Raw genomic sequence first — 56,820 nt, 5'->3', positions numbered from 1 at the left:
CGGCACGCCCGGCGCCGCGACCCCGAAGGTCCGGGCGTAGAGCGAGAGCTCCGCCTGGAGCGCGCGGACCATGGTGTCGGCCCGGCGGAAACCGTGCCCCTCCCCCTCGAAGGCGAGGTAGGCGTGCGGCACCCCGCGCCCCGCGATCGCCGCCAGGAACCGCTCGCTCTGCTCGGGCGGGCAGATGGGGTCCGCGAGCCCCTGGAGCAGCAGGAACGGGGTGGCCACCCGGTCCGCCCGGGCGAGCGGGGAGCGGTCACGGTAGCGGTCGGCGTCCTCCAGGGGGCCGATCAGGCTGTCGAGATAGCGCGACTCGAAGTCGTGGGTGCCGCCGCGCGCCCAGGTCAGCAGGTCCAGCACCGGGTAGAGGATGGTGGCGCAGGCGTAGCGGTCGGTGGCGGTGAGCGAGCAGGCCGCCGTCCAGCCGCCGGCGCTGCCGCCGCGGATCGCCAGCCGGGCCCGGTCGGCCGTGCCCTCCGCGGCGAGCGCCTCGGCGACGGCCGCGCAGTCCTCCACGTCGACCACGCCCCAGCGGCCCCGCAGCCGCTCGCGGTACTCCCGCCCGTAGCCGGTCGAACCGCCGTAGTTCACCTCGACGACGCCGATGCCGCGCGAGGTGAAGTAGGCGATCTCCAGGTCGAGGACGAGCGGCGTCCGCGCGGTGGGGCCGCCGTGCGCCCACACCACGTACGGCGGCAGCTCGTCCGAGGGGCCGGTGAAGTCGGGGCTGTGCGGCGGGTGGACGTGGGCGTGGACCTCCCGCCCGCCCGGGCCGGTGAAGACGCGGATCCGCGGCTCGGAGTAGTACGCGGCGTCCACCCGGTCGACGTGCCGGGCGCCGATCGCGCGGGCGCGGCCGGTGCACGCGTCCAGCTCCACCACCTCGTAGGCGCTGCGGGGGCTCGCCGCGACGCCGACGGCCCGGGTGCCGCTGACCGCGAGCGTCGCCGCCCACTCCGTCCACGGCCCGGCCGCGTCGACCACCTCGCCGGTGGCCGGGTCGAGTATGCCGAGGGCCGCGGCGCCGCGGCCGTGCACCACGGCGATCAGGCCGTGCGCCAGCGGCGCGAACCAGCGCAGCCCGGGGACCCACAGCGGCCCCGCGAACTCCTCCTCGCGGCGGCACAGGGCGGTGCGCTCCCCCGTGTCCGGGTCCACCCGGTAGAGGTTCCACCAGCCGGAGCGGTCGCTCGCCGCGAGGAGCGAGCCGTCCGGCGCCCACTCCGTCTGGGCCACGGCCTCCCCGGGGCCGCCCAGCACCGTGCGCGCCTCCGTGAAGCGGCCGTCCCCGGCCACCTCGGCCGTGCGCAGCTCCGTGCCCTCCCAGGGCATCCGCGGGTGGTCCCAGGCGAGCCAGGCCACCCGCCGCCCGTCCGGGGAGAGCCGGGGGCCGGTGACGAAGCGGTGCGAGTCCTCCGCCAGCTCCCGGACCGCGCCCCGGTCCCCGGCCGCGGAGCCGTCCAGGGGCACGGCCACCGGCACCCGGCGCACGTCCGACGGGCCCTCGCCGGTGAACTCCTCCAGCACGCACCACACTTCGCCGCGATCCGGAAGCAGCACCGGATCCGCCCAGCGGCGGCCGCCGCCGGTCCTCGACAGGGGCGTCAGGGGCCGCGGCCCGGCGCCGTCCGGGGCGTCGGGCTCGTAGGCGTAGAGCCGCTGGTCGGTGAAGTGGGTGAAGACCACCAGCGGGCCGCCGGTCTCCCGGGGGACGGCGGCCCAGGGCAGGCCGCCGTATTCGAAGACGCGGTTGCGGACGTTCCACGGCGCGGGCAGCACCGCCCGCTCGTCGCCGTCGGCCCGCCGTCGCACCAGGGCGAAGCGGCCCTCCTCACGCGGGCGCGGGGCCACCCACCACACCTCGTCACCGACCGTGCCCACGAAGTTGGGCCGGCCGCCGTGCGACGCGGCGAGCTCCGCGTCGACCGGGGACTGCCACGCTCCGTAGGGCGCCGTGGACACCATGTTGCTTACGCCTCCTCAGGACGGTCCGTCAGGCTCTTTCGAGCAGGAAGTGGTCGAGCACCCGGACGCCGAAGTGCAGCGCGTCCACCGGGACCCGTTCGTCGACGCCGTGGAACAGCGCCTGGTAGTCGAAGCCCACGGGCAGCCGCAGCGGCGAGAAGCCGTAGCCGGCGATGCCCAGGCGGGCGAACTGATTGGCGTCCGTGCCGCCGGACATGCAGAACGGCACCACGTGCCCCTCCGGGTCGAAGAGCTCGACGGCCGCCCGCATCCGCGCGAACAGCGGGGCGTCCACCGGCGCCTGGGCCGGCGCGCCGTGCTGCACGAACTCCCAGTCCACGGCCGGCCCGGTGAGCCGGTCCATGGTGGTCCGGAACTCCTCGTCGCCGCCCGGCACCACCCGGCCGTCGACCCGGCCGGTGGCGGCCCCGGGGATCACATTGACCTTGTACCCGGCGTTCAGCATGGTGGGGTTGGCGCTGTTGCGCACCGTCGCGGCGACCAGCTTGGCGGCCGAACCCAGCTTGGCCAGCAGCTGGTCCACGTCGAAGTCCCGGGCCTCCGGGTCGGCGTCGATCCCGTACAGGGCCGAGATCTCGCACAGCGCCGCCCGGACGGCCGGGGAGAGCATCACCGGCCATTCGTGCGCGCCGATCCGGGTGACGGCGGCGGCGAGCGCGACGACCGCGTTGTCATGGTTGATCTTGGAGCCATGGCCGGCGGTGCCCCTGGCCGTGAGCTCGATCCAGCACGTGCCGCGCTCCGCCGCGGCCACCGGGTAGAGCCGCAGCCCGCCGTCCGCGTGGAAGGTGTACGCGCCCGACTCGCCGATGGCCTCCGTGCAGCCCTCGAAGAGCTCGGGGTGCTCCCGGACGAGGAAGCCGGCGCCCGCGTGCGCCCGGTCCTCCTCGTCGGCGGTGAAGGCGAGCACGACGTCCCGGCGCGGGCGCGCGCCCGAACGGGCCCAGGAGCGCACGGTGGCCAGCACCATCGCGTCCATGTTCTTCATGTCGACGGCGCCCCGGCCCCACACCGCGCCGTCCCGGACCTCGCCCGAGAAGGGGTGGCCGGTCCAGTCGGCCGGGTCGGCGGGCACCACGTCCAGATGCCCGTGGACCAGCAGCGCCGGGGCGTCCGGGTCCGTGCCGGGGATCCGGGCGACGACGTTGGTGCGCCCGGGGTCCCGCTCCAGCAGGACCGGCTCGATGCCGGCGTCGGCCAGCAGCCCGCCGACGTACTCGGCGGCGGGGCGCTCCCGGCAGTCCCCGTCGCCCCTGTTGGTGGTGTCGATCCGGATCAGGTCCGAGGTGAACCGGACCACTTCCGTGAGGGCCCGCTCGTCCGGCCCCGCCGGTCCGCCGCCGGTCGCCGTGCCCGTCCCGCTCTCAGCCATATTGCTCCTCCACCGACGCCGCCACGACGGTCGTGACCGCCTTGAAGCAGCGGATGCCTTCGTACATGGTCGGCGTGGTGTAGGAGACCCGGCGCTCGCCGCACCGCTCGACGCCCGGTACGCACGTGGCCTGGCCGGCCAGGTGCTCGGCGTCGAATTCCAGCTCCAGCGTGAAGGGCCCGCGGCGGACCGGTTCGTGCCGCACCGCGAGGGCCGCCGCCTCCCGCGCGGCGGCCCGGATGTCCGCGGCCGTGACGGCCGGCGGGCGGCAGACCGCCGCGTACCGCGAGACATAGTCCTTGACGGCGACCGAACGGGCTCCGGGGGCATACCCCTTGGCGTCCTCGCAGGTCCGGTCGTCGCCGGTCACCAGCACCACGGGCACACCGTATTCCGCGACGACCAGAGAGTTGAGCAACCCCTCGCTCGCCCGCGTGCCGTCCACCCATACGCCGGTGAGGGAGTTCGCCAGATAGGTGTGCGCGAGCACCCCTTCGGCCCCCGCGGCCGCGTGGTACCCGAGGAACGCGACGCCGTCCACGTCGCCGTGCTGTACGCCCTCGACCATGCTCAGGGACTTGTGCTTGCCCGTCAGCAGCACCGCCCGCTCGTCCAGCTCCTCCAGCAGCAGATTGCGCATGGACCAGTGCGCCTCGTTGATCAGCACCTCGTCGGCGCCCCCGGCGAAGAACCCGGCGACGGCCGCGTTCACGTCCGAGGTGAACAGGTGCCGGCACCTCTCCCACTGCGACGCGCCGGGCAGCACGTCGGCCGGCCAGGTGACACCGGTGACGCCTTCCATGTCCGCGGAGATCAGGATCTTCATGTCCCGTCACGCTACGCGAGGGCGCACGCCCGGGCCAGAGCCCCGCGGGCACGGAAGCCTGTGTCGGGGTCACCCGGCCCGCCGCTCGCCCGCCGCCGGGGAGGGGGGCAGCAGCCCGGCCGGCAGATGGCGGCGGCCGCCGATGCGCAACTTGCGGTAGACCCGGGTCAGATGCTGCTCGACCGTGCTCGGGGTGATGTGCAGCCGGGAGCCGATCTCCCGGTTGGTGTAGCCGAGCGCCGCCTGCGCGGCCACCCTCAGCTCGGCGTCGCTGAGGGCGGCGAGCCGCTCGTCGGGAAGGCCGGGCCGCGCGGGCGGCCTCGGCCGGGCCCCGGGTTCCCGCACCAGGCCGAGGAAGTCGGGCGGGCCGGCGGCCCTCGTCTCCTCCACCGCGCCCGGCGCCGCCGGGCGGGCCCGGCCGGGGTCCCCGGCCTCGTGGCGGGCCCGGCCGAGGTCCGCCAGGGCGCGGGCCAGTTCGAGCCGGTCGCCCGCCGCGCGGAGATCGGCGACCGCCTCGCGCAGCAGCGGTACGCGCTCTCCCCGGCCGGCCGTCGCGGCGAGGATCCGCCGCGAGATCCCGCGCAGCCGGGCGCCGATCGCCCCGGGCCGGGCCAGCTGCGCGGTCACCAGGTCGCGGGCCGCCTCCCGGTTGCCCAGCCGGAGCTGGGCCTGGGCGAGGTCGCCGCGCCAGGGCACGAGCGCCGGGATGTCGATCTCCCACTCGCGCATCAGGTCGCCGCACCGGGTGAAGTCGGTGTACGCGGCCAGCACGCCGCCCGTCGCGAGGTGCAGATGGCCCCGGGCGTGCAGATACCGCAGCCCGAACACCGTTTCGAAGGTGTGGTCCGGCGACATCTGCTCCAGTTCCGCGTACGCCTCTTCGTACGCGCCCGTCGCCGTGGCCGCGAGGACCAGCGTGGCGAGCGGATAGCCGACCAGCACGCCCCAGCCCTGCGCCCTGGCCAGGTCGAGCGCCCTCCGGGCGTACGCCTTGGCGGCGGCCGGGTCGCCCTGGCGCAGCGCGAGATCGGCGCGCACGCTGCCCAGCATCGCCCGCCAGGCGGGGGCGCGGCGCCGGACCGCCTCGGCCACCAGGCCGTCGCACCAGGACACGGCGCGGTCCAGCTCGTCGGCGTAGGTCAGTGCGATCAGACCGGTGGCGAGGACGCCCAGCGAGGTCTCGCTCAGCCGTGAGCCGCGCAGCAGGTGCCAGGCGCTCTCGGCGAGTTCGTCCCGGCGCCAGGTGTGCAGCCGCGCGCCGAGGACCGCGGCGGCCCGGGTCCAGGGGTCGGCCGCGGCCGGCCCGGTGGGCGTGGCGCGGCCGGGGGCGGCCGGGCGCGGACCGTAGATCCACTGGTAGGTGAGGTCGATCTCGGCGGCCGTCTGGGCGTCGAGCCGGCCGTTGCCCCCGTGCAGCAGGGCGAGCGCCTTCTCCGCCTCGCCGTGGTCGCCCCGCCAGAGCAGGTTGCGCACGACGACCGGCATGTCCCGCTCGCTCGGCCCGGGGTGGGAGAGGGCGTCGCGCAGCGGGGTCAGCCTGATCGCGGCGGAGGGGTTGGTGCGCCAGCGGGCCATGGCCAACTCGGCGGTGACGGAGGCGCGTTCGCGCTCATCCCGGCAGCTCCGCCGGGCGAGGGAGAGGTACTCGGCGGCCAGCCGCGCGTCGTCGTTGACCACGAGGGCCCGCCGGGCCGCCTCGCGCAGCGGGGCGACCGCCCACGGGCCGGGCGCCCCGCCCCCGGCCACGAGGTGGTCGGCCACCTCCTCGGCGACCGCGCCGTGGTGGTAGAGGAGTCCGGCGGTACGGGCGCGCAGCCGGGCCGCCTCGGCGGGGGCCAGGTCCTTCAGCACGGCCGCCGCGACGGCGGGGTGGCGGAACCGGCCGGCTTCCAGCAGCCCCGCCTCGCCGAGGGCCGCGAGGCCCCGGGCGACGAGCGCGGGGGGCGAGTTCAGCAGCTCGCCGACGAGCGGGGCGGAGGCGCGCGGGCCGAGCAGGGCGACGCTGCGCGCGAGGCCGGCCAGGGCGGGGTCCCAGCGGTGCAGGCAGGCGAGGACGGCGCGGTCGAACGCCTCCCCCACCGCCGGCGGACCGCCCGGGTCCCCGGCGGCCGTGTCGTCCTCGATCAGGGCGCGCACCAGCGTGGGGTTGCCCCCGGTGAGCCGGTGGTAGGCGGCGGCGCACCGGGCCGCCCTGGCCGGTCCGAGGCTCCGGGCGACGAGCCGGGCCACCCCGTCCCGTGTCAGGGGTGCGAGCCGGATCCGGCGGTACGGCGGGGCGGTGAGCTCGGCGCGCAGCGCGGACGAGGCGGACGGGGCGCACCAGACGTCGGGCCACTCGGTGAACAGCAGCAGCGTGCGCGCGGGCCGGACGCACAGACGCAGGTACAGCAGGGCGCGCAGGGACTCCTCGTCCACGAAGTGGAGGTCGTCGACCGCGAGCACGACCGTGCGATGCTCGGCCAGCTTGAGCAGGGCCTCGCACGCCTCCCTGATCACACCGGTGCCGGGGCGGCGGGAGGGCGCGGCACCCGGCGCGGGTAAGGACACCGCCGGCCTCTCCGGCTCCGCCCGCCCGGCCGGTTCCCCCTGCCACTCCCGCCACTCCGGTTTCCCCGCGCGCTCCGGCGCGAAGGCCGGGTCGACCACCGCCTCCGCCACCCGGCGGATGATGTCCGGCGGCAGCGGGGCGTTGTGCACCAGCTGGCTGAAGACGCCGAGCCGGACGGCCCGCTCCGAGCGGGAGCCGCCGGCCATGAGCAGCAGCGCCCCGGAGCCCAGGACGTGGTCGCAGAAGGCGTGCAGGAGCTCCGACCTGCCACCGGCCGGCGGGCCGCTGACCACTACCGTGCGGCCCCGGCCTCCCTCGCATTCCTCAAAGGCGTTCCCGAGAGTCGCAAGCGCGTCCTCCCTTTCCACCAGCGTCGCCATTTCCCTGCATCCCCCATGCGGCGGCGACCGACGGCCCCCGGCCTGACCGGCCGACACACATCAAGTGCTGGACACGTAACCGACCCGAGCTCGAACAGTCGTTCACGCATCACCCCCGTGTCGAGACGTTGTTCGATCCCGACCGGCTCAAACGTAACCCTCAGGAGGCCGCACCCCCGGTCGCCTTTACCCAGTTTTTGCATGCCGCACGGGGCGAAGAGAGGCGGCACCGCACTCCTCCATCCCTCCGGCTCGCACCCGGGGGCTCGGAGATCCCCATTCCACGCCGGACGGATCAATCACCGAAAAGGATCTTCTCGGCGGGGCCCGCATCCACGCTCGCCTGCGCATTCACAAAACCGCCGCCGGTTCCCGGCCATGACGGAGGATCATCCTCCGAAGATTAGGGGGGCCTAGGGGGATCTCCCCGGCACCCCGACTCCCCCACGCTGGCAACCTCGGAAGCGCCGGACGCGTCAATGTCCTCAGTGACCCGGCGACGTACGACGGACAGGGCACCGGCCGGCGGCCGGCGCCCCGGCCCGGCGGCGCGGCCGGGCGCGATACGGGGGATCACATGGACGCGCTCAATCATTTCGAAACCAGGAACACCTTTCTGCTGTCCCGGCTCGAATGGCTGGCCGGATTCGCGGTCGCCGTCGCGCTGACCGTCGCGCATTGGGGCGAGATCCGCTGGCCCGTCTTCATCGGGCTCTTCGTGGTCATCGACGCGATCGGTTATATCCCGGGCGCCATAGCATTCCGCAGGTCACGCACCGGGGACATCTCCAGGAATTACTACATCGCCTACAACATCATGCACAGCCTGCTCACCGGGGGCGCGGTCGTCGGTCTCTGGGCCTGGCTGGTACGGCCGGAATGGGCATTGCTCGCGGTCCCCGTCCATCTGCTGGGCGACCGGGGCATCTTCGGGAATTCCCTGAAGCCCTTCCGGATCTCGTTCGAGCCGAAGAAGCACAAGCTGTTCGAGGAATTCGAGACGGCCTGCTCCCGGGCGGCCTCCCGTACGGCCGCGGCTCCGGAGGCGTCCACAGTGAGGAGTTCCGCCGATGCTGCCAGCCACCCCGGCGCCTGACGGGATCCCGGGAGGTCCCGGGGTGCCCGAGGCCCACAAGCTCCTCCAGCGGTACGCCGACAACCCCAGCGCCTTCCTCGCCCTCAACGAGCGGACCGAGCACTTCCGGGCCGCCGGGCCGGACGGGTTCGTCGCCTACCGCGCCTCGGGACGCCATCTCCTCCAGTTCGGCGGCCCCTTCGCCCACCCCGCCGAGCGGGCGGCCCTGCTGGCGGCCTTCCGGGCGCACGCGGCGCGGTCCCGCAAGCGGGTGATCGCGGTGCAGCTCCAGAGCGAGGACGCGCGGCTCTACGCGGAGAACGGCTTCACGGTCAACCGGCTGGGCTCGTCCTACGCGATCCGGCTGGCGGACTTCACCCTGCGCGGCAAGCCCTTCGTCCGGCTCCGCAACAAGATCTCCCGGGCCCGGCGGAGCGGGCTCGTCGTCGCGGAGGCCGACCCCTTCGCGGTCGACGCCGAGCTGACCGCGATCGACCGGGACTGGCTGCGCGGCAAGGGGCGGTTCACCAAGGAGCTGGCCTTCCTCGTCGGGGAACGGCTGGGCGAGGCCGCCCCGGCGCGCCGGCTCTTCGTGGGCCGGATCGAGGGCGCCGCCGTCGGCTACATCTCCTACTCCCCCGTCTACGGCACCCGGCCCGGCTGGCTGCACGACCTCACCCGGCGCCGCCGGGAGGCGCCGCCCGGGGTGATGGAGGCGATCAACGCCACCGCGATCGAGGTCTTCTCCGGCGAGGGCGCGCCGTGGCTGCACCTCGGCTTCACCCCGTTCGTGGGCCTGGACAGCGAGCCGGAACCGCCGGGGGCCGGGGCGACCGTCACCCGGATCGTCCGGTTCCTCGCCGCGCACGGCGAGCGGGTGTACCCCTCGCGGACCCAGCTCGCCTACAAGGAGAAGTGGGCGCCGCACGTGGTCCTGCCGGAGTACCTCGCGTTCGAGGGCCGGCCGAGCCTCGGCGCGATCGTCCGGCTGATGCGGGTCGCCAATGCCATCTGAAGAGACACCGGGCCGCCCGCGCGGCGGCCCCACCGAGCGCAGTGCCCCGTACCGAGGCGTGTCGAAAGGCGGATGACATGAGGTTCTTGGCGAGGGAGCGGGCGACCCTCGACTCGCTCCTGCCGGGTCTGGACAAGGAGTTGGCCGGCCGGCCGCTGGCCGAGCTGGAGAGCCCGGGGAACCCCGGCGTCAAGGCGTTCAGGGAAGCGGGCGGCGCGGGGCTGCTGGTGCCCGCCGCGCACGGCGGCAAGGGCGCCGACGCCCTGGCCGCGGTCCGGGTGCAGCGGGCCATCGGCGCCCGCTCGCCGTCGCTGGCGGTCGCCACCACGATGCACCACTTCTCGCTGGCCAGCCTGGTCGCGCTGAGCGAGACCGGCAACGGCTTCGAGTGGATGCTGCTGACCGGCGTCGTGAACGGCGGTCTGCTGCTGGCCTCCGGCTTCGCCGAGGGACAGCCGAACGGCAGCATCCTGCGCCCCACCATGTCCGCCCGGGTCACCGAGGCCGGCGTGGTGATGAACGGCGCTAAGCGCCCCTGCAGCCTGGCCCGTTCGATGGACCTGCTCACCGCGAGCGTGATGGTGCCCCGGGAGGACGGCACGGGCGAGCAGCTCGCCGTCGTCCTCATCCCGGCGGAGAGCCCGGGGATCGCGGTCTCCCCGTTCTGGGGCAGCTTCGCCCTGGCCGGCGCGGAGAGCGACCAGGTCACCGTCACCGACGTGCTCGTCCCGCACGACCTCGTGGTCCGCACGGACGTGCCCGAGGGCGAGGTGCTGGACGACATCCAGACCACCGGGTTCGTCTGGTTCGAGCTGCTGATGACGGCCAGTTACCTGGGTGCGGCGAGCGCGCTGGTGGAGCGGCTCGTCGGCAACGACCGGGTGCCCGAGCTGGAGCGGGTGCGGCTGGTGGGCGAGCTGGAGGCCGCCGTGGCCGCGGTGGAGAACGTGGCCCGGCAGACCGGGGCCGCGCTGTGCGACCAGGGGCTGCTGGTGGACTCCCTGCATGTGCGGTACGCCGCACAGGACACGCTCGCGCGGGTCGTCCCGCGCGCCGTGGAGCTGCTCGGCGGCCTGAACTTCATGAGCTCCGACGACATCGCGTATCTGGCGGCCGCCGTGCACGGGCTGGGGCTGCACCCGCCCGCCCGCGCCAAGATGGCCGCCCCCCTGGCCCGCTACCTCGCGGGCCACTCGCTGGAAATAGTTTAGGGAGCAAGGAATGAGCAAGCCGACGCTGCTGCTCACGGGGGCCACCGGAGTGCTCGGGCGGGCCTTCGTGGAGGAGCTCGCCGAGGACCACCGGGTGATCGCCCTGCGCCACCGCGCGCCGGTCGACGACCCCCGGGTGACGGAGCTTCAGGGCACCCTCGACGACCCCCTTCTCGGGCTCGGCGCCGAGGGGTTCCACGATCTGGCGCGCCGGGTGGACCTGGTGCTGCACTCGGGGGCCCGTACGGCCTGGAACACCTCCCGGGAGACGCTGTTCGCCGCCAACACCACGGGCACCGCCCATATGCTGGGCTTCGCCGAGGCCGCCGGGGCGCCCTTCTACTACGTCAGCACCGCCTTCGTCGCCCGGCCGCAGGAGGAGGAGCGCACGGCCTCGGGGCCGGGCGCCTACGTGGCCTCCAAGATCGCCGCCGAACGGCTGGTGCGCGAGAGCGGCCTGGCGGCGGCGATCGTCCGCCCCTCCGTGGTCGGCGGTGACTCGCGCACCGGGCGGATCGCGGCCTTCCAGGGCATGCACCAGGTGATCGCCGGCTGTGTCCACGGCACGATCCCGGTGGTGCCCGCGGCCCCCGGCTCGCCGTTCGACCACATCCCGCAGGACCTGGTCGCCAGGGGCGTCGGGAAGCTGCTGCGCGACGGCGTCACCTCCGGCGAGTACTGGCTCACCGGCGGCCCCGCCTCGCCGACCGTGGGCGAGCACATCGACGCCATCCTCCGGGTCGCCGGGCGCTTCGGCCACCGGCCGCCCCCGCCCCGGCTGATGCCGGCGGAGGCCGTGAACCGGCTGCTGCTGCCGATGATGCAGGACGTGATCCCGCGGTCGCTGCGCCGGCGGTTCGCGGGCTTCGAGGACCTGATGCTGCTCTTCCAGTCCTCCGCCCGCCTGGAGTCCTCGTTCGGGGCGCTGGGCATGGCCGACGAGCTGACCCACGACGCGCTGCTGGGCTCCTTCGAGAAGTCCGTCGCGTACTGGATCGCCACGAAGGCGCCGGCCGTGGAGTCGGCGGCATGAGGGCCGGGATCACCGGCGCGCTCGTCGCCGAGGCCACCGGCCCCGGCACGCCCGACCTCACCGAACTGACGAGTCTGCGCTACGAGCGGCACTTCGGCCCGGGCAAGGCCGCCCTGGCCCGGCTGCTCGGCGCCGTCGTGGAGACCCACTCCGAGGGGGCGTGGATCACCGCCGCCGACGGCAAGCGGTATCTGGACTTCGGCGGGTACGGCGTCTTCATCCTCGGCCACCGCCACCCACGGGTGGTCCGCGCGGTCAAGGAGCAGATCGACACCCACCCGCTGGCCACCCGGGTCTTCCTGGAGCCGGTCAGCGCGGCCGCGGCGGCCGCCCTGGCCTCCGTCACCCCCGGCGACCTGGACATGGTCCACTTCGTCAACTCCGGTGCGGAGGCCACCGAGGCCGGGCTGAAGCTGGCCAGGGCGCACGGCCGGAACGCGGTCGTCACCACCCGGCGCGGCTTCCACGGGAAGACCCTCGGCGCCCTGAGCGTCACCGCGAACCGGAAGTACCAGGACCTCTTCGAGCCCCTGCTGCCCGGGGTCCGCGAGGTGCCGTACGGGGACGCCGGGGCGGTCCGGGAGGCCCTCGCGGCCACGCCCGGGCGCGGCTGCGTGATCGTCGAACCCGTGCAGGGCGAGGGCGGGGTGCGGCTGCCGCCGCCCGGGTACCTGCGCGCGGTCGCCGACGCCTGCGGCGAGTTCGGCGCCTTCCTGATCGTGGACGAGATCCAGACCGGGCTCGGCCGGCTCGGCACCTGGTGGGGCTGCGGCAGCGAGGACGTCGTGCCCGATGTGCTGCTGGTCGGCAAGGGCCTGTCCGGCGGGGTGGTGCCGGCCGCCGCGATGGTGGCCCGGCCCGCGGCGTACCTCCCGTTCGGCCGGGACCCGATCCTGCACTCCTCCACCTTCGGCGCCTCACCGCTCGCCTGCGCCGCGGCGCTGGCCGCGGTGGAGACCATCCGCGACGAGGGCGTCGTGGCACGGGCGGCGCGGCTGGGCGAGCGCCTGCTCACCGAGGTCCGGGAGATCGCCGCCAAGCGGACCCCGGACCTGATCGCCGACATCCGGGGGCGCGGCCTGCTGATCGGCATCGAACCGGTGGCGCAGCGCTTCGTCGGTGAGCTGCTGCTGGAGTTCATGGACCGCGGCGTGCTCGTCAACCACTCCCTGAACGCCTCCGAGGTACTCCGCCTCACCCCTCCGGCCTGCCTGTCCGAGGACGAGATCCAGCTGTTCCTGCGGGTGGTCGACGAATCGCTGACCGCCGTCGCGGAACGCGCCTGACGAAAGGTTCCCCACCATGCCCACCGTGACCCTGCGGGTGCTCGCCCCCGCCCTCGCCCCGACCGAGACCTACGCGCGGATCAGCGACTTCGCCCGCTACCCCGCGATGACCGCGACCGTGGAGAGCGTGGTCGTGCGCCCACCGTCCCCGGACGGCTCCGTACTGTCGGAGTGGACCGTTCACTTCCGCAACGGGCTGATGAAGTGGAAGGAGCGCGACACCTTCTCCCCGGAGGCGTTGTCCATATCCTTCGAGCAGGTCAGCGGCGACTTCGCGACGTTCCGCGGCACCTGGGGGGTGAGCGCGGACGGCGCGGGCACCCTGGTGTGCTTCGACGCCGAGTTCGACCTGGGCATCCCGACCCTGGCCGCCATCCTGGACCCCGTCGCGGAGGCCGCCCTGCGCGACAACATCCTGAAGATCCTGGACGGGCTGCTCGGCGAGGCGCAGGAGATCGTGGCGGATCCCGAGCCGGCGGCAACGGCGCAGCCGTGAACAGCGTGTACGCCGCGGCCCCCGAGCTCGGCACCGAGGCATGCCGGAGTCTGTACCGCAAACTGGCCGCCGGGGTCACCGTGGTGACCACGTGCGGCCTCGACGGCGAGCCCCAGGGGCTCACCGCGTCATCGGTCACCACGCTGTCGCTGCGCCCGCCCATGATGCTGGTCTGCCTGGCCACGACCTCCGGCACCCTGACGGCGATCCGCACCCGCCGCGCCTTCGCGATCCACCTCCTGCGGGCGGAACAGACCGCCCTGGCGGCCGCCTTCGCCGGCAGCTCGGGCAGCGGCAAGTTCGCCGGGGTGGAGTTCCAGTGGGCGCTCGGCATCCCCGTGCTGCCCGGCACCCTGGGCTGGGCGACGTGCGCGCTCGCGGACGAGCGGCGGTACGGGGACCACAGCGTCGTCGTCGGCAGCGTCATCTCCGTGAGCGACGGCCGGGGCGAGCCGCTGATCTGGCACGACCGGCGGTTCCGGGAACTGGCGGCGAGGGGGCGCCGGGATGCGTTCGCCGAGAACTGAGCGGCGGCCGCGCGAGGAACCGCCGTGGCGGGCCGACGGCACGCCCTGGGCGGACCGGCTCACCGGCCGGGTCACGGCCGACGTGGCCGTGGTCGGCGCGGGCCTGACGGGCCTGACCACCGTCTACCGCCTGCTGACCCGGGCGCCGGGGCTGGACGTCGTCCTGGTCGACGCCGGCCGGCCGGGCGCCGGGGCCAGCGGCCGGGGCACCGGGCTGCTCGGCCCCCGGGTCGGCCCGGCCGTCGACGTCGCGCGGCGGCGCTTCGGCGACGGGACGGCCCGGCGCGCCTACGAGGCCAGCGTCGGCTGGGTGCGGCAGACCGTCCGGCTGGCCGGCGAACTGGGCGCCGACTGCGGCCTGGTCCCGGCCGGCCAGCTGGTGGTGGCCGGCTCGCCCCGCGCCGCGGCCGTGCTGACCCGGCAGGCGGCCGCGTACCGCGCGCTGGGCCTCGACCCCGAACTGCTCCCGGATCCCGGTGCCTTCCACGCCGCGCTGCGCTTCCCGGTCGCGGCCACCCTCGACCCCGCGGCCCTCACGGCGGCGCTCGCCGCCGAGGTGACCAGGCTCGGCGCCCGCCGGTTCGACCGCAGCCCGGTCCGGGCGGCGCGCCCCGGCGAACTCGCCTTTCCCACCGGGACCCTGCGGGCCCGGCGCGTGGTGTTCGCCGTCAACGGCTTCGCGGGCCCGTTGCGGCTGCCCGTCGGCACGGTCGCCCCCCTGGAGGTGCGGGCCGTCGCCACCGCCCCGCTGCCGCCCGCGCTGCGCGCGCGGCTGGGCGCCGAGCCGGTCATCGACGTGAGCCCGCTGGGCCCCTACTACCGGCTCACCCCGGACGGCCGGCTGATCATGGGCGGTGGCCCGGCCGACTGCCCGCCCCCGGCCCGCCCGGCCCGGCGCGAGCGCGCCTGGGACTGGCTCGCCGAACGGCTGCCCCCCGGTGTGGAGATCACCCACCGCTGGTCCGGGCGGATCGGCATGACCGGCGACGACCTGCCCGTCGTCGGGCGGATCGCCCCGGACACCTGGTTCGCGGGCGGCTGCTGCGGCCACGGTCTGGCCCTGTCGGTGGCCACCGGGGGGTACCTCGCCGACGCGCTGACGGGCCACGCGCCGCCACCGGGCCCGCCGCTGCCCTGGCACCGCGCCCGGGGCCCCTGGCTGCCGACGGGCGGCGCGGCCCGCCCGGCACTCCGGGCCTACCTCGGGCTGCTGGCCCACCGGGCCGGACGGGACGGGATCCGGTGCGACGGCTGACCTCCCGGGCCGGGGCGCGGGCGCGATGGTGGCCCCGGCACTGTTCCTCCGGTGCCGCGTCCGCAGCATCCTGTGTCATCGGAACCCGAGAGCCCCCAGACTGAAGGGAACCAGCGAAATGCGCGTACGGCACCTCAACTTCGGTACGTACCGACCACCTTCGCAGAAGCTGATCAACGGCCACGGGAGCCTGTTCCGCGCCGGGCACATGGTGTGCCACTGCCTGCTCCTGGAGACCGACGGGGGCCTGGTCCTCGTCGACACCGGCTTCGGCACAAAGGACGCCGCCGACCCGCTGGGCAGGCTGGGACGCGCCTTCATGCTGCGCTCCCGCCCGGTGCTGCGCCGGGAGGAGGCCGCGGTCAACCAGCTGGCGGCGCTCGGCCACGACCCCCGCGACGTACGGCACATCGTGCTGACCCACCTGGACCGTGACCACACCGGCGGGCTGGCCGACTTCCCCGAGGCCCGGGTGCACGTCTACGGGCCGGAGTTCCGCGCCGCCATGGAGCCCCGCACCAAGCTGGAGCGGGCCCGCTACCGGCCCACCCAGTGGGAGCACGGCCCCCACTGGGTGGTGCACGAACCGGCCGACGGCGAGAAGTGGTTCGGCTTCGAGTGCGTACGGCAGATCGAGGGGCTGCCGCCGGAGATACTCCTCGTCCCGCTGCTCGGGCACACCCGGGGGCACATCGGCGTCGCCGTCGACACCGGTACGGGCCTGCTGCTGCACGCGGGCGACGCGTATATGTTCCACGGCGAGGTGGCGGACCCGCCGTACTGCTCCCCCGGGCTGCGCGCCTTCCAGAAGAAGGTCGAGGTGCTGCCCCAGCGGCTGCCCAACGTGGCGCGGCTGCGCGAGCTGCGCCGCACCACCGACGTCGAGGTCTTCAGCGCCCACGACCTGATCGAGTTCGAAGGGTGGCAGAAGCGGAATGGCTGATGTCGTCGACGCGGCGGGCGGCGCCGGGGCCGCGGCGGAGAGCGGGACGGCGGGCCCGGCGGCGGGCGGGCCCGCGGCCGGCAAGGTGAGCCCGCTGCTGCTGCTCGCGCTGTTCAGCGGCCTCTTCCTGGTGTTCCTGGACACCACGGTCGTCAATGTGGCGCTGCCCGACCTCCAGGACGACCTCGGCGCGGACGTCCGCGGCCTCCAGTGGGTCGTCGACTCCTACCTGCTCACGTTCTCCTGCCTGCTGCTGAGCGCGGGCGCGCTCGCCGACCGGATCGGCGCCAAGCGGCTGTTCACCGGCGCGCTCGTCGGCTTCACCCTCACCTCGGCCTGGTGCGCGCTCTCCGGGAGCGTGGGGATGCTCCTGGTGGCCCGGGCGGCGCAGGGCGTCACCGGCGCCGTGCTGATGCCCGTCTCGATGGTGATCATCACTCAGCTGTTCCCCGACCAGAAGGCGCGCGGCCGGATGATCGGCGTCCAGTCCGCGGTGGCCGGCCTCGCCCTGGCCGCCGGGCCGCTGATCGGCGGGCTCCTCGTCGAGGAGTACGGCTGGCAGAGCGTGTTCTGGGTCAACCTCCCCGTCGGCATCCTCGCCGTCGCCGTCCTCGCCGTGCTGCTCCCCCGGGTCCGCCCGGAACAGCGCACCGGCATGGACCTCGGCGGGCAGTTGCTCTTCGTGGCCGGGGTCGGGCTGCTCACCTACGCCCTGATCGAGGGCAACTCGGCCGGCTGGACCTCGGCGCGCATCCTCGGCTGCCTCGCGGGCGCCGCCGTCACGCTGATCGTCTTCGTCCTCTGGGAGGCCCGCCGGAAACATCCGCTGCTGCCGCTGGAGTTCTTCCGGCACCCGCACGTCAGCGCGGGCGCGATCATCAACTTCACGGTGTTCGGGGCGATGTTCGGCGCCGTGTTCCTGCTGATGCTCACCCTCCAGGAGGTCGACGGGCTGAGCCCGGTGCAGGCCGGGGTACGGACGGTCGTGCTGACCGTGACCGTCGCCGTCACCTCCGTGCTCGGCGTCATGCTCGGCGAGCGCGTCGGGGTCCGGATCACCGCCTTCGTCGGCGCGGTGTCCATGGCCGCCGGGCTGACCGGGCTGCTCCTGCTGGAGTACCAGGACGGCTTCTCCCACTACTGGTGGCAGTTCCTGCTGCTCGGGCTGGGCGCGGGCTTCGCCGGCCCGCCGGTGACGGCCGCGCTGCTGCGGGCCGTCCCCGAGGAACGGGCCGGCACCGGCTCCGGCGTGGGCTACACCTCGCGGCAGGTCGGCTCGGTCTTCGGCGTCGCCGTCTCCGGCACCCTCGTCTCGCACCACCTGAGCTCCGGCGCGCCCTCGGCGCTGGCCGGGCTGCCGCTGCCCCCGGAGGCGGTCGACAAGATCGCGGCCGGGGACTTCTCCGGCGCCGCCGCGCTGCCGGAGCGGATCCGCCCGGAGGTGCTGAGCAGGGTCGGCGACCTGTTCCTGGACGGCACCCACCTCGCCTACGTCTCCGGGGCGGGCGCCTGCGGGGTGGCGGCACTGGCCGCGCTGCTGTTGCTGCGGCGGCACCGGAGCGGGGAGGAGGGCGGGACGCCGGGCTGACCCCGGGACGGGAGGCGTGGCAGGGCTCCCGGCCGCGCCCGCCCGCGCCTGCATATGCTGTGCGGCACGGGGCGGGACGGTCATGGGTCCCGCCCGCGCACGTGTCATCGATCGCGGCCGGCGCCGGCCACGGGTACACGCAGGAGCGAGGGGACAGCAATGGCCGAACGGGCGTTGATCGCGGCGGTGGGCGGCAAGGAGCCGAAGGTGGACCCGGACGCCTTCACGGCGCCGACCTCGGTGGTCGTGGGTGAGGTGACCCTGCACCAGGGGGCGAGCGTCTGGTACAGCGCGGTGCTGCGGGCCGACTGCGGGCCGATCGTCATCGGGGCGGACAGCAACATCCAGGACAACTGCTCGGTCCATGTCGACTTCGGCTTCCCCGTCACCGTCGGCGAGCGGGTCTCGGTCGGCCACAACGCCGTGCTGCACGGCTGTACGGTCGGGGACGACGCCCTGATCGGCATGGGCGCGACGGTGCTCAACGGCGCCGTCATCGGCGCCGGCGCCATGGTCGCCGCGCAGGCGCTGGTGCCGCAGGGGATGGTGGTGCCGCCGGGGGCGCTGGTCGCCGGGGTGCCCGCGAAGGTGCGGCGGCAGCTGACCGACGAGGAGCGCGAGGGCATCACGCTCAACGGCACGATGTACGCCGAGCTGGCCAAGGCGCACCGCGCCGCCATGGAGGAGCGAGAGGCGTAGCTCGCCCGGCGGCCGGCGGAGCCGGCCGGCACGAGGCCGGGCCCGTCCGGGTCACGCGCGGTGGGGGACCGCACCGGCCGCCCGGGGCAGCGACTGCTCGCACCACACCGTCTTGCCCCGGGGGGCGTCGCTCGCGCCCCACTCCCGCGCCAGGCCGCCCACCACCCGCAGCCCCCGCCCGAACTCCTCGCCGAGGTCGGTGCCCAGCAGCGCGGGCAGCGTGTGGTCCTCGTCGGTGACCTCGCACAACAGCGTGTCCGTACGCACCAGTCGGAGGCCGAGGCGCCGCGACGCGGTGTGCCGTACGGCGTTGGTGACGATCTCGCTGACGAGGACCGTGGCGGTCTCCACCGCCTCGGCCAGCCCCCAGGCACGCAGCCGCTCCGCGACCAGCCGGCGCGCCCGGCCCACCTCGCGCGGTGTCGGCGCCAGCCGCCACTCGGCGACGTCCTCCGGTGGGATGCCGCTCAGCCGGGCCAGCAGGATCCCGAGGTCGTCCTCGCGGCGGCCGTGCGCGCCGAGGGCGCGGGCGAGGGCGTCGCAGGCGTCTTCCAGCGAGGCGCCGGGGCGGACGGCCCCGCACAGGGCGGCCGGGCCGGGACTCCCCTCCCGTACCTCCAGCAGGCCGTCCGTGCACAGCACCAGCCGGTCGCCGGGCGCCACCCGGACCGTGACCGTCTCGAACGCCACCCCGCCGACGCCGATGGGCGCGCCCGTGGGCGGCTCCAGGAGCGCGCCGCGGCCGTCGGTGCGGAGGAGGACGGGCGGGAGGTGCCCGGCGTTGGCGAGGGTCAGTTCGGAGCGGATCGGGTCGTAGACGGCGTAGAGGCAGGTGGCCGGGGAGTGCGCGCCGAGCCGGCGGGCGAAGTCGTCGAGCCGGCTCAGGAGCCGGCCGGGCGGCAGGTCGAGGGCCGCCATCGTCTGAACGGCGGTGCGCAGCCGCCCGGATGTGGTCCCGGCGTCCGGAGCCCGGCCCAGGACGTCACCGACGACGAGCGCGGTACGCGACCCGGGCAGCCGGACGACATCGGCCCAGCCACCCCGGCCGGGACGACTGCCGGGCAGCCGGCGGGTGACGGTGTCGCATCCCGGCGTGCGCGGGCGCTCCTGGGGGAATCCGTCGGCGCCGTCCTGCCGGGCATACGGCCGGGCACCGTCGAGAACGAGCACGGCGGGGGCGGGGGTCGCGGGCGGTACGACGCCCGGAGCCGACGCGACGCCCGGCACGGGGGCGGGTGTCTGCACGGCGCCCGACACGGGAGCTTGGGCCTGCGCGACACCCGGCACGGGAACGGGGACTTCCACGGCGCCCGGCACGGGAGCGGGAATCTCGGCGGCACCCGGCACGGGAACAGGAACCTCTACGGCGCCCGGCACGGGGGCTTGGGCCGGCACGGGAGCCTGGGCCTGCACAGGGGCCTGGGCCTGCACAGGGGCCTGGGCCTGCACAGGGGCCTGGGCCTGCACAGGGGCCTGGGCCTGCACAGGGGCCTGGGCCTGCACAGGGGCCTGGGCCTGCACAGCGCCCGGCACCGGGCGCCGTGCGGCGCCCGCGGTCCGCGCGTGGGCGGCGGCCGGGCCGCCGGCCTGGCTGCCGTGGCCGGCCCCGCAGCGGGTCCCGGTCCGCGGCCCGGCCGGGCTCCTCACGCGGCTCTCCTCGCCGGGGCGCGGCCTCCGGCGAGGGCCGCGGCATGGCCCAGTCCGGTGTGACGGGGATCCGCTCGCGGCGGCTGATCTCCAGGACGGGGCAGCCCAGTTCGAGGACCTGGCCGACGATGCGGGCGCTCACGGCCGGTGCCATGCCGGGCAGTTCGGCGAGGCCCCGCCCCTCGCCCCCGCCCCCTTCCTCGACCCCGGTGAGAGAGGCGAGGTCGGCGTACGGGGCGAAGCCGGGCGCCACCCGGTCGTGGGTGCCGCCGGAGAGCCCGGCGGCGTCGGAGGCCAGTACGAGCAGCCGCTCGGGGCCGGGCCCGACGAGGGGGTAGGCCCACCAGAGCACCTCGACCTGGCCCCGGACGGAGCCCCCGGAGCGGGCCCGGCCGCAGCTGGGGTAGCCGGGGGCGGCGAGGAGGGCGCCGCTGATCGGCATGAGGTCGGCCGCCGGTCTGCCGACGGCTCTCTCCCGTGGGTGGCCGAACAGCCCGTGGGCGCCCGCGCTCCAGTGCGTCACCAGTCCGGCGGAGTCCACCACGGCCACCGCGAGCGCGGTCCGGGCGGGGACGGCCCGGCGCTGGGCGGGGAAGGGCTCCGGCGTACCACGGTCCATGGGCGGGTTGCTCCTTCGTACGCGTACGCAAGAGGCCGCGTACGCAAGATCTGCCACCGCTACCACCGTAGGGCCCCGGCGGTCCGCGGCGGGGCCGTTCGCGAAGATGCCGCGCGCCGGGGAGCGGGGACGCTCCCCGGCGCGCGGCCCCCGCTCAGCCGCCGGGGCGGGCGGTCCCCCGGGTCCCGCCCCGGCGGCTGAGCGGGCTCGGCGAAGTCCGGTGCGGTTCGGCAGCGCCCGAAGGGGCGCGGGGAACTGCGCGACCAGCCACGACGCACCCGCAGACGGCGCACCGGACTTTGCGCGGAGCGCTTAGTCGGAATGGCCGAGCTGGAGGTCCCGCTCGGTGCGGCCGCCGCCCGCGACCTGCAACACCGTGGCGACGGGGGGATATCCGGCGGCGATCACGGTGTACTCGCCGGCCGAGAGGTCCACGAAACGGAAGGCGCCCTCGGAGCCGGTGGTGGTGGAGTCCACGACATTGCCGGCGGCGTCCAGGAGGGTGACGCGGGCGTCCTCGACGACGCGCCCGCCACCGGCCCGTACGACGCCGCGCAGCACCGCGCCGCCCGCGAGCTCGATGTCCTGGCGGGTCTCGCGGCACGCCTGGACGGTCACCGGGAGCGCCGCGGGCCGGAAGGCGGCGGCACTGGCCGCGAGGGTGTACTCGCCCGCGACCAACTCGGAGATCACATAAGCGCCTTCGCGGCCGGTGCGGGTGGAGGCGACGACCTCGCCGTGCACATTGGTCAGGGTGACCAGGGCGTCGCGCACGGGGGTGCCCTCGGGCGTGAAGACGGTCCCGGCCAGGCGTCCGGCGCCGCCGAGGACGACGTCGAGCTCGACGGGCCGTTCGGCGACGGTGACCGTGACCGCCTGCGGCTGGTGGCCGCCCGCCGCGGCGATGAGGACGTACGAGCCGGTCCCCGGCGTGCTCAGCGCGTACCGCCCGTCCTCGCCGCTCGCCCCGCGCCCGATCTGCCGGCCGCCGACGTCGATGAGGGTGAGCGCGGCACGCGGCACCACGGTGCCGTCGGGGTGCTGGACGGTGCCGGTGACGGGGATGCCCGCCGCGTACGGCACCGGCTCGTTGTCCGGCGGGGCCGGACGGGCGGCGGGGATGACGGGGGCTTCGGAAGCGTTCTGGGACACCACGGTCTTCTCTTTCAGCAGGAGGGCGAACAGAAAGCCGAGGACGAGCACCGGGACGAGGTAGAGGAAGAGCCGCGGCATGGCGTCGGCGTACGCCCGGACGTAGCCGTCGCGCAGGGCGGCGGGCAGGGCGTTGACCAGCTGCGGGGTGAGGGAGTCGGGTGAGGGCAGGCCGGGCCGGTGGGGCAGTTCCGTGCCGAGGCGCTCGGTGAGGCGGCGGGCGAAGAGGGTGCCGAAGACGGCCGCGCCGACCGAACCGCCGATCTGCCGGAAGTAGTTGTTGGCGCTGGTGGCGGTGCCGAGGTCGGCGGGGTGGACGGAGTTCTGCACCGCCAGGACGAGGACCGGCAGGGCGAGCCCGATGCCGAGGCCGAGGACGCCCATCCAGGCGCTGTAGACGGCCCGTTCGGTGTGCGCGTCGAGGTGCGAGAGCAGGTACATGCCCACGGCCGCGATGGCCGTGCCGATGACCGGGAAGGGGCGGTAGCGGTCGGTGCGGCTGATGAGCTGGCCGGTGAGCATGGAGGCGAGGACGATGCCGCCCATCAGGGGCAGCATCAGCAGCCCCGACTCGGTGGCGTCGGCGCCGTCGACCATCTGGAGGAAGGTCGGCAGATAGCTGGCGGCGGCGAAGAGCGCGACCCCGACCGCGGCGCCCGCGAGCGCGCAGACGGTGAAGGTCCGGTCGCGGAAGAGGTGCGGCGGGATGATCGGTTCCCGGACGAGGTTCTCGACGACGAGGAAGAGCAGCGCCGTGCCGAGGGCGCCCGCGGCGAGCCCGAGGACGACGCGCGACCTCCACTCGTACTCGGTGCCGCCCCAGGTGGTGAGCAGCACCAGGCAGGTCGAGAAGGTCATCAGGAGCAGTGCGCCGAAGAAGTCGAAGCGCCCCCGGCGGACGGGTTTCGGCAGCCGGAGCCCGAGGGCGACGACCACGAAGGTGAGGAGGCCGACCGGGATGTTGAGGTAGAAGCACCAGCGCCAGGAGGCGCGGTCGGTGAAGAAGCCGCCGAGCAGGGGGCCCGCGACCGAGGCCAGGCCGAAGGCCGCGGCGATGACCCCCATGAAGCGGCCGCGCGCCCGGGGCGGTACGAGGTCGGCGACGATCGCCTGGACGCCGATGATCAGTCCGCCGCCGCCGACGCCCTGGACCGCGCGGTAGAGGATGAGCTGGTCCATGGTCGCGGCGCGGCCGGCCAGCGCGGATCCGGCGACGAAGACGAGGATCGCGGTGAGGAAGAGGCCCTTGCGCCCGAGGAGGTCGCCCAGCTTGCCGTAGACCGGCAGGACGGCCGTGGAGCTCAGCAGATAGGCCGTCACGGCCCAGGACATCCGGTCGAGTCCGTGCAGCTCCCCGACGATCTTCGGCAGGGCGGTGGCGACGATGGTCTGGTCCAGCGCCGCGAGGAGCAGCGCGAGCAGCAGGCCGCCGAAGACCAGCCGCACCCGCGCCCGGCCGGGCCGGGGCTCCCGGAGGGCCGGGGCCGGCTCGGCCGCGGGGAAGGCGCCGGAAGCGCCCGGGGGCGGCCCCTCGCCGTACGACGCGGGTGGACCGCCGCTCTGTACCAAGGTGGCCCCGGACGTGGTCCCTCCCATGTACCGCTCCCCTCATCGCGCCTGCATCGCCGCCCTTTTCTCGCATTTCGCGACAACGGCTAGCAAGCGCGACGATTGCCCGGAGAGTGTCCCCTGTGCGGCTTTTCGCCGGTCGGAGGCATACGGCACCCCGCCGCGGTGCGGGGGAAACCACTCGAAACGGTGAAGCTCCTAGGTCACCGCTGCCGCCCCGCCACGCGGCCGCCCGGCCGCTACTTCCCCGCGCCCTTCTCCGTCTCCGCGGCGAGGTTGGCCAGCAGGGCGTCATAGATACGGCCGAGACCCTTGGGGGCGAAGGTGCGCTCGAAGAAGCCGCCGATGCCGGTCGCGCCGTTCCAGACGGTGGAGACCAGGACCCTGGCCTTGCCCTCCCCGGCGGGGGTGACGGTCCAGGTGGTGACCATGGAGGAGTTGAGGTCCTTCTCGACCAGCTGTCCGGTGGTCGGCTCCGTGACCTCCAGCAGGCAGTCGCGGACCCGCTTGCTGGTGGCCTGGAGCTTCCAGTGCACCTGGGTGCCCTCGCCGTCGCCGCCCTTGCGCACCTCGTACTCGCTGAAGTGCTCGGGCAGCAGCTTGGCCCGGGTGCCGGTGTAGTCCGCCAGCGCGTCGAACACCTCCTCCGGGTCCGCCGCGATGATCCGCTCCGTGGTGGCCTCGACCTGGCCCATGGCTTGTCCTCCCGGACGTCGTGCTTGGCGTTGCTGCCTGTGCGTCCCAGCCAACCACCAACGTCACAGGTGCCCAAATCCGGGGCGGGGCGACGTTCTGGAACATGCGTTCCCGGCTCGAACGGAGCGGCATGGGCAGGTGCCCGGAGGCGGGATTTCCCCCCCCCCGCCCCTTCCCGCCGCATCCGATGTGCGGCTCCGCCGCGTGGCGGGGCAAGCCCCCGGGCCCCCTTCCGCGCTGACGCGCGGTGTCCTCAAACTCCCCCGGCTACCGCTGGGAGGTGCCACCGGACGGGCTGAAATCAGCCCGTCCGGTGGTTGGGGCCGAGCCCCGGACATCGCCCGTCACCCCAGCCGCGCCAGTGCCTCGTGCGCGGCCACCCGTAACCGGTCGTGCCGCCGCGCCGCCACCAGCACGTCCTCCGCCCGCCGGTCCCCCAGCACCCCCAGCCCCTCCACGCACGCGCGTGCCACCGGCCAGCAGTGGTCGCGCGCTGCCAGGAGCCGTTCCAGGGTGGCGACCAGGGCCGGTACGGACTCGGGGGCGCGCAGTTCGGTGAGCAGCCGGACGGGGTGCAGGGCGTAGGCCGTACGCAGCGGGTTCGTGGCGAGGGCGGCCGCCGCGCGGGCCGTGCGGGGGTCGCCGAGGCGGGCGAGGACCGCGGCGGCGGTCGCGCAGCGCACCGGTTCGCGGTAGTTGAGGAGGAGGACGAGGGTCTCGAAGGCGCGCCGGTCCCCTTCCGCGCCGAGCGCGAAGGCGGCGATCTCCCTCGCCCACAGGGGCTGTTCGGAGGCCACCAGCAGCCCGGCGAGCTCGTCGCGCCGCCGGGCGCGCCCCTCGGCGCGGGCGCCGCGGTCGCCGCCGCGGACGAGGGCGAGCAGCCCCTCGAAGGCCGCGAACTCGGTGGGGCTGACCAGTTCGGCCCGTACACGCTTCAGCAGCGCGCGAAATTCCTCTTCCATTGCCCGCTCTCCTCCCCGAGTGGCCTGGACCACATCGTAAGTCGCGCACCCACCCCCTGGCGCTCTTGGTTACCCGTGAGTTAATCTCCCGGCAAGAGCGGCACCCCCGCTCGGGCGGCCTGGTGACGCAGCCGCCCATCGCTCCGACCTCGACGTCGGTTCGTCGGTTCGGCACCTCTTCACGGCAGGGCCCCGGGACAGGGCCCGCCGCCGCACAACTTCCTTTCCGTGGGCGCTTCTTACCCGTACCCGGAAATCCCACGGTCGGCGCGGTCCGCCGGTGACCGCTCACCCGACCGGCACCCAACCGACGCATCCCCCGCGCACGGGGAACACCTCCTGGAGTCTTGCGATGGACCGTCCGTCCACCCCTCCGCCCTCCCCGCTCCCGACCGCCCCGGCCGGCTCCGACGCCCGGGCCGTCCGCACCGTCGCCGTGGTCGGCCTCGGCACCATGGGCGCCGGCATCGCCGGTGTGCTCGCCCGCTCCGGCCGCGAGGTCATCGGCATCGACGTCTCCGGCGCGGCCGCCGAGCGCGCCGTCCGGGCGCTGGAGGTCACCACCGCCCGCGACGTCCGCCGCGAGCGGATCTCCGAACCGGAGCGGCAGGCCGCGCTGGCCCGCTTCCGCACCTCCCGCGAGCTGCGCGACGCCGCCGGCGCCGACCTCGTCATCGAGGTGGTGCCGGAGGACTACGCGCTCAAGCACGAGGTGTTCACCGCCCTGGACGCGGTGGTGCGCCCCGACGCGATCCTGGCGACCGGCACCAACGCGCTGTCCGTCACCCGGCTCGCCGCCGACTCGGCCCGCCCCGAGCGGGTGCTCGGCCTGCACTTCTTCAACCCGGCGCCGGCGATGAAGCTGGTGGAGGTCGTCTCCTCGGTGCTCACCGCGCCGACCGCCGTCGCGGCCGTCACCGCGCTCGCCCATGAGCTGGGCAAGGTGCCGGTGGCGGTCGGGGACCGGCCCGGGTTCGTCGCCGACGGGCTGCTGTTCGGCTACCTCAACCAGGCCGCCGCGATGTACGAGTCGCGCTACGCCACCCGTGAGGACATCGACGCGGCGATGCGGCTGGGCTGCGGCCTGCCGATGGGCCCGCTGGCGCTGCTCGACCTGATCGGGATCGACACCGCGCGCACGGTCCTGGAGGCGATGTACGCGGCCTCGCACGACCGGCTGCACGCGCCCGCGCCGGTCCTCGCCCAGCTCGCCGAGGCCGGGCTGACCGGCCGTAAGGCGGGCCGGGGGTTCTACGCCTACGACGGACCGCACTCGGCGGTCGTGGTGCCCGACGCGCGGACCCCGGGCGACGCGGCGGGCGCCGCCGGCCGCGCGGGCGGGCGCGAGGTGCGGACCGTCGGCGTCGTCGGGTCGGGGACGATGGCCGCGGGCATCGCCGAGGTGTTCGCGAAGGCCGGTTACGGGGTCGTGCTCGTGGCCCGTACGCCCGAGAAGGCCGCGGCGGCGACGGCACGGGTGGCGAAGTCCCTGGCCCGGTCGGTGGAGAAGGGCCGGCTCACGGCCGTGGAGCGGGAGGGGGCGCTCGCGGCGATCACCCCGGCGGACTCGCTCGACGCGCTGGCGGAGGCGGATCTGGTCGTCGAGGCGGTGGCGGAGGACCTGGCGGTCAAGCAGCAGCTGTTCGCCGCGCTCGACAAGGTCTGCAAGCCGGGTGCGGTGCTGGCGACGACCACGTCCTCGCTGCCCGTCGTCGCCTGCGCCCGCGCCACCTCGCGGCCGCAGGACGTGATCGGGATGCACTTCTTCAACCCGGCGCCCGCGATGAAGCTCGTCGAGCTGGTCCGTACGGTCCTCACCGCCGACGACGTGCACGCCACGGCCCGCGCGGTGTGCGCCAGGGTCCGCAAGCACCCCGTGGACTGCGGGGACCGGGCCGGCTTCATCGTCAACGCGCTGCTGTTCCCGTATCTGAACAACGCGGTCAAGATGGTGCAGGAGCACTACGCGTCGCCCGATGACATCGACGCGGCGATGAAGCTGGGAGGCGGCTATCCGATGGGCCCGTTCGAACTCCTCGACGTGGTGGGCCTCGATGTCTCGCTCGCCATCGAGAAGGTCCTGCACCGGGAGTTCCGCGACCCGGGGCTCGCGCCGGCGCCGCTGCTGGAGCACCTGGTGGCGGCGGGTTGCCTGGGCCGCAAGACGGGCCGCGGCTTCCGCGAGTATGCGAGGGCCTGACCGGGAGCCGGGCTGGGGCGGACTGCTGGAACCGGCGCGGGGAAGGCTCCCCGCGCCGGCCGGGGGAGGTCCGCCCCGGCGCGCCCGCACGGACGCGTGTTACGTTCCCCACATGTCCCAGCCCGCCAAGGCCGCCCGGCCCACCCGCACGGCCGTCGAAGAACCCCGGGAGCCGCACGTCGGCACCGAGAGCGCAGGCAGCCGCCGCGCCGCCGCCCAGCGGCTCACCATGCGCCGCAAACTCGCGGCGGCCGCGATGGAGTTGTTCGCGACGAAGGGCTACGAGGCGACGACCGTCGACGAGATCGCGGCCACGGCCGGGGTCGCCCGGCGGACCTTCTTCCGGCACTTCCGCTCCAAGGAAGAGGCCATCTTCCCCGACCACGACGACACCCTCGTGCGCGCGGCGGGCGTCCTCGACGCCGCCCCGGCCCATGAGAACCCGCTCGACACGGTCTGCCGCGGGATCAAGGAGGTCATGCGGATGTACGCGGCCTCCCCCGCGGTCTCCGTCGAGCGCTACCGCCTGACCCGGGAGGTGCCCGCCCTCCGCGAGCGGGAGATCGCCTCGGTAGCGCGCTACGAGCGCCTCTTCACCCGCTATCTGCTGGGCCACTTCGACGAGACCGCGCACCATGTCGGCGACGACGACCCGCTGCTCGCCGAGGTCGCCGCCTCCGCCGTCGTCACGGCCCACAACCATGTGCTGCGGCGCTGGCTGCGCGGCGGCGGCGTGGGCGACGTGGAGACCCAGCTCGACCACGCCTTCGCGATCGTGCGGGACACCTTCGGGGCGGGCATCGGCGTCGGCCGCACCGCGCAGGAGGACTCGCCGGCCGTGTCGGCACGCGCGGAGGGCGAGGTGCTGGTGGCGGTGGCCCGCACGGACGCGCCGCTGGGCGAGGTCATGCGCGCGATCGAGAAGGTGCTCAAGAAGAGCTGATATATACCGGAAACGACGGACAAAAGCCGCCCCGAGGGCGGCTTTTGTCGTTTCCGCGCTGCCCTTATGCCGCCCGCACGTTGCTCATGCGTGCCACCCGGATGACATCTGAGAGAAATTGTTGGCACCCAGTGTCTTGTCGCATGGCACGCGGTGCCATACGTTGTGGGTGTCCGGGCGGCCGGCGCGCAGACCCAAATGTCGTGCGCCGGCTGTCCCCACAAGTACCTCACCCGTACGCCGTGCGCCCGGACGCCTGCGTCACAGGCCCCCTCCCCCAGCCACCGCTGGGTGCTCTCCCCGGCGCCACCCGCGCCAGGCACAGCCCTTCGCACCACCGCCGAACCGACGGCACCGCAGCCGCACCACCCCCGACGTTCCCTCAAGCCGTTCCACGACGTGCTTCGCCGGAGGCCCAACCATGAACCACATACGTGACGCGATCCTCGCGTCGGACAGCACGCCCGAGGACTTCGCGGCCCTGTCCATCCCCGAGTCCTACCGCGCGGTGACCGTGCGCAAGAGCGAGGCCGAGATGTTCACCGGCCTCGCCACCAAGGAGAAGGACCCGCGCAAGTCGCTGCACGTCGAGGAGGTGCCGGTGCCCGAACTCGGGCCCGGTGAGGCGCTGGTGGCCGTGATGGCCAGCTCCGTGAACTACAACACCGTGTGGACCTCGATCTTCGAGCCGCTGCCCACCTTCGGGTTCCTGGAGCGCTACGGCCGCACCTCGCCCCTCGCCAAGCGCCACGACCTCCCGTACCACGTCATCGGCTCCGACCTCGCGGGCGTCGTCCTGCGCACCGGCCCCGGCGTCAACGCATGGAAGCCCGGTGACGAGGTCGTCGCGCACTGCCTGTCCGTGGAACTGGAGAGCGCCGACGGCCACGACGACACCATGCTCGACCCCGAGCAGCGGATCTGGGGCTTCGAGACCAACTTCGGCGGTCTCGCCGAGATCGCCCTCGTCAAGTCCAACCAGCTGATGCCCAAGGCCAAGCACCTGACCTGGGAAGAGGCCGCCGCACCGGGACTGGTCAACTCCACCGCGTACCGGCAGCTGGTCTCCCGCAACGGCGCCGGAATGAAACAGGGCGACAACGTCCTCATCTGGGGCGCCAGCGGCGGACTCGGCTCCTACGCCACCCAGTTCGCCCTGGCGGGCGGCGCCAACCCGATCTGCGTGGTCTCCAGCCCCCAGAAAGCCGACATCTGCCGCAGGATGGGCGCCGAGGCCATCATCGACCGCACCTCCGAGGACTACCGGTTCTGGAGCGACGAACACACCCAGAACCCCCGCGAATGGAAGCGCTTCGGCACCCGCATCCGCGAACTCACCGGCGGCGAAGACCCCGACATCGTCTTCGAACACCCCGGCCGCGAGACCTTCGGCGCCTCCGTCTACGTCGCCCGCAAGGGCGGCACCGTCGTCACCTGCGCCTCCACCAGCGGCTACAAGCACGAGTACGACAACCGCTACCTGTGGATGTCCCTGAAGAAGATCGTCGGCTCCCACTTCGCCAACTACCGCGAGGCATGGGAGGCCAACCGGCTGCTCGCCAAGGGGAAGATCCACCCCACGCTGTCCAAGACGTACCGCCTGGAGGAGACCGGCCAGGCCGCCTACGACGTCCACCGCAACCTCCACCAGGGCAAGGTCGGCGTGCTCGCCCTCGCCCCCGAGGAGGGCATGGGAGTGCGCGACGAGGAGACCCGGGCACGGCACATCGACGCCATCAACCGCTTCAGGAACGTGTGAGAAACGGGTTATGACCGAACGCCACAAGGACCGGCCCTGGCTTATGCGGACCTACGCCGGCCACTCCACCGCCGAGGCGTCCAACGAGCTCTACCGCCGTAACCTCGCCAAGGGCCAGACGGGTCTCTCGGTCGCCTTCGACCTCCCGACGCAGACCGGCTACGACCCGGACCACGTCCTCGCCCGCGGCGAGGTGGGCCGGGTCGGGGTCCCGGTCGCCCATCTCGGCGACATGCGGCGGCTGTTCCAGGACATCCCGCTGGACCGGATGAACACCTCGATGACCATCAACGCCACCGCCATGTGGCTGCTGGCGATGTACCAGGTGGTCGCGGAGGAACAGGGCGCCGACATCGGCCGCCTGGCCGGGACGACGCAGAACGACATCGTCAAGGAGTACCTCTCGCGCGGGACGCACGTCTTCCCGCCGGGGCCGTCCCTGCGGCTGACCACCGACATGATCACGTACACGGTGGCGCACATCCCCAAGTGGAACCCGATCAACATCTGCAGCTACCACCTCCAGGAGGCGGGCGCCACGCCCGTCCAGGAGATCTCGTACGCGATGTCCACGGCCATCGCCGTGCTGGACGCGGTGCGGGCGTCAGGACAAGTGCCGGAGGAGGAGTTCGGCGACGTCGTCGCCCGGATCTCCTTCTTCGTCAACGCGGGCGTCCGCTTCATCGAGGAGATGTGCAAGATGCGCGCCTTCGGCCGCATCTGGGAGCACGTCACCCGTGAGCGCTACGGCATCGAGGACCCCCGGCAGCGCCGCTTCCGCTACGGCGTCCAGGTCAACTCCCTGGGCCTGACCGAGGCCCAGCCGGAGAACAACGTCCAGCGGATCGTCCTGGAGATGCTGGCCGTCACCCTCTCCAAGGACGCCCGCGCCCGCGCCGTGCAGCTCCCCGCCTGGAACGAGGCGCTGGGCCTGCCCCGGCCCTGGGACCAGCAGTGGTCGCTGCGCATCCAGCAGGTCCTCGCCCACGAGAGCGACCTGCTGGAGTACGAGGACATCTTCGCCGGGTCACACGTGATCGAGGACAAGGTCGGCGCGCTGGTCGACGAGTGCCTCGCCGAGATCGACCGGATCCAGGCGATGGGCGGCGCGATGGCGGCCGTCGAGTCCGGCTACCTCAAGTCGCGGCTGGTCTCCTCGCACGCCGAGCGGCGGGCCCGGATCGAGAGCGGCGAGGAGCGGATCGTCGGGGTCAACTGCTACGAGTCGACCGAGACCAGCCCGCTCACCGCCGACCTCGACACCGCGATCATGACGGTGGACCCGGCCAACGAGGCCCGCGTCGTCGCGGCGCTGCACCGCTGGCGCGACGACCGCGACGAGGGCCGGGCCCAGGAGGCCCTGTCGGTGCTCAAGAAGACGGCCGCCGGCTCGGACAATCTGATGGCGGCCACCCTGGAGTGCGTACGCGCCGGTGTGACGACCGGCGAGTGGTCCTGGGCCCTGCGGGACGTCTTCGGCGAGTTCCGGGCCCCCACGGGCGTCAGCAGCGCCCCCGTGGCCGTCACCGCGGAGGCGGGCACCCCGCTCGCGGCCGTCCGCGCGAAGGTCACCCGGACGGAGACCGACCTGGGCGGCGGCAAGCTCCGCCTGCTGGTCGGCAAGCCGGGCCTGGACGGGCACTCCAACGGCGCCGAGCAGATCGCCGTACGCGCCCGGGACGCCGGCTTCGAGGTCGTCTACCAGGGCATCCGGCTGACCCCCGAGCAGATCGTCTCCGCGGCCGTCGCCGAGGACGTGCACTGCGTCGGCCTGTCCATCCTCTCCGGCTCGCACGCCGAGCTGGTGCCGGACGTGCTGACCCGGCTGCGGAGCGCCGGGGCGCATGAGATGCCCGTGATCGTCGGTGGCATCATCCCGTCCGCGGACGCCGCCGCCCTGCGGTCGGCCGGCGTCGCGGCCGTTTTCACACCCAAGGACTTCGGTATCACGGAGATCATCGGCCGTATCGTCGACGAGATCCGGAAAGCGAACCACCTCGACCCACTGGAGGTCCCCGCATGACTTCGTCAGTCAACCGTCTGCGGCCGCGCCGCTCCTGCCTCGCCGTCCCCGGCAGCAACCCCCGCTTCCTGGAGAAGGCCCAGGGCCTCCCCGCCGACCAGGTCTTCCTCGACCTGGAGGACGCGTGCGCGCCGCTCGCCAAGGAAGGCGCCCGGCACACCGTCGTCGAGGCGCTCAACACCGGCGACTGGACGGGGAAGACCCGGGTCGTGCGGGTCAACGACTGGACGACCCACTGGACGTACCGGGACGTCATCACGGTCGTCGAGGGCGCGGGCCGGAACCTCGACTGCATCATGCTGCCGAAGGTGCAGGACGCCCAGCAGGTCGTCGCCCTGGACCTGCTGCTGACCCAGATCGAGAAGGCCATGGGCTTCGAGGTCGGGCGGATCGGCATCGAGGCGCAGATCGAGAACGCCAAGGGCCTGATCAACGTGGACGACATCGCCACCGCCTCGCCCCGGCTGGAGACGATCATCTTCGGGCCGGCCGACTTCATGGCGTCGATCAACATGAAGTCCCTGGTCGTCGGCGAGCAGCCGGCCGGCTATCCGGCGGACGCCTACCACTACATCCTGATGCGCATCCTGATGGCGGCGCGGGCCAACGACCTCCAGGCCATCGACGGCCCGTACCTCCAGATCAAGAACGTGGACGGCTACCGCGAGGTCGCGGGCCGGGCCGCCGCGCTGGGCTTCGACGGCAAGTGGGTGCTGCACCCCGGCCAGGTCGAGGCGGCCAACGAGGTCTTCTCCCCCTCGCAGGAGGACTACGACCACGCCGAGCTGATCCTGGACGCGTACGACTGGTGCACCTCCGAGGCCGGCGGCAAGAAGGGCTCGGCGATGCTCGGCGACGAGATGATCGACGAGGCGAGCCGGAAGATGGCGCTGGTCATCTCCGGCAAGGGCCGGGCGGCGGGGATGGTCCGCAAGTCCGCCTTCGAGATCCCGGGGGCCTGAGCGATGCAGTTCGGCCGTACCTACGAAGAGTTCACCGTGGGCGATGTGTACAAGCACTGGCCCGGCAAGACGGTCACCGAGTACGACGACCACCTTTTCTGCCTGCTCACCATGAATCATCACCCCTTGCACATGGACGGCAACTACGCGGAGAAGACCACCGATTTCGGCCGGAACGTCGTGGTCGGCAATTACGTCTACTCGCTGCTGCTCGGGATGTCGGTACCGGACGTCTCGGGCAAGGCCATAGCGAATCTGGAGGTCGAGTCGCTCAAGCACATCGCGCCGACCTTCCACGGCGACACGATCTACGGCGAGACGACCGTGCTGGACAAGACCCCGTCCCGGTCCAAGAGCGACCGCGGGATCGTGTACGTCGAGACCAGGGGTTACAAGCAGGACGGCACGGTCGTCTGCGTGTTCCGGCGCAAGGTGATGGTGCCCACCGCCACGTACATCGAGGAGCGCGGCGGAGAGCAGCCCGGCCGCCCCGAGCCGATCACCCGGGAGAAGTGAGATGGGACGCCTGGCGCAGACCGACGGCCTGACGGACATCCAGCGGGAAATCCTCGCGACGGTCCGTGAATTCGTCGACAAGGAGATCCTCCCGGTCGCCACCGAGCTGGAGCACCGCGACGAGTACCCGACCCGGATCGTGGAGGGCCTCAAGGAACTCGGGCTCTTCGGGCTGATGATCCCGGAGGAGTACGGCGGGCTGGGTGAGTCCCTTCTCACATACGCGCTCTGCGTGGAGGAGATAGCCCGCGGCTGGATGAGCGTGTCGGGGATCGTCAATACGCACTTCATCGTCGCGTACATGCTCAAGCAGCACGGCACCCGGGAGCAGCGGGAGTACTTCCTGCCGAGGATGGCGACGGGTGAGGTCCGGGGCGCGTTCTCGATGTCCGAGCCGGGACTGGGCTCGGATGTGTCGGCCATCACATCGAAGGGTGTGCGGGAGGGCGACGAATACGTCCTGAACGGCCAGAAGATGTGGCTGACCAACGGAGGCTCGTCCACCCTGGTGGCCGTGCTCTGCCGGACCGACGAGGGACACCCCGAGGGGACCGCCCCGCATAAGTCGATGACCACCTTCCTCGTCGAGAAGGAGCCGGGTTTCGGCCAGGTCAAGCCGGGCCTGACCATCCCCGGGAAGATCGACAAAATGGGTTACAAGGGTGTCGACACCACTGAATTGATCATGGATGGGCTGCGGGTGCCGGCGAACCGGGTGCTCGGCGGCGCCACGGGCCGGGGTTTTTACCAGATGATGGACGGGGTCGAGGTCGGCCGCGTCAATGTCGCCGCGCGTGGTTGCGGCGTCGCACAGCGTGCGTTCGAACTCGGGGTTTCCTACGCACAACAGCGGCAGACCTTCGGAAAACCCATCGCACAACATCAGGCCATTCAATTCAAACTGGCTGAAATGGGGACAAAGGTCGAAGCGGCGCATGCGATGATGGTGAACGCAGCACGCAAGAAGGACTCGGGGCAGCGCAACGACCTCGAGGCCGGAATGGCCAAGTACCTGGCGTCCGAGTACTGCAAGGAAGTGGTCGAGGACGCCTTCCGTATCCATGGCGGCTACGGTTTCTCCAAGGAGTACGAGATCGAGCGCCTCTACCGGGAGGCCCCGATGCTGCTCATCGGGGAGGGTACGGCCGAGATCCAGAAAATGATCATCGGGCGTCGGCTACTCGAGGAGTACCGACTCCAGGGTTAATTGATCCGATTAGGGGTGATTTGACCGAGAAGAAGATCACACCCAGTCATCGGAGTTCGGCCATCGACTGGCCCTGGCGCTTGGCCAGTTGCCGCCCGCAACCGATACCATCCCCGGAAAGCCGCCGTCCCCCAATCGTTACGCGGCACCCTCCGCTACGAAGGTCACCCATGCCCCACAGCTCTTCCTCTGCACCTCGCGGCCGCGTCCGCCTCGCGCGCGGAGCATCGCCGTGGCTCCTGCCGACCGTCGCCACGGCGGCGGTCAGCCTCACCCGCGCCCGGCGCTCCGGCCGCTGGGCGGCGCTGGCCGTGCCCACCACCGCGCTCGCGGCGGGCATGCTGTGGTTTTTCCGCGACCCCGATCGTGAGATCACCCAGGGCCGGGTCATCTCCCCCGCCGACGGCGTGGTGCAGAGCATCATGCCGTGGAAGGACGGGCGCACCCGCGTCGCGATCTTCATGAGCCCGCTGAACGTCCACGTCAACCGCGCCCCCCTGGCCGGCACGGTGACCTCGGTCGAGCACATCCCCGGCGGGTTCGTCCCGGCGTTCAACAAGGAGAGCGAGAACAACGAGCGCGTCGTCTGGCACTTCGACACCGAGCTCGGTGACATCGAGATGGTGCAGATCGCCGGCGCCGTCGCCCGACGGATCGTCCCTTATGTGCCGCAGGGCACAAAGGTGGAGCAGGGCGAGCGGATCGGCCTGATCCGCTTCGGCTCGCGCGTCGACGTCTACCTCCCGGCCGGGGTCGAGGTCGCCGTCGAGGTCGGCCAGCCCACCATGGCGGGGGTGACACGCCTTGACCGTGATTGATCAGGACACACAGGCTTCCTGGGTGCCCGAGGCGGAGGACACGGAGGACATTCCGCTGTCCACCCGGCTGTCGATAGCGGACACCCTCACGCTGGGTAACGCGATCTGCGGCTTCATGGCGGTGTACTTCACCACCACCGGTGTCCTCATCCCGCACCTCACGGGCAACGAGGACGGCGGCATGGCCCGCCACAGCGCGGCCACCGCGGTGATACTGATGCTGCTCGCGTCGATCTTCGACCTCTTCGACGGGCTCGTGGCGCGCAAGCTGCGCAGCTCGGCGATGGGCGCGGAGCTCGACAACCTCTCCGACCTGATCAGCTTCGGTCTCGCACCGGCGTACTTCGTGGTCGTCTGGGGCATGGTGGCCGACGACGCGCACCAGCGGGTCTCGGCCGTGGCCGCGGTCGTGGTGCTGCTGGCGGTGGTGCTGCGGCTGGCACGCTTCTCGTGCGTCCAGTTGCGGGACGGCATCTTCCAGGGGATGCCGAGCCCCTTCGGCGCGCTGACGGTCGTCTCGATCGTGCTGCTGGAGCTGCCCTTCGTCCCGACGCTGCTGGCGATCGTGGGTGTGGCGTGGCTGATGGTCAGCCGGGTCGAGTACCCCAAGCCGCGGGGTCGTCTCGCGGTGGCGATGCTGAGCTGGATCGTGCTGAGCATGGGCCTGCTGGCGGCGTGGGCCTTCGACGCCCCGGGCGGCGAGCTCCTGCTCCAGACGGGCTGTGCGCTCCAGGTCGTCCTGGGCGCCGTGATCCCGCTGTTCGCGACGGCGCGCCGGGTGAACACGTTCCGTGACAACCGGCGGGAGGCGCGGGCGGCGCAGCTGCCGTAGCGGTTTCCTGTACGAACGCGACGACCCCCCGGGCTTCTGTCCGGGGGGTCGTCGCGTTCGCGGGGTGGGTGGGGGCGGGCGCGGCAGGGGTGTTTTCCCCTACCCGCCCCTTCCCTCCCCCGGCTACCTCCCCCAGCTACCGCTGGGGGTGCCCCCAGGAGGTGCCCCCATCCGGGGGCTTCGCACCCCGGACTCCCTGTTCCGCGCTCCGCGCGGTGTCCTCAAGCGCCGGACGGGCTGATTCTCAGCCCGTCCACCACGATCCGCTCCGCCAGCCGTTCCAGCAGGGGCCCGGCGAGGGTCATGCAGCGGGCCGGGTCCGGCTCCAGGTCCGTCAGCGCGTACGCACGGCGGAAGCCCGCCGTACGCAGTGCTTCCGCCGACAGGGACAGCCGGCCGCAGACCGCGATCACCGGGACGCCCCGCGCGCGGGCGGCGGCCGCCACGCCGGCGGGGGCCTTGCCGTGGAGGGTCTGGGCGTCCAGGGAACCCTCCCCCGTGATGACGAGACCGGCCGACTCCAGGGCCGCCGGGAAGCCCAGGACGTCGAGCATCACCTCGATGCCGGGGCGGAAGGCCGCGCCGAGCCCGGCCAGGGCGCCGTAGCCGAGCCCTCCGGCGGCTCCCGCGCCGGGAGCGCCCGCCAGCGCCCCGCCGTCCAGGACCGCCGCGTAGTGGGCGAGGGCGGCGTCCAGCACGGCCACGTCGGCCGCGCTCGCGCCCTTCTGGGGCCCGTAGACGGCGGCGGCGCCGTGCGGGCCCGTGAGCGGGTTGTCGACGTCGGAGGCGAGCACGAGCCGGGTGGACCGGAGCCGGGGGTCGAGCCCGGTGAGATCGGCCGTGGCGAGGCCGGCCAGCGCCGCGCCGCCCGGGCCCACGGGGGTCCCGGTCGCGTCGAGGAGCCGGGCGCCCAGCGCGCTCAGCGCCCCGGCACCGCCGTCCGTCGTGGCGCTGCCGCCGACGCCGAGGACCACCGTGCGGGCGCCCGCGTCGAGCGCGGCCCGCAGCAGCTCCCCGGTGCCGTACGTCGTCGCGGTGCGCGGCGCGAAGGAGCCCCGCAGGTGGCGCAGGCCCGACGCTTCGGCCATCTCCACCACGGCGGTGCCCGCGCGGAGCGCGTACGCGGCGGTGACCGGCTCGCCGAGCGGCCCCGTCACCCGTACCTCACGGCGCTCGAAACCGGCGGCCAGCGCCGCGTCCACCGTGCCGTCGCCGCCGTCGGCGACCGGCAGGGCCGTGACGTGGAGCCCGGGCCCGGCGGCGGCCCGCAGGCCGGTGGTGAGGTGCTCGGCGACCTGGGCGGCCGTCAGCGAGCCCTTGAACTTGTCCGCGGCGATCAGGACCCGCCCCGCCCGTGCTGCGTCCGACAACGCGCCATCCCCTCGCTTCCGGGCCGTGCGGTTCGCACCGGCGGTCGCGCCGCGACCCTACCCGGACGTGTGCGCGGTTGCCCATGCCCGCGCGCGGCGTGCCAGCCCGCCCATTCCGGTCTTTCCCGGCCATAGTGGGGCGACATGAGCACCGACGCATTCGAGTCGCCCTCGCCCGCCGTCCCGGTCGGCCCACCGCCGGACGAGCCCCCGGACATGACCCTCGTCGCGATCGGCGCCGCCGCGGTGCTGGCGGTGGTCGCCTGGGCGGCACTGGGCAAGCACTCCTTCGACCGGGTGTCGTCGGCCGCCCTGAACTGGGTGCTGTCCAATTTCGCCTGGCTGTTCGTCATCGCGGCCGACGTCTTCCTCGCCCTGTGCGTGGTCATCGCCTTCAGCCGGTTCGGCCGGATCCGGCTCGGCCGGGACGACGACCAGCCGGAGTTCAGCAACCTCGTCTGGATCGCGATGATGTTCAGCGCGGGCATGGGCATCGGGCTGATGTTCTACGGCGTGGGCGAGCCGCTCCAGCACTTCGTCTCGCCGCCCCCGGGCAGCGGCATCAGCGCGGAGACGCCGGCCGCGGCCCGTACCGCCCTGGAGTACTCGTTCTTCCACTGGACGCTGCACCCGTGGGCGATCTACGGGATGTCCGGTCTCGCGCTCGCCTACGCCGGTTTCCGCAAGGGCCGCGGCAACAGGCTCAGCTCGGCGTTCGTCCCGCTGCTCGGCGAGGAGCGGGCGGCCGGCTGGCCGGGCCGGGCCATCGACCTGCTCGCGGTCTTCGCGACGGTGTTCGGCACGGCCACGAGCCTGGGCCTGGGCGCACTCCAGGTGTCGAAGGGCCTCGACATCACGACCGGTGTGCGGGACTCCACCTCCCTGGAGCTGATCATCATCGCCGCGCTGTCGGCGGCGTTCGTCCTGTCGGCCTTCTCCGGCCTGCACAAGGGCGTGAAGTGGCTCAGCACGCTCAACATCGCGCTCGCCGCCTGCCTGATGCTCTTCGTCTTCGTCCTCGGCCCGACGGTGTTCGTCCTCAACACCATCCCGGCGGCCACCGGGGGCTATCTGCACGACCTGCTGAACCTGGCGACCCGCACCGGGGCCTTCACGGACTCCGGGTGGCTGGGCGCGTGGACCATCTTCTACTGGGCGTGGTGGCTGTCCTGGGCCCCCTTCGTGGGGACGTTCATCGCCCGCATCTCGCACGGCCGGACGATCCGGGAGTTCCTGATCGGGGTGCTGCTGGTGCCGAGCGGGGCGACGGTGGTGTGGTTCTGCGTGATGGGCGGCAGCGCGCTGCGCCTCGACATGTCGGGCGAGGCGGACATGGCGGGCACGGTGCGGGAGGGCGCGGAGGCGTCGCTGTTCGCGCTGCTGGACACGCTGCCGCTGGGGACGCTGACGTCCTGGATCGCGATGGCGCTGGTCATGACGTACTTCATCACCAGCGCCGACTCGGCGTCCCTGGTGATGGGCTCGCTGTCCAGCCGGGGCGCGCTGCACCCGCGCACCTGGCTGGTCGTCACCTGGGGGGTGCTGATGGCGGCGGTCGCGGCGGTACTGCTGGTGGCCGGGGGCCTGAAGTCGCTGCAGTCCGCGACGATCCTGGTGGCCCTGCCGTTCGTCCTGGTGATGCTGGCCCTGTGCTGGTCCCTGATGCGGGAACTCCGCGAGGACCCGGGCGCGGGGCCGGCCCGGCACCACGCGATGCACGGGTTGCGGAGTGCGATGCGGACGATGATCGGGGAGGCGATCACGGAGCGGGGGCCGGTGCGGCATCCTCGGCTGCGGCGGGTGGTGGAGAGCGCGCGGGACCGGGACGAGGACGGGGGGTAGGCGGGGCGGGGGTGCGCCTGCGGCGGGCTTTTTCCCCACCCCGCCCCTTCCCGAATGTCCTCAATCGCCGGACGGGCTGAAAATCAGCCCGTCCGGCGATTGAGGACCGGGGTCCGGGGCGGAGCCCCGGTTTCGGGAAGGGGCGGGGTGGGGAAAAGCCCCGCGCAGCGGCACCCCCCTCAGAACAACCCCACCTGCTCCGTCCCCGCCCCACCCCGCTCGAACGCCAGCAGCCTCCTCTTACGCTCCAGCCCGCCGCCATACCCCGTGAGACCACCCCCGGCCCCGATAACCCGGTGGCAGGGCACGATGATGCCGATGGGGTTCCTGCCGTTCGCCAGGCCCACGGCCCGGGACGCGCCGGGCGCCCCGATCCGGTCGGCGAGTTCGCCGTAGGAGACCGTCGTGCCGTACGGGATCTCCTGGAGGCCGGCCCAGACCCGGCGCTGGAAGGGCGTGCCGTCCAGGCGCAGCGGCAGGTCGAAGCGGGTCGACTCGCCGGCGAAGTAGGCCGCGAGCTGGCGCAGCGTCTCGGGGAACGGCGCGTCGTCGTGGGCGCCGAAGGCCTCCTCGGCCGGGCGGTGGCGCTGGTCGGTCATGTAGAGGCCGCTGAGGACGCCGTCGGTCGCGACGAGCGTGAGGGGGCCGTACGGGCTGTCGATGACGGTATGGACGCGGGATGTCGTCGTGTCGGACATCGGTCGATCCTCTCTGCGGTGCGGGCCGGTCAGTGGGCCGGCATGTGGTTGACGGCGTGGTCGTCGGCGGACCAGAGGTACTGGACGGCGTAGGAGCGCCAGGGCCGCCAGGCGGTGGCGTGGCGGGTCAGCGCGCCGGGGGTCGAGGGCAGGCCGCGGGCGGTGGCGGCCCGCCGGACGCCGAGGTCCGTGGGGACGAAGGCGTCGGGGTCGCCGAGGGCCCGCATGGCGATGATCCCGGTGGTCCAGGGGCCCATGCCGGGGAGCGCGGCGAGCCGGGCGCGGGCCTCGGCCCGGTCGCTGCCGACGCCGAGGTCGAGCTCGCCGGTGGCGAGGGCGCGTACCAGGCGGACGACGGTGGCGCGGCGCCCCGCGGGCATGGCGAGGGCGGCGGGGTCGAGGCCGGAGAGTTCCTCGGCCGAGGGGAAGAGGTGGGTGAGCGTGCCGCCCAGGGGGTCGCGTACGGGCTGTCCGTGCGCGGTGACGAGCCGGGCGGCGAGGGTGCGGGCCGCGGCGGTCGAGACCTGCTGGCCGAGCACGGCGCGTACGGCGAACTCCGCCGGGTCGACGGTGCGCGGCACCCGCCTGCCGGGGGCCTCGGCGACGAGCGGCGCCAGCCGTTCGTCCGCGCCGAGCAGTTCGTCGACGGCCTCGGGGTCGGCGTCGAGGTCGAGGAGGCCGCGGCAGCGGCTGATGGCGCCCGCGAGGTCGCGCTGGTCGGTGAGGGCGAGGCGGCACGCGATGTGGTCGGGGCGGGGGGCCAGGGCGACGGTCCCCTGCCCGTACGGGAGGCGCAGGGTGCGGCGGTACGCGCCGTCGCGCCACTCCTCCACGCCGGGTACGGCCGTGGCGGCGAGGTGGCCGAAGAGGTTGTCGGGGCACAGGGGCGCCCGGAAGGGCAGCCGGAGGGTGAGCACGCCGGGTGCGGCGGGCGCGCGCCCGTGAGCGGCGCGGGCCCGGAGTTCGGTCGGGGTGAGGGCGAAGACCTCGCGGACCGTCTCGTTGAAGGCGCGGATGGAGGAGAAGCCGGCCGCGAAAGCGGCGTCGGCCATGGGCAGGTCGCTGGTCTCGATGAGGAGGCGGGCGGTCTGGGCGCGCTGGGCGCGGGCGAGGGCGAGCGGGCCGGCGCCGAGTTCGGCACGCAGCTGCCGCTCGATCTGGCGGGTGCTGTAGCCGAGGCGGGCGGCGAGGCCGGGGACGCCCTCGCGGTCGACGGTGCCGTCGCCGATCAGCCGCATGGCGCGGGCGACGAGGTCGGCCCGCTCGTTCCACTGCGGCGAGCCGGGGCTGGCGTCGGGGCGGCAGCGCTTGCAGGCCCGGAAACCGGCCTGCTGGGCGGCGGCCGCACTGGGGTAGAAGGACATGTTCCGGTCCTTCGGGGGTACGGCCGGACAGCTCGGGCGGCAGTAGATGCGGGTGGTGAGGACGGCGGTGAAGAACCATCCGTCGAAGCGTGCGTCCCGGGAACGCACCGCCCTGACGCAGCGGTCGAAGTCGGTGTGCATGGGACCGGACGCGGCGGGCGCGGCGGGCGCCGCGGGCAGGACCCGGGGAGGGGGCGTACGGGCGGGCCCGGACGTGGCGGGCGCCGCTGTCGTGGCTGGCATGACTCCAGGATCGTCCGTACGGGCGCTTCCGGCTCGCGGAATTCCGACATGTACCTTCGGCGGCCATGGCTTCCTCCGCCCGCCTCGTCAACGTAGATTGACATCGCCATGCCGTCACCCTAGGTTGACGGCATGGCCGGAACGGATGCGAACGACGCGGTCGCCACCACCGAGGCCGCCATGCACAGTGATCCCCGCGTCGGGCTCCGCGCCGTCGCCGCGCTGCGGCGGCTGGTGGAGCGCCTGGAGGTGCTCCAGGTCGACAGCGCCCGGCGGCAGGGCTGGTCCTGGGAAGAGATCGGGGCCGCGCTCGGCGTCAGCAGGCAGGCCGTCCACAAGAAGCACTCCAGGAGGTAGGCATGTTCGAACGGTTCACCCTGAACGCGCGGATGACGGTGATCCGCGCCCAGCAGGAGGCCCGTGAGCTGGGGCACCCGTGGATCGGCAGCGAGCACCTGATGCTCGGGCTCGTGGCCGAGAAGGACGCCCCGCTGCTCGCGCCGGCCCGGCTCGGCGTCACGTACGAGGCATACCGGCCGGCGGTGCTCGCCGCGGCGGACGGGGGCCTCGGGCTGGCCGAGGAGGACCGGGAGGCCCTGACGGGCGCCGGCATCGACCTGGCCGCCGTGCGCGCGCACTTCGAGCGGAACCACGCGCCCGCCGCTGCCGCACCGGCCGCCGCCCCTGTCCCCGCCCCGGAGCCGGCCCGCCGGGGGTGGCTGCCGTTCGGGCGCCGCAAGGCCGCGGTGCCGGCGCCGGGCCCCGCGCCCGCGTCGACCGTGGTCCCGGGCCTCGCGCCCGACGCCCACCTGCCCTTCACCGGGCACGGCACCCGGGCGCTGGAGGCCGCGTCCAAGGTGATGCTCGCGCAGCCCGACGACCGCATCACGCTCGCCCACGTCATGCTGGGCCTCCTCACCCCCGGGGACGAACTGCTCGCACGGACCCTCCAGCGGGTGGGCACGGACATCGAGCCGCTCCGCGCGGCGGTCCTCGCCGACCTGGGACAGGTGGCCTGAGGCGCGGGGCCCCTTCCTCGGGGGCTCGGCCCCGGGGCCCGGGCCCCGGGCCCCGGGCCCCGGAGCGGCCGTCTGGCCGTCTGGCCGCCGAACGATCGTCCAAGCCTGCTTGGCGAAGTCCGGTGCGGTTCGGCAGCGCCCCGAAGGGGCGCGGGGAACTGCGCGACCAGCCACGACGCACCCGCGGATGACTCGCCGGAGTTCCAGCGGAGCGCTCAGGCCCGGCGGGGCGGAAGCGTGCGCCGGGGCCCCGCCCTACCCCCGGCACAACCAGTGCCACACCGCCCGCGCCGCGTGCCGCCCGCACATCCCGTGCACCCCGGGCCCCGGCGGCGTGGCCGACGAGCACAGGAACACCGCCGGGTGCGCCGTCGCGTAGGGCACCCGCGCCAGGCGGGGCCGGATCACCAGCCGCAGCCCGGCCGTCGAGCCCGTGTTGATGTCCCCGCCCACGTAGTTCGCGTTGCGGGCCGCCAGCTCCGGCGGGCCCGCCGTGGCGCGCGCCAGGACCAGGTCGCGGAAGCCGGGGGCGAACCGCTCGATCTGCCGCTCGATCACCTCGGTGGCGTCGCCCTCCCAGCCGTGCGGCACATGCCCGTAGACCCAGAAGGTGTGCTTGCCCTCCGGCGCCCGGGTGGGGTCGACGAGGCTGGGCTGCGCGGTGATGAGGAAGGGGACCTCGGGGTCGCGGCCGTGCAGGGCCGCGTCGAGGGCGGCGTCGATCTCCCCGTACGTCGGCCCGACGTGGACCGTGCCCGCCCGGCGGGCCTGCTCCGAGGTCCAGGGCACCGGCCCGCTCAGCGCGTAGTCGATCTTGAAGACGCTGGGGCCGTAGCGGAAACGGCGGTAGGCGCCGCCGAGCCCCGCGATCCGGGCGAGGGCCGTCGGCGAGGTGTCGAAGACGTAGGCGCGGGCGGGCGGCAGGTCGTCCAGGCGCTTGACCTCGAAGCCGGTGTGGACGGTGCCGCCCTCCTCGCGCAGGTACGAGGCGAGGGCGTCGGCCACCGCCTGCGCGCCGCCGCGCGGGACCGGCCAGCCGCCCGCGTGCGCGGCGAGCGCGAACAGCAGGGCCATGCCGCCGGTGCCGACGCCGGTGAGCGGGCCGATGCCGTGCGCGGCGAGGCCCGCGAACATCGCGCGTGCCCTGCGGTCACGGAAGCGGCGGGTCAGCAGGGCCGCGGGCTGGGCGGCGGAGAGCCCGAAGCGGGCGTACAGCAGCGGATCGCCCGGCAGGCCGGCCCAGGCGGGCCGCAGGAAGTCGGTCGCCACCGTCTCCCAGCGGCCGTGGAAGGGCGCGACCAGCCGGCGGTACGCCCCGGCGTCGCGCGGGCCGAGGGAGAGCGCCGTCTCCCCGACGCCCCGGGCGAGGACGGCGGCCGTGCCGTCGGGGAAGGGGTGGGCCATGGGCAGCCCGGGGTGCAGCCAGTGCAGACCGTGGCGGCCCAGGGGCATCCCCGTGAAGGCGGGCGATCCGGCGCCGAGCGGGTGCACGGCGGAGCAGGGGTCGTGGCGGAAGCCGGGGAGCGTGAGCTCCTCGGTCCGCGCCCCGCCCCCGACGGCCTCCGCCGCCTCGAACACCGCGACGGAGAGACCACGGCGGGCCAGTTCCACAGCGGCGGTCAGACCGTTCGGTCCGGCGCCTACGACGACCGCGTCGAGCATGGTGGGCACCGGACGCACTCCCCTCGTCCCTGGCGGGGTCAGCCGGCGGACGCCAGCAGATCCAGGATATGCCGGAGCGTCAGCTCGTCCCGGGCGGCGGCGAAGGGCAGGGCGTTGCCCCCGGCGATCCGGAACGGCTCGCCCGCGACCGTGGCGCTTGCCCCGCCCGCCTCGGCGACGAGCAGCAGCCCGGCGGCGTGGTCCCAGGCGTTCTCCCAGGAGAAGGCGAGGCCGGCGAGGGTGCCCCGGGCCACGTTCAGATACTCCAGGCCCGCGGAGCCGCAGGGGCGCGGGGCGATGCCCTCGGTGCTCAGGGCGCCCAGCACGCGCTTCTGCTCGTCGTTGGTGAAATCGTAGTGCGATATGGCCACTTCCAGCGGCGCGCCGGGCTCGGGCGCGCCGGAGCGCAGCCGCTCGCCGTTCAGCCACGCGCCGCCGCCCCGGCGGGCCGTGGCCATCAGGTCCAGGGCGGGGGCGTACGTCCAGGAGGCGAGCAGTTCGCCTCGGTGGGCCAGGCAGACCAGGGTCGCGAAGCCGGGGTCGCCGTGGACGAACTGCCGGGTGCCGTCGACCGGGTCGACGATCCATACCGGGTCGTCACCGCGCAGGGCGCCGAGGACGCCGGGGTCGGCGTGCACGGCCTCCTCGCCCACCACCACCGAGCCGGGCAGGAGGGTGGTGAGGGACGCCGTCAGGTGCTCCTCGGCGAGCCGGTCGGCGACGGTCACCAGGTCGTGCGGGCCGTTCTTCTCGACGATCTCGTGCGCGGCGAGCTGCCGGAAACGCGGCACGATCTCGGCGGCGGCCGCCTTGCGGACCGCCTCCTCGACGTCGTTCAGTCCACCTGCGAGAAATTCATCGATCATAAGTCCATCGAACCACGCCCCACCGACAACGGGGGGCGTGGCGATGACCTCATGGCGTCCCCCAGGTGAACGGCTCGCCCCACCCGTCCCCCACGTACCGCGCGGGGCCGGTCAGCGCCCCACCGCGTAGCCCTGCATTCCCCGGGGGTTGGCGGCGGCCGACAGGACGCCGGTGTCCGGGTCGCGCGCCACGGCGCACAGCCGTCCCTCCGACCACGGCGGTCCCACGGTCACGTCGTGTCCCCTGCGCCGCAGCTCCGCGACGGCCGGCTCGCCGATCCGGGACTCGACGGTGACGGCGCCGGGCCGCATGGCGCGCGGGTGGAAGGAGCTGGGGAAGGATTCCTGGTGCCAGTTGGGCGCGTCGATGGCGCCCTGCAGGTCCAGGCCGCCGCGCACGGGCGGGCGCAGGGCGACCGCCAGGAAGAAGTGCGGTTGCCACTGGTCCTGCTGGTCGCCGCCCGGCGTGCCGAACGCGAGCACGGGCTCGCCGTCGCGCAGGGCCAGGGACGGGCTGAGGGTGGTGCGCGGCCGGCGGCCGGGGGTGAGGGAGTTGGGCAGGCCCTCCTCCAGCCAGGTCATCTGGAGGCGGGTGCCCAGGGGGAAGCCGAGCTCCGGGACGACGGGGTTGGACTGGAGCCAGCCACCGCTGGGCGTCGCGGAGATCATGTTGCCCCAGCGGTCGACGACGTCGACGTGACAGGTGTCGCCCCGGGTGGCGCCGTCGGCGGTGACGGTGGGCTCGCCCGCGCCCGGGGCGGTGGGCGCCGCCGGGTCCGCCCCGGCCTCCGTGACGTACCGGGGCAGCCGGGGCGCGCGGCCGTCGGGGCTGCCGGGGCGCAGGTCGTACGAGGCGGTGTCGCCTACCAGGGCGCGGCGGGCGGTGTTGTACCCGGGTGAGAGCAGGGCGCGCAGCGGCACGCCGTCCTCCCCGTACGGGGCGTCGCCGTACCACGCCTCGCGGTCGGCCATGGCGAGCTTGCCGCCCTCGATGAGGGCGTGGAGGTAGTCGGGGGTGCCGTACTCCAGGGCGCCGGGCTGCTCCGGGAGCAGGGCGAGCTGCTGGAGCAGGGCCGGGCCCTGGGACCAGGGCCCGGGTTTGCAGACGGTCCAGCCGTGCCAGTCGTGGGTGACGGGCTCCTCGTAACCGGCGCGGAAGCCGGCGAGGTCGTCGCCGGTGAGGGTGCCGGTGTGGCGGGCGCCGGAGGTGTCCGGGGTGGGGCGGGCGGCGGCGCGCAGGAGGGCGTCGGCGACGAAGCCCTCGCGCCAGACGCGGCGGGCGGCGTCGATGCGCCGCTCGCGGCTGCCGCCGGCGGCCTCGGCCTCGGCGAGCAGGCGGCGCCAGGTGGCCGCGAGCACGGGGTTGCGGAAGAGCCTCCCGGGCTCGGGCGGGCGGCCGCCCGGGAGGTACAGGGCGGCGGAGTCCGGCCACTCGTCGGTGAAGAGCTCTTGTACGGTCCGCACGGTCGCGCCGACGGCGGGGACGGGGGCGTGGCCGCGTTCGGCGTACCCGATGGCGTAGGAGAGGACGTCCGCGAGCGGCCGGGTGCCGTGGTCGCGCAGCAGGAGCAGCCAGGCGTCGAAGGCGCCCGGCACGGGGGCGGCGAGGGGGCCGGTGCCGGGGACGAGGGCGAGGCCGAGCGAGGTGTAGTGGGCGACGCTCGCCCCGGCGGGCGCGGGCCCCTGCCCGCAGAGGACCCGCACCGGGCCGGCCGCGGGGGCGATGATCGCGGGCACCTCACCGGCCGGTCCGCTCATGTGCGGTTCGACCACCTGGAGGACGAAGCCCGCGGCGACGGCGGCGTCGAAGGCGTTGCCGCCGCTCTCCAGGACGGCCATGGCCGACTGCGAGGCGAGCCAGTGGGTGGAGGCCACCATGCCGAAGGTGCCCTGGAGAGTGGGGCGTGTCGTGAACATGCTCCCTAGGAAGGCAGATCCTTCAGCCACTGCGCAACACCGCCGTGGTGGGAGCAAGTGCCCCTGCGGTGCGCGGAGTAGGAGTACGAACCGTCGTTGCAGACGGCCGAGGCCCCGGAGTGGGAGCCCCCCGTGGACGACGAGTCGGCCGACGTGGAACCTGACGTGGAACCCGTGGACGACGAGCCGCCGCCCGAACCGGAACCCGATTCGGAGCCCGAACCCGTGGCGCCGCGGTCGGAGGCGGGCACCTCGGCCTTGGGTGCGGGGGCGGGGACGTCCGGCGTCGTCACCGGCGCGGGCGACGCGGCGCTCGGCGAGGGGGACGGCGACTCCGCCGGGCCGGGCTCGGATGACGCGGACGGCGTCGCCGGGGTCGCGGAGACGGACGCCGACGGCTTGTCACCGGCCGGCTTGTCGGCGTCGTCGCAGGCTACGGCGCCGAAGCCCAGGGTCAGCGCGGCGACCAGGGCCGCACCGGCCCGTCTCGCCCTGCGTGCGGTGTATGCGGTCATATTCAGGATCCCCCCTGGGACAGCGGCTGCGCGAAACGGTTCCGCGCATGGCTCCGCACCCGGTCGCGAACCGGCGCCCGGCGGGCCGGGGGCGCGGGAGTGGGGGGAAGGTGAGACGAGTGTTACCTGTGGGGTACACAGAGTGTACGCGGGCCACCCGCGGGAGGAACCGGGAATCCCGGAGTTACGGTTGATTCCGCTGTCGGCCGGGTGGCCGGCCGGAGAACAAGCGGGAGGTAGCGGCCGTGCACGGCGAATACAAAGTTCCGGGCGGCAAGCTCGTCGTCGTGGACCTGGAGGTCGAGGACGGGCTGCTGCGCGACGTACGGGTGGCCGGGGACTTCTTCCTCGAACCGGACGAGGCGCTCCTGGACATCAACCGCGCCCTGGAAGGCGCACCCGCCGACACCCTCGCCCCGCAGCTCGCGGCCCGGATCGACGCGGCCCTGCCCGAGGGCACGGTGATGTTCGGCTTCAGCTCCGAGGCCGTGGGCGTCGCGGTCCGCCGGGCGCTGGCGAACGCGACCGACTGGACCGACTTCGAGTGGGAGCTCATCCACGACGGCCCGCAGCCGCCGGCGCTGCACATGGCGCTGGACGAGGTGCTGACGGCCGAGGTCGCGGCCGGGCGTCGGCCCCCGACCCTGCGCGTGTGGGAGTGGGGCTCCCCCGCGGTGGTCATCGGCAGCTTCCAGTCGCTGCGCAACGAGGTCGACCCCGAGGGCGCGGCCCGCCACGGCATGACGGTCGTCCGCCGGATCAGCGGCGGCGGGGCCATGTTCTGCGAGCCGGGTAACACCATCACCTACTCCCTGTGCGTGCCCGACTCGCTCGTCCAGGGCCTGTCCTTCGCCGACAGTTACGCCTATCTGGACGACTGGGTGCTGGGCGCGCTGGAGGGCATGGGCGTCAAGGCGTGGTACCAGCCGCTCAACGACATCGCCACCGACTCCGGAAAGATCGCCGGCGCGGCCCAGAAGCGGCTGGTGGGCCCGGCGGGCGCGGTGCTGCACCACGTGACGATGGCGTACGACATCGACGCGGACAAGATGCTCGACGTGCTGCGCATCGGCAAGGAGAAGCTGTCCGACAAGGGCACGAAGAGCGCCAAGAAGCGGGTGGATCCGCTGCGCCGTCAGACGGGGCTGCCGCGGGCGGCGGTCATCGAGAAGATGATCGAGTCTTTCCGGGGGCGGTACGGGTTGGCCGAGGGGTCGGTCACTCCGGAGGAGATGGCGCGGGCGGTGGAGCTGGCGGCGACGAAGTTCTCTTCGGAGGAGTGGACCGCGCGGGTGCCGTGACGGGGGCGGGGGGTGCGCCTGCGGCGGGCCTTTTCCCCACCCCGCCCCTTCCCGAACGGGGCTCCGCCCCGGACCCCGGTCCTCAAACGCCGGACGGGCTGAAAATCAGCCCGTCCGGCGTTTGAGGACACCGCGCGTCAGCGCGGCCGGGGGCCCGGGGCGCCAGCCCCGGTTCCGGGAAGGGGCGGGTAGGGGAAAAGGCCCGCCGCAGGCGCACCCCCCGCCCCCCCTACCCGTCACCCACCCAACACCGGCACCAATTCCCGCCCATACGCATCAATCGTGGCCTCCCTCGCATCATGCATCGCATACACCGCGAACTGATCCACCCCCAGCCCCCGCAACTCCTCCAGCCGCTCCCGATGCGCCTCCACCGGCCCCAGCAGGCAGAACCGGTCGACGATCTCGTCGGGGACGAAGTCCGTGGAGGGGTTCCCGGCCCGGCCGTGGTGGCTGTAGTCGTAGCCGTGGCGCTGCTCGATATAGGCCGTGAGCGCCTCCGGCACCAGCCCGGAGTGCGCGCCGTAGCGGGCGACGAGGTCGGCGACGTGGTTGCCGACCATGCCGCCGAACCAGCGGCACTGCTCACGGGCGTGGTCGAGGTCGTCGCCCACATAGGCGGGGGCGGCGACGCAGATGGTGAGGGAGTCGGGGTCGCGGCCGGCCTCGGCGGCCGCCGTACGGACGGCCTTGATCATCCACTCGGTCAGGAACGGGTCGGCGAGCTGGAGGATGAAACCGTCCGCCTCCTGCCCCGCGAGGGCGAGCGCCTTGGGACCGTAGGCGGCCATCCAGACCGGCAGCCTGCCGTCCTTCACCCAGGGGAGCTTGAGGGTGGTGCCGCCGACATCGGCCTCGCGCCCCTCGGCGAGGTCGCGGATGACGCGCATGGCCTCGCGGAGGGTGGCGAGGGTGTTGGGCTTCCGTCCGGCCACCCGCATCGCCGAGTCGCCGCGGCCGATGCCGCACACCGTGCGGTTGCCGTACATGTCGTTGAGCGTGGCGAACGTGGACGCGGTGACCTCGGGGGTGCGGGTGGTGGGGTTGGTGACCATGGGGCCGACGATGAGCCGCTCGGTGTGGTCGAGGATCCGGCTGTGGATGACGAAGGGCTCCTGCCAGAGGACGGCGGAGTCGAAGGTCCATCCGTAACGGAAGCCGGCGCCCTCGGCCCGGCGCATCAGGTCCACCACGGCGGTGGCGGGCGGATCGGTCTGGAGGACGAGGCCGAAGTCCACGGTGGTGCTCCTTACGCGAGGTACTGACAGGTGGCGCGGGGTACGTAACGGCCGTGCCCGGCGCGGACGGTGTACCGGCCGCGGTCGATGACGGTCTCCCCGCGGGAGAGGACCGTCTCGACCCGGCCGGTGATCTCCTTGCCCTCGTACGCCGAGTAGTCGACGTTCATGTGATGGGTCGTGGCGGAGAGGGTCTGCCGGGCGTGCGGGTCGTAGATGACGATGTCGGCGTCGGCTCCGGGGGCGAGGGTGCCCTTGCGCGGGGCGAGGCCGAACATCCGGGCGGGGGCGGTGCAGGCGATCTCGATCCAGCGGCGGCGGGTGATGTGCCCGTCGACCACGGCCTGGTGGAGGAGGTCCATCCGGTGCTCCACACCGGGCAGCCCGTTGGGGATCTTCGAGAAGTCGCCGCGACCCAGCTCCTTCTGGCCGGAGAAGCAGAAGGGGCAGTGGTCGGTGGAGACGACCTGGAGGTCGTTCGTCCGCAGCCCGCGCCAGAGGGCGGCCTGGTGCTCGCGGGGACGGAGCGGCGTGGAGCAGACGTATTTCGCGCCCTCGAAGCCGGGTTCGGCGAGATTGTCGGTGGACAGGAAGAGGTACTGCGGGCAGGTCTCGCCGAAGACCGGGAGGCCCTTGTCGCGGGCCTGTACCAGCTCGGCGACGGCCTCCTCGGCGGAGACGTGCACGACGTAGAGCGGGCTGCCCGCCACCTGCGCCAGGGCGATGGCCCGGTGCGTGGCCTCCGCCTCCAGCAGGGCCTTGCGGACCTCTCCGTGGTAGCGGGGGTCGGTGCGGCCGGCGGCCAGGGCCTGTTCGACGAGGACGTCGATGGCGATGCCGTTCTCGGCGTGCATCATGATCAGCCCGCCGTTGCCGGCGGCGCGCTGCATGGCCCGCAGGATCTGCCCGTCGTCGCTGTAGAAGACGCCGGGATAGGCCATGAACAGCTTGAAGGAGGTGACGCCCTCCCCCACCAGCAGGTCCATCTCCTTGAGCGAGCTCTCCCGCACATCGGAGAGGATCATATGGAAGGCGTAGTCGACGGCGCAGGTTCCCTCGGCCTTGGCGTGCCAGGTGTCGAGCCCCTCGCGCAGGGCGCCGCCGCGGGACTGGACCGCGAAGTCGACGACGGTGGTGGTGCCGCCCCAGGCCGCGGCACGGGTGCCCGTCTCGAAGGTGTCGGAGGAGGCAGTGCCGCCGAAAGGGAGGTCGAAGTGGGTGTGGGCGTCGACGCCGCCCGGGACGACGTACTTCCCGGTGGCGTCGAGGGTGCGGTCGGGCGTCCAGCCCTGGGCGCAGGAGCTGTCGGGGGCGGCGAGGGCGGCGATCCGCCCGTCCTCGACGAGGACGTCCGCCAAGATCTCCTCGGTGGCGGTGATGACGAGGCCGCCGCGAATGGCCGTGGTGGTCATGCCCGTTCCTCTCCGGCGAGGGTGCGGTGCGTACGGTGCAGGGCGGATTCGAGGATCGCCGCGCCCTCCTCGGCCTCGGCGACGGTGAGGGACAGGGGCGGGGCGATCCGCAGGGTGTTGCCCTCGCGGCCGCCCTTGCCGATCAGCAGACCGTCCTCCCGGGCGTGTTCGAGGGTGAGGGCGGCGGCCTCGGGCGCGGGGGAGCCGTCGGGCCCGGTCAGTTCGACGCCGATCATCAGGCCCCGGCCGCGCACCTCGTGGACCAGGGGCAGACCGGCGGCGACGGCGCGGAGCCGCTCGATGAGGAGGCCGCCGACCCGTCGGGCGTTGCCCTGGAGGTCGTGCTCCAGGAGATGGGTGAGGTTGGCGAGCCCGGCGGCCATGGTGACGGGGCTGCCGCCGAAGGTGGAGATGGAGTTGGCGCCCAGGGAGTTCATCACCTCGGCGCGGGCGACGACGCCGCCGATCGACATGCCGTTCCCGATGCCCTTGGCGAAGGTGAGCAGGTCGGGCGGGCCGCTCGCGGCGTGGGCCTGCCAGCCCCAGAAGTGGTCGCCGGTGCGGCCCCAGCCGGTCTGCACCTCGTCGGAGATCCAGAGGATGCCGCGCCGCGCGAGGACCTCGCGGAAGGCGGCGTAGAGCCCGTCGGGCGGGGAGGTGAACCCGCCGACGCCCTGGACGGGTTCGGCGATGAGCGCGGCCACATTGCCGTGGGCCTGGCCGAGGACGTCCTCCAGGTCGGCGACGCAGGCCGCGGTGAACTCCGCGTCGGTCAGGGCGGCGTACGGGCCGCGGGTGCGGACGGCGCCGTGGACGTAGAGCGTCTGGAGCGGGGAGAGGCTGGTGGGCGACCAGGAGGAGTTGCCCGTGACGGCGACGGAGGAGAAGGAGCGGCCGTGGTAGCTGTTGCGCATCGCCAGGACCTGGTTGGAGCGGCGGTGGGTGGTGGCGAGCAGCAGGGCGGCGTCGGTGGCCTCCGTGCCGGAGGTGGTGAAGAAGACGCGGGCGTCCGGGATGCCGGAGAGGGCGGCGATCCGCTCGGCGAGCTCCACCATGTGCCGGTCGAGGTAGAGGGTGGAGGTGTGCAGGATGCGCCCGGCCTGCCCGGCGACGGCCTCGGTGACCTCGGGGAGGGCGTGGGCGGTCATGGTGGTGAGGATGCCGCCGAAGAAGTCGAGGTAGCGGCGGCCGGTCGCGTCCCAGACGTGCCGGCCCTCGCCGTGGGTGAGCTCCAGGGGCTCTCGGTAGTAGAGGGCGAGCCAGTCGGGCATGACGGCGCGGTGCCGGGCGTGGAGGTGCGTGGCGGGGGTGGCGCCGGGCGGTGGCGGCTCGCTCCCGGGGCTCATGGCCGGACCAGCCCCTCGTAGGCGTCGGGCCTGCGGTCGCGGTAGAACGCCCACTGCTGCCGGACCTCGTCGATGAGGCCGAGGTCCAGGTCGCGGACGAGCAGTTCCTCCTTGGTGTCGCTCGCGGTGCCGTCGACGAACCGGCCGCGCGGGTCCACGAAGTAGGAGGTGCCGTAGAAGTCGTTGTCGCCGTACTCCTCCTGGCCCACGCGGTTGATCGCGGCGATGAAGTACTCGTTGGCCACGGCGGCGGCGGGCTGTTCCAGCTTCCAGAGGTAGGCGGAGAGGCCGCGCGAGGTGGCGGAGGGGTTGTAGACGATCTGGGCGCCGTTCAGGCCGAGTTGGCGCCATCCTTCGGGGAAGTGGCGGTCGTAGCAGATATAGACGCCGACCTTGCCGACGGCCGTGTCGAAGACGGGCCAGCCGAGGTTGCCCGGTTTGAAGTAGTACTTCTCCCAGAAGCCCTTGACCTGGGGGATGTGGTGCTTGCGGTACTTGCCGAGGTAGCTGCCGTCGGCGTCGATGACGGCGGCGGTGTTGTAGTAGAAGCCGGAGCCCTCGACCTCGAAGACGGGGACGACGATCACCATGCCCGTCTCGCGGGCCAGCTCCCGCATCCGCCGGACCGTGGGGCCGTCGGGGACGGGCTCGGCCCAGCGGTAGTGCTCGCTCTCCTGCACCTGGCAGAAGTAGGGAGCGTTGAAGACCTCCTGGAAGCCGATCACCTTCGCGCCCTGCGCGGCGGCCGCGCGGGCGTGCTCCTCATGCTTGGCGATCATCGACTCGGTGTCACCCGTCCAGGTCGCCTGAACCAGTGCGGCGCGAACGACATTGGCCATGAGCTGCTCCTTCGCCGGGGCGTCAGCCAGGCTGACACGCGTAGATCCACGTGTGGTTGCGACCGTATGACCCGGCACGCCGCGCGGCAAGACCATCGTCTTCCCTGTGGATAACCAGACAGAAAAACTTGCAAGTTTCCCTGTCATTCTCTTACTGTGGACGTATGCCCGAGAAGGATCAGGAACCTCAGAAGGATCAGGAAAAGGACCGGGAGCGCCTCGCCGCCGATCTGGCCGCCACGGCCTCCCAGCTCATGCGGCGGCTGCGCGCCGCCTCCCCGCAGGGCGCGCTCACGCCGTCCCAGCGCGCCGTCCTCAGCCGGCTCGGCACCGAGGGCCCCGCCACCACCGCCGACCTGGCCCGCGCCGAGCTCGTCCGCCCCCAGTCCATGCGGGTGATCCTCGGCGTGCTGGACGACCTGGGCCTGGTCGCCCGGTCCCCACACCCCACCGACGGCCGTCAGGTGCTGTTCTCCCTCACCCCGGACGGCGAGCGGGGCCTCGCCTCCGTGCGCCGCTCCAAGCACGGCTGGCTCGCCGACGCCCTCGACCGGCGGCTCGACGCCGACGAGCGGCAGCGGCTCGCCGAGGCCCTGAAGCTGCTCCGGAAACTCACCGAGGAGTGACGGACGTGACCGCAGCGACACAGCCTCCCGACGCCGCGAGGCCCCCGCTCACCCGCACGGGTGAGCGGCCCGGCCCCGCCGGACCGGGCTTCGGCGGCCGTCTGATGGCACCGCTCCTGCTCGGCTCGGCGCTCAACCCCCTCAACTCGACCGCCATCGCCACCGGCCTGGTCACCATCGGCCACGCCTTCGGCACCGGAGCCGCCGGCACCGCCTGGCTCGTCTCCGCCCTCTACGTCGCCAGCGCCGTCGGCCAGCCCGTCACGGGGCGGCTGGCCGACACGCTCGGCCCGCGCCGCGTCCTCCTCGCCGGGCTCACGCTCGTCTGCGCGGCGGGGCTCCTGGGCACCCTGGCCCCCGCCTTCGGCTGGCTGGTCGCCGCCCGCGCCCTGCTGGGCCTCGGCACCTCCGCCGCCTACCCGTCCGCCATGGCGATGCTGCGCGCGGAGGCCGCGCGCGTCGGCCGCGAGGCCCCTCGCCCGGTCCTCGGCAGGCTCTCGTTCGCCTCGCTGGGCAGCGCGGCCGCCGGCCCCGCGCTCGGCGGGCTCCTCATCGCCACCGCGGGCTGGCGCGGCCTCTTCGCCTTCAACGTCCCGCTCGCGCTCGCCGGGATCGTCCTCGCCCTGCGGTGGCTGCCCGCCGACCCCGTACGCCCGAAGGCCGCCGACGGACGGCGGGAACGTTTCGCCGATCCCCTCGGCCTCGCCCTCTTCGCCGCCGCGCTCACCGCCACCGCCCTCTTCCTGACGGACCTCGCGCACCCCCTCTGGCCGCTCCCGCCGCTGATCGCGCTGCTGACGGCCGTACTCGTCCGGTGGGAGGCGCGCCACCCCCGCCCCTTCCTCGACCTGCGCTCCCTGCGCGGCAACGGGGCCCTCGCCCGCACCTACCTCCGCCACGGCCTCGCCTACCTCACGATCTACTGCGTGCTCTACGGCTTCACCCAGTGGCTGGAGGACGCCCATGGCTACTCCGTCCTCCAGGTCGGTCTGATCATGCTGCCGATGTCCGGTGCCGCCGCCGTCCTCTCCCTGCTCGGCGCCCGGACGAAGGGGCTCCGCGCCCCGCTCGTCACCGCGGCCGCCCTGCTCACCGCGGGCGCCACCGCCCTGCTGTTCACCACCGGCACCACCCCGCTCCTCGCGCTGCCGGCCGTCGCGGTGCTCTTCGGCATCTCGCAGGGCCTCACCTCGACCGGCAACCAGGGCGCCGTGTACGCCCAGGCCCCGGCCGACGGCGTCGGCGCCGCGGCCGGCCTCCAGCGCACCTCCCAGTACCTCGGCGCGATGATCGCCGCCGGCCTCATCGGCCTCAGCTACGGACCGGCCGCCACCGACCGGGGCCTGCGGGAACTCGCCACGGTGGGGATGGCGCTGGGCCTGGTGCTGCTCGTCCTCACGGCCGCGGACCGCGCGCTGCGGGCCCGTCCGCGCTCCTCGGCCCGGTCCGGCACCGGGCCCTGAGCCGCCCCTTTCGAACCCACCCCCGAAAACAACCGTAAGACGACCCGAGACACCCGTAAGACGACCGAGGAGAACCCCATGCCCGCCACCACCCTCGACGAGCGGACCGCGCTCGTCCTCATCGACCTCCAGAAGGGCATCGTCGCCCTGCCCACCGCCCACCCCACCGACGGGATCGTCCGGCGTGGCGCCCGGCTGGCCGCGGCGTTCCGCGAGCGCGGGCTGCCGGTCGTCCTCGTCCGGGTCGTCGGCGCCGCCCCCGGGCGCGCCGAGGTCTCCCTGCGGGGCGCACGGCCGCCGGCGGACTTCGCGGACCTGGTGCCCGAACTGGACCGCCAGGACGGCGACATCGTCGTCACCAAGCACACCTGGGGCGCCTTCCACGCCACCGACCTCGACCTCCAGCTGCGCCGCCTGGGCGTGACGCAGATCGTGCTGGCGGGCATCGCCACGAGCATGGGGGTGGAGTCCACGGCGCGCGCCGCGCACGAACACGGGTACCACGTGACGGTGGTGACGGACGCGATGACGGACATGGACGCGGAGGTGCACCGGATCGCCGTCGAGAAGGTGTTCCCGCGGCTCGCGGAGACCGGCACCACGGGCGAGGTGATCGCGCTGCTGGGCGGCCGGTGACCGGAGCCCGCCACGGCGCCCGGAAACCACCGGAGGAACAGCGGTCCCCGGGTGCCGGGCGGGACGCGGAGCCGTCCCGCCCGGCGCCCCGCTACCGCTCCCCCGCCGCGAAATACCCCACCAGCAACACGGCGATCGCCGTGTACCCCACCAGCAACACCACCGCCCCCACGTGGTGCCAGCGCTCCGCCCGCGCCGGGCAGCCGCCGTGCACCGTCCAGCGCCAGGACACCACCGTGACCATCACGGCCAGCAGGACGAAACCGAGGGTGAGCAGATGGAGCCAGTCGATGAGCGTGAGCCCCACGGTGCTGTTGA

At 73.7% G+C, this 56,820-nt stretch carries 46 protein-coding genes and 1 pseudogene (2 of these 47 cut by a window edge); 27 read left to right on the top strand and 20 right to left on the bottom strand.

Features of this window, described 5'->3' with window-relative positions; all coding sequences use genetic code 11:
• The 4 genes from AF335_RS19155 to AF335_RS19140 form a co-directional block, all read right to left on the bottom strand.
• On the bottom strand, positions 1–1,965 hold the 5' portion of the coding sequence (locus AF335_RS19155) for a dipeptidyl-peptidase 5 (protein ID WP_102919608.1). It extends 21 nt beyond the left edge of the window; only the first 1,965 of its 1,986 coding nucleotides appear in the window; its start codon is at positions 1,963–1,965; its stop codon lies off the left edge, out of view.
• 28 nt (positions 1,966–1,993) lie between these two features.
• Positions 1,994–3,358: a M20/M25/M40 family metallo-hydrolase gene (locus tag AF335_RS19150; protein WP_102919607.1), complete on the bottom strand. Its 1,365-nt coding sequence runs from the start codon at positions 3,356–3,358 to the stop codon at positions 1,994–1,996.
• Positions 3,351–4,184: a M55 family metallopeptidase gene (locus tag AF335_RS19145; protein ID WP_102919606.1), complete on the bottom strand. Its 834-nt coding sequence runs from the start codon at positions 4,182–4,184 to the stop codon at positions 3,351–3,353. Before AF335_RS19145 ends, AF335_RS19150 begins: the two co-directional genes overlap by 8 nt.
• Before the next feature lie 69 nt (positions 4,185–4,253).
• The gene (locus AF335_RS19140; RefSeq protein WP_102919605.1) at positions 4,254–7,112 is read right to left on the bottom strand and encodes an AAA family ATPase; all 2,859 of its coding nucleotides are present in this window, start codon (positions 7,110–7,112) and stop codon (positions 4,254–4,256) included.
• A gap of 577 nt (positions 7,113–7,689) precedes the next feature.
• Here AF335_RS19140 and AF335_RS19135 point away from each other — a divergent pair.
• From AF335_RS19135 to AF335_RS19085, 11 genes are all read left to right on the top strand, one after another.
• Positions 7,690–8,208, top strand: coding sequence for a hypothetical protein (locus AF335_RS19135; RefSeq protein ID WP_102919604.1), 519 nt, complete (start codon positions 7,690–7,692; stop codon positions 8,206–8,208).
• 22 nt (positions 8,209–8,230) lie between these two features.
• Complete coding sequence (locus AF335_RS19130; RefSeq protein WP_244927091.1) at positions 8,231–9,202, top strand: DUF2156 domain-containing protein; 972 nt, start codon at positions 8,231–8,233, stop codon at positions 9,200–9,202.
• Positions 9,203–9,279: 77 nt separating this feature from the next.
• Complete coding sequence (locus AF335_RS19125; RefSeq protein ID WP_102919602.1) at positions 9,280–10,413, top strand: acyl-CoA dehydrogenase family protein; 1,134 nt, start codon at positions 9,280–9,282, stop codon at positions 10,411–10,413.
• A 10-nt stretch (positions 10,414–10,423) separates the two neighbouring features.
• Complete coding sequence (locus AF335_RS19120; protein WP_102919601.1) at positions 10,424–11,446, top strand: SDR family oxidoreductase; 1,023 nt, start codon at positions 10,424–10,426, stop codon at positions 11,444–11,446.
• The gene (locus AF335_RS19115; RefSeq protein ID WP_102919600.1) at positions 11,443–12,732 is read left to right on the top strand and encodes an aspartate aminotransferase family protein; all 1,290 of its coding nucleotides are present in this window, start codon (positions 11,443–11,445) and stop codon (positions 12,730–12,732) included. Before AF335_RS19120 ends, AF335_RS19115 begins: the two co-directional genes overlap by 4 nt.
• A gap of 16 nt (positions 12,733–12,748) precedes the next feature.
• Positions 12,749–13,228: an SRPBCC family protein gene (locus AF335_RS19110; protein ID WP_102919599.1), complete on the top strand. Its 480-nt coding sequence runs from the start codon at positions 12,749–12,751 to the stop codon at positions 13,226–13,228.
• A complete protein-coding gene (locus tag AF335_RS19105; RefSeq protein WP_211304115.1) occupies positions 13,225–13,755 on the top strand; it encodes a flavin reductase family protein in 531 nt (176 codons plus the stop codon). The genes AF335_RS19110 and AF335_RS19105 overlap by 4 nt, the downstream gene beginning before the upstream one ends.
• The gene (locus tag AF335_RS19100) at positions 13,736–15,010 is read left to right on the top strand and encodes an NAD(P)/FAD-dependent oxidoreductase (RefSeq protein WP_102919598.1); all 1,275 of its coding nucleotides are present in this window, start codon (positions 13,736–13,738) and stop codon (positions 15,008–15,010) included. The genes AF335_RS19105 and AF335_RS19100 overlap by 20 nt, the downstream gene beginning before the upstream one ends.
• 118 nt (positions 15,011–15,128) lie before the next feature.
• Positions 15,129–15,953, top strand: a complete 825-nt coding sequence (locus AF335_RS19095) for an MBL fold metallo-hydrolase (RefSeq protein ID WP_102919597.1) — start codon at positions 15,129–15,131, stop codon at positions 15,951–15,953.
• Positions 15,946–17,541: an MFS transporter gene (locus tag AF335_RS19090; protein WP_102919596.1), complete on the top strand. Its 1,596-nt coding sequence runs from the start codon at positions 15,946–15,948 to the stop codon at positions 17,539–17,541. Before AF335_RS19095 ends, AF335_RS19090 begins: the two co-directional genes overlap by 8 nt.
• 159 nt (positions 17,542–17,700) lie before the next feature.
• Positions 17,701–18,240 carry a gamma carbonic anhydrase family protein gene (locus AF335_RS19085; RefSeq protein ID WP_102919595.1) on the top strand — a complete coding sequence of 180 codons (540 nt, stop codon included), beginning with the start codon at positions 17,701–17,703 and terminating at the stop codon, positions 18,238–18,240.
• A 51-nt stretch (positions 18,241–18,291) separates the two neighbouring features.
• On the opposite strand, the pseudogene AF335_RS19080 reads toward AF335_RS19085, so the two are convergent.
• The 4 genes and pseudogenes from AF335_RS19080 to AF335_RS19065 form a co-directional block, all read right to left on the bottom strand.
• Positions 18,292–19,419: pseudogene (locus AF335_RS19080) on the bottom strand (SpoIIE family protein phosphatase); the annotation flags it as partial.
• Between the two features lie 1,399 nt (positions 19,420–20,818).
• Entirely contained in the window at positions 20,819–23,254 is a 2,436-nt protein-coding gene (locus tag AF335_RS19075; protein ID WP_102919594.1) for an MFS transporter, read from the bottom strand.
• Between the two features lie 212 nt (positions 23,255–23,466).
• Positions 23,467–23,922, bottom strand: a complete 456-nt coding sequence (locus tag AF335_RS19070; RefSeq protein ID WP_102919593.1) for an SRPBCC family protein — start codon at positions 23,920–23,922, stop codon at positions 23,467–23,469.
• Positions 23,923–24,267: 345 nt separating this feature from the next.
• On the bottom strand, positions 24,268–24,885 hold the full coding sequence (locus AF335_RS19065; RefSeq protein ID WP_102919592.1) for a HEAT repeat domain-containing protein: 618 nt from the start codon (positions 24,883–24,885) through the stop codon (positions 24,268–24,270).
• A 352-nt stretch (positions 24,886–25,237) separates the two neighbouring features.
• Between AF335_RS19065 and AF335_RS19060 the strand changes: the two genes are divergently transcribed.
• The 9 genes from AF335_RS19060 to pssA all read left to right on the top strand — a co-directional run bounded on the left by AF335_RS19060 (position 25,238) and on the right by pssA (position 36,145).
• Complete coding sequence (locus AF335_RS19060) at positions 25,238–27,085, top strand: 3-hydroxyacyl-CoA dehydrogenase family protein (RefSeq protein WP_102919591.1); 1,848 nt, start codon at positions 25,238–25,240, stop codon at positions 27,083–27,085.
• A gap of 112 nt (positions 27,086–27,197) precedes the next feature.
• Positions 27,198–28,028 carry a TetR family transcriptional regulator gene (locus tag AF335_RS19055; protein ID WP_102919590.1) on the top strand — a complete coding sequence of 277 codons (831 nt, stop codon included), beginning with the start codon at positions 27,198–27,200 and terminating at the stop codon, positions 28,026–28,028.
• A gap of 421 nt (positions 28,029–28,449) precedes the next feature.
• A complete protein-coding gene (gene ccrA, locus AF335_RS19050; RefSeq protein WP_102919589.1) occupies positions 28,450–29,787 on the top strand; it encodes a crotonyl-CoA carboxylase/reductase in 1,338 nt (445 codons plus the stop codon).
• Between the two features lie 10 nt (positions 29,788–29,797).
• Positions 29,798–31,810 (top strand): protein meaA, encoded by a 2,013-nt coding sequence (locus AF335_RS19045; protein ID WP_102919588.1) that lies wholly within the window; start codon positions 29,798–29,800, stop codon positions 31,808–31,810.
• Entirely contained in the window at positions 31,807–32,772 is a 966-nt protein-coding gene (locus AF335_RS19040) for an HpcH/HpaI aldolase/citrate lyase family protein (RefSeq protein ID WP_102919587.1), read from the top strand. The genes AF335_RS19045 and AF335_RS19040 overlap by 4 nt, the downstream gene beginning before the upstream one ends.
• Before the next feature lie 3 nt (positions 32,773–32,775).
• Complete coding sequence (locus AF335_RS19035; protein WP_102919586.1) at positions 32,776–33,288, top strand: MaoC family dehydratase; 513 nt, start codon at positions 32,776–32,778, stop codon at positions 33,286–33,288.
• Position 33,289: 1 nt separating this feature from the next.
• Positions 33,290–34,495 carry an acyl-CoA dehydrogenase family protein gene (locus AF335_RS19030; protein WP_102919585.1) on the top strand — a complete coding sequence of 402 codons (1,206 nt, stop codon included), beginning with the start codon at positions 33,290–33,292 and terminating at the stop codon, positions 34,493–34,495.
• Positions 34,496–34,665: 170 nt separating this feature from the next.
• A complete protein-coding gene (locus AF335_RS19025; protein WP_087925529.1) occupies positions 34,666–35,313 on the top strand; it encodes a phosphatidylserine decarboxylase in 648 nt (215 codons plus the stop codon).
• Complete coding sequence (gene pssA, locus AF335_RS19020; RefSeq protein ID WP_184743959.1) at positions 35,300–36,145, top strand: CDP-diacylglycerol--serine O-phosphatidyltransferase; 846 nt, start codon at positions 35,300–35,302, stop codon at positions 36,143–36,145. Before AF335_RS19025 ends, pssA begins: the two co-directional genes overlap by 14 nt.
• Positions 36,146–36,366: 221 nt before the next feature.
• Here the strand turns inward: pssA and AF335_RS19015 are convergent, their stop codons facing one another.
• Positions 36,367–37,515 (bottom strand): glycerate kinase, encoded by a 1,149-nt coding sequence (locus AF335_RS19015; protein WP_102919584.1) that lies wholly within the window; start codon positions 37,513–37,515, stop codon positions 36,367–36,369.
• A gap of 144 nt (positions 37,516–37,659) precedes the next feature.
• Here AF335_RS19015 and AF335_RS19010 point away from each other — a divergent pair, with 144 nt between their 5' ends.
• On the top strand, positions 37,660–39,357 hold the full coding sequence (locus AF335_RS19010) for a BCCT family transporter (RefSeq protein WP_102919583.1): 1,698 nt from the start codon (positions 37,660–37,662) through the stop codon (positions 39,355–39,357).
• Positions 39,358–39,536: 179 nt separating this feature from the next.
• Here the strand turns inward: AF335_RS19010 and AF335_RS19005 are convergent, their stop codons facing one another.
• Complete coding sequence (locus tag AF335_RS19005) at positions 39,537–40,055, bottom strand: methylated-DNA--[protein]-cysteine S-methyltransferase (protein ID WP_102919582.1); 519 nt, start codon at positions 40,053–40,055, stop codon at positions 39,537–39,539.
• Positions 40,056–40,084: 29 nt separating this feature from the next.
• A complete protein-coding gene (locus AF335_RS19000; RefSeq protein ID WP_102919581.1) occupies positions 40,085–41,560 on the bottom strand; it encodes an AlkA N-terminal domain-containing protein in 1,476 nt (491 codons plus the stop codon).
• Between the two features lie 234 nt (positions 41,561–41,794).
• Here AF335_RS19000 and AF335_RS18995 point away from each other — a divergent pair, with 234 nt between their 5' ends.
• Both AF335_RS18995 and AF335_RS36670 read left to right on the top strand, forming a co-directional pair.
• Complete coding sequence (locus tag AF335_RS18995) at positions 41,795–42,019, top strand: hypothetical protein (RefSeq protein WP_102919580.1); 225 nt, start codon at positions 41,795–41,797, stop codon at positions 42,017–42,019.
• A gap of 2 nt (positions 42,020–42,021) precedes the next feature.
• Entirely contained in the window at positions 42,022–42,681 is a 660-nt protein-coding gene (locus AF335_RS36670) for a Clp protease N-terminal domain-containing protein (protein ID WP_102919579.1), read from the top strand.
• Between the two features lie 255 nt (positions 42,682–42,936).
• Here the strand turns inward: AF335_RS36670 and AF335_RS18985 are convergent, their stop codons facing one another.
• The 4 genes from AF335_RS18985 to AF335_RS36240 form a co-directional block, all read right to left on the bottom strand.
• Positions 42,937–44,352, bottom strand: coding sequence for a phytoene desaturase family protein (locus AF335_RS18985; RefSeq protein ID WP_244927090.1), 1,416 nt, complete (start codon positions 44,350–44,352; stop codon positions 42,937–42,939).
• A 29-nt stretch (positions 44,353–44,381) separates the two neighbouring features.
• Positions 44,382–45,209 carry an inositol monophosphatase family protein gene (locus tag AF335_RS18980; protein WP_102919578.1) on the bottom strand — a complete coding sequence of 276 codons (828 nt, stop codon included), beginning with the start codon at positions 45,207–45,209 and terminating at the stop codon, positions 44,382–44,384.
• Positions 45,210–45,320: 111 nt separating this feature from the next.
• Complete coding sequence (locus AF335_RS18975) at positions 45,321–47,126, bottom strand: gamma-glutamyltransferase family protein (RefSeq protein WP_102919577.1); 1,806 nt, start codon at positions 47,124–47,126, stop codon at positions 45,321–45,323.
• A gap of 5 nt (positions 47,127–47,131) precedes the next feature.
• A complete protein-coding gene (locus AF335_RS36240) occupies positions 47,132–47,641 on the bottom strand; it encodes a DUF3761 domain-containing protein (RefSeq protein ID WP_102919576.1) in 510 nt (169 codons plus the stop codon).
• A 245-nt stretch (positions 47,642–47,886) separates the two neighbouring features.
• On the opposite strand from AF335_RS36240, the gene lplAB reads away from it, so the two are divergent.
• Positions 47,887–48,942 (top strand): lipoate-protein ligase LplAB, encoded by a 1,056-nt coding sequence (gene lplAB / locus AF335_RS18965; protein ID WP_102919575.1) that lies wholly within the window; start codon positions 47,887–47,889, stop codon positions 48,940–48,942.
• 236 nt (positions 48,943–49,178) lie between these two features.
• Here the strand turns inward: lplAB and AF335_RS18960 are convergent, their stop codons facing one another.
• The 4 genes from AF335_RS18960 to AF335_RS18945 are packed head-to-tail and all read right to left on the bottom strand — an operon-like array spanning position 49,179 to position 53,777.
• Entirely contained in the window at positions 49,179–50,180 is a 1,002-nt protein-coding gene (locus AF335_RS18960) for a TIGR03842 family LLM class F420-dependent oxidoreductase (RefSeq protein ID WP_102919574.1), read from the bottom strand.
• Between the two features lie 11 nt (positions 50,181–50,191).
• On the bottom strand, positions 50,192–51,592 hold the full coding sequence (gene hydA, locus AF335_RS18955) for a dihydropyrimidinase (protein ID WP_102919573.1): 1,401 nt from the start codon (positions 51,590–51,592) through the stop codon (positions 50,192–50,194).
• A complete protein-coding gene (locus AF335_RS18950; RefSeq protein WP_102919572.1) occupies positions 51,589–52,938 on the bottom strand; it encodes an aspartate aminotransferase family protein in 1,350 nt (449 codons plus the stop codon). The genes hydA and AF335_RS18950 overlap by 4 nt, the downstream gene beginning before the upstream one ends.
• Positions 52,935–53,777, bottom strand: coding sequence for a nitrilase-related carbon-nitrogen hydrolase (locus AF335_RS18945; RefSeq protein WP_102919571.1), 843 nt, complete (start codon positions 53,775–53,777; stop codon positions 52,935–52,937). Before AF335_RS18945 ends, AF335_RS18950 begins: the two co-directional genes overlap by 4 nt.
• 164 nt (positions 53,778–53,941) lie before the next feature.
• Between AF335_RS18945 and AF335_RS18940 the strand changes: the two genes are divergently transcribed.
• The 3 genes from AF335_RS18940 (at position 53,942) to AF335_RS18930 (ending at position 56,502) form a co-directional block, all read left to right on the top strand.
• Entirely contained in the window at positions 53,942–54,403 is a 462-nt protein-coding gene (locus tag AF335_RS18940; RefSeq protein ID WP_102919570.1) for a MarR family winged helix-turn-helix transcriptional regulator, read from the top strand.
• A 104-nt stretch (positions 54,404–54,507) separates the two neighbouring features.
• Positions 54,508–55,866, top strand: coding sequence for an MFS transporter (locus AF335_RS18935; protein WP_102919698.1), 1,359 nt, complete (start codon positions 54,508–54,510; stop codon positions 55,864–55,866).
• Positions 55,867–55,944: 78 nt separating this feature from the next.
• Complete coding sequence (locus AF335_RS18930) at positions 55,945–56,502, top strand: isochorismatase family protein (RefSeq protein WP_102919569.1); 558 nt, start codon at positions 55,945–55,947, stop codon at positions 56,500–56,502.
• A 91-nt stretch (positions 56,503–56,593) separates the two neighbouring features.
• Here AF335_RS18930 and AF335_RS18925 read toward each other — a convergent pair whose 3' ends face one another.
• Positions 56,594–56,820: the 3' end of a ligand-gated ion channel gene (locus tag AF335_RS18925; RefSeq protein ID WP_146045565.1), read on the bottom strand. The gene runs 871 nt beyond the window's last position; the window shows 227 of its 1,098 coding nt (coding positions 872–1,098); the start codon falls outside the window, past its right edge; its stop codon occupies positions 56,594–56,596.

Source organism: Streptomyces eurocidicus (genome assembly GCF_002891295.1).
Taxonomy (GTDB): domain Bacteria; phylum Actinomycetota; class Actinomycetes; order Streptomycetales; family Streptomycetaceae; genus Streptomyces; species Streptomyces eurocidicus.
Note: the sequence above shows the minus strand (reverse complement) of the source record. Positions and strands in the feature narration are given on the sequence as shown.

What these genes read in the sequence shown, in the direction of transcription:
- AF335_RS19150 (WP_102919607.1), bottom strand. Translation starts at nt 3,358, where the DNA reads ATGGCTGAGAGCGGGACGGGCACGGCGACCGGCGGCGGACCGGCGGGG.
- AF335_RS19145 (WP_102919606.1), bottom strand. Translation starts at nt 4,184, where the DNA reads ATGAAGATCCTGATCTCCGCGGACATGGAAGGCGTCACCGGTGTCACC.
- AF335_RS19140 (WP_102919605.1), bottom strand. Translation starts at nt 7,112, where the DNA reads ATGGCGACGCTGGTGGAAAGGGAGGACGCGCTTGCGACTCTCGGGAAC.
- AF335_RS19135 (WP_102919604.1), top strand. Translation starts at nt 7,690, where the DNA reads ATGGACGCGCTCAATCATTTCGAAACCAGGAACACCTTTCTGCTGTCC.
- AF335_RS19125 (WP_102919602.1), top strand. Translation starts at nt 9,280, where the DNA reads ATGAGGTTCTTGGCGAGGGAGCGGGCGACCCTCGACTCGCTCCTGCCG.
- AF335_RS19120 (WP_102919601.1), top strand. Translation starts at nt 10,424, where the DNA reads ATGAGCAAGCCGACGCTGCTGCTCACGGGGGCCACCGGAGTGCTCGGG.
- AF335_RS19115 (WP_102919600.1), top strand. Translation starts at nt 11,443, where the DNA reads ATGAGGGCCGGGATCACCGGCGCGCTCGTCGCCGAGGCCACCGGCCCC.
- AF335_RS19110 (WP_102919599.1), top strand. Translation starts at nt 12,749, where the DNA reads ATGCCCACCGTGACCCTGCGGGTGCTCGCCCCCGCCCTCGCCCCGACC.
- AF335_RS19100 (WP_102919598.1), top strand. Translation starts at nt 13,736, where the DNA reads ATGCGTTCGCCGAGAACTGAGCGGCGGCCGCGCGAGGAACCGCCGTGG.
- AF335_RS19095 (WP_102919597.1), top strand. Translation starts at nt 15,129, where the DNA reads ATGCGCGTACGGCACCTCAACTTCGGTACGTACCGACCACCTTCGCAG.
- AF335_RS19090 (WP_102919596.1), top strand. Translation starts at nt 15,946, where the DNA reads ATGGCTGATGTCGTCGACGCGGCGGGCGGCGCCGGGGCCGCGGCGGAG.
- AF335_RS19085 (WP_102919595.1), top strand. Translation starts at nt 17,701, where the DNA reads ATGGCCGAACGGGCGTTGATCGCGGCGGTGGGCGGCAAGGAGCCGAAG.
- AF335_RS19075 (WP_102919594.1), bottom strand. Translation starts at nt 23,254, where the DNA reads ATGGGAGGGACCACGTCCGGGGCCACCTTGGTACAGAGCGGCGGTCCA.
- AF335_RS19070 (WP_102919593.1), bottom strand. Translation starts at nt 23,922, where the DNA reads ATGGGCCAGGTCGAGGCCACCACGGAGCGGATCATCGCGGCGGACCCG.
- AF335_RS19065 (WP_102919592.1), bottom strand. Translation starts at nt 24,885, where the DNA reads ATGGAAGAGGAATTTCGCGCGCTGCTGAAGCGTGTACGGGCCGAACTG.
- AF335_RS19060 (WP_102919591.1), top strand. Translation starts at nt 25,238, where the DNA reads ATGGACCGTCCGTCCACCCCTCCGCCCTCCCCGCTCCCGACCGCCCCG.
- AF335_RS19055 (WP_102919590.1), top strand. Translation starts at nt 27,198, where the DNA reads ATGTCCCAGCCCGCCAAGGCCGCCCGGCCCACCCGCACGGCCGTCGAA.
- ccrA (WP_102919589.1), top strand. Translation starts at nt 28,450, where the DNA reads ATGAACCACATACGTGACGCGATCCTCGCGTCGGACAGCACGCCCGAG.
- AF335_RS19045 (WP_102919588.1), top strand. Translation starts at nt 29,798, where the DNA reads ATGACCGAACGCCACAAGGACCGGCCCTGGCTTATGCGGACCTACGCC.
- AF335_RS19040 (WP_102919587.1), top strand. Translation starts at nt 31,807, where the DNA reads ATGACTTCGTCAGTCAACCGTCTGCGGCCGCGCCGCTCCTGCCTCGCC.
- AF335_RS19035 (WP_102919586.1), top strand. Translation starts at nt 32,776, where the DNA reads ATGCAGTTCGGCCGTACCTACGAAGAGTTCACCGTGGGCGATGTGTAC.
- AF335_RS19030 (WP_102919585.1), top strand. Translation starts at nt 33,290, where the DNA reads ATGGGACGCCTGGCGCAGACCGACGGCCTGACGGACATCCAGCGGGAA.
- AF335_RS19025 (WP_087925529.1), top strand. Translation starts at nt 34,666, where the DNA reads ATGCCCCACAGCTCTTCCTCTGCACCTCGCGGCCGCGTCCGCCTCGCG.
- AF335_RS19010 (WP_102919583.1), top strand. Translation starts at nt 37,660, where the DNA reads ATGAGCACCGACGCATTCGAGTCGCCCTCGCCCGCCGTCCCGGTCGGC.
- AF335_RS19005 (WP_102919582.1), bottom strand. Translation starts at nt 40,055, where the DNA reads ATGTCCGACACGACGACATCCCGCGTCCATACCGTCATCGACAGCCCG.
- AF335_RS19000 (WP_102919581.1), bottom strand. Translation starts at nt 41,560, where the DNA reads ATGCACACCGACTTCGACCGCTGCGTCAGGGCGGTGCGTTCCCGGGAC.
- AF335_RS18995 (WP_102919580.1), top strand. Translation starts at nt 41,795, where the DNA reads ATGGCCGGAACGGATGCGAACGACGCGGTCGCCACCACCGAGGCCGCC.
- AF335_RS36670 (WP_102919579.1), top strand. Translation starts at nt 42,022, where the DNA reads ATGTTCGAACGGTTCACCCTGAACGCGCGGATGACGGTGATCCGCGCC.
- AF335_RS18980 (WP_102919578.1), bottom strand. Translation starts at nt 45,209, where the DNA reads ATGATCGATGAATTTCTCGCAGGTGGACTGAACGACGTCGAGGAGGCG.
- AF335_RS18975 (WP_102919577.1), bottom strand. Translation starts at nt 47,126, where the DNA reads ATGTTCACGACACGCCCCACTCTCCAGGGCACCTTCGGCATGGTGGCC.
- AF335_RS36240 (WP_102919576.1), bottom strand. Translation starts at nt 47,641, where the DNA reads ATGACCGCATACACCGCACGCAGGGCGAGACGGGCCGGTGCGGCCCTG.
- hydA (WP_102919573.1), bottom strand. Translation starts at nt 51,592, where the DNA reads ATGACCACCACGGCCATTCGCGGCGGCCTCGTCATCACCGCCACCGAG.
- AF335_RS18950 (WP_102919572.1), bottom strand. Translation starts at nt 52,938, where the DNA reads ATGAGCCCCGGGAGCGAGCCGCCACCGCCCGGCGCCACCCCCGCCACG.
- AF335_RS18945 (WP_102919571.1), bottom strand. Translation starts at nt 53,777, where the DNA reads ATGGCCAATGTCGTTCGCGCCGCACTGGTTCAGGCGACCTGGACGGGT.
- AF335_RS18940 (WP_102919570.1), top strand. Translation starts at nt 53,942, where the DNA reads ATGCCCGAGAAGGATCAGGAACCTCAGAAGGATCAGGAAAAGGACCGG.
- AF335_RS18935 (WP_102919698.1), top strand. Translation starts at nt 54,508, where the DNA reads ATGGCACCGCTCCTGCTCGGCTCGGCGCTCAACCCCCTCAACTCGACC.
- AF335_RS18930 (WP_102919569.1), top strand. Translation starts at nt 55,945, where the DNA reads ATGCCCGCCACCACCCTCGACGAGCGGACCGCGCTCGTCCTCATCGAC.